Genomic DNA, 57,671 nt, shown 5'->3' on the forward strand with positions numbered 1-57,671 from the left:
CCTGTTCCTTTGGCTTGTATTTTTCGACACTAGCGGCATTGGTTATATGCTGTGTCAAATCCCGCAGCTTTATTAGATGAACGGATAGCTTGTACATTGGTTTTACCCCATATACCTTATGTAATTCGTTGTTATAATAGACAAATTGTCCTTTTCGAACTTGGTACAGTTTCACAAATCGATCTCCCTTCAATAGGTGGTATTATTAGGATGTCTTATTTTAGAAAAATCATTATATAAAAGGAGGAGCCCAAATTGGCCACCTATATCTATACGTACGCAGGATATGAAGATGAACAATCTTTGCGGGCCTTAGAAATGCGCTCTTTGTTTAGTTTTGAAACCCAAAATAACATTCTTGAAAGTCCTGTAAAAATAGATCCCAGTCGAAGTCCGTTTATCAAGGAAAGAATTGCGGTGATTTTTGAGGGAGAAAGCCTTCAAGAGCTTCTCGAGATAGTTGGCGGTTTCGAGGTTACTGGAGAAACGTTTAAAGTGATTTATGTGAAAAATGGTGAGGAATCATTTGAGAAGCGCCGTGTGATTGAGCGTGAAGTTGGGTTAATGATTAAGGGTGTGGGAGATTTACGTAATCCACAGCGGTTGTTTGCGGTTATGTATGTAAACGGAAGATGGGTTTTCGGTGATTATGTGAAAGCTGAGTCTGTCTGGTTTCATCATCAACATAAACCGCACCAATACTCCACTGCACTTAGCACACGTGTGGCGAGGGCAGTGGTAAATATCGCCATTCCTGATCCAAACGGGATAAAGGCGATTGATCCTTGCTGCGGGATTGGGACTGTTCTTGTGGAGGCACTGTCGATGGGGATGGATATTGTCGGGAGCGACAATAACCCAGTAATCCTTGCCGGGACACGAGAAAATATCGCTCACTTTGGCTATAAGGCTGAAGTGAAGTATAAAGATATGCGCGAAATTACGCAGCATTATCACGTCGCAATCATTGATTTACCCTACAACCTGTGTTCGGTGATCTCACCGGATGAACAGCAGGAAATGCTTCAAAGTGCGCGGATGTTTGCGGATCGAGTCGTCGTGGTAACCGTTGAACCGATTGATGAGATTTTAAGGCGTGCTGGATTTGTTATTGTCGATCGAGCGGTTGCGAAAAAAGGAGGATTTACTCGGGAAGTAATTGTGTGCAGATAAAGAAAGGGTTGGTTGTATTAATCACTGTGAACTGAAATATGGTTCCTCTTCCATAAAGGCAAATGATCGAAGCTGAGCTAATTTCGGACAAGGAGGGCCCAAAGAAGCAAGGACGTGTCCGAAGTCGAGCAAACTTTTAACGGGGTAAGCTAAAAATGTGTAATTATGTCGGAAAAAATACCAATCTTCCATCAGAACAAAAATTATATAATAGGAATCACTTTTTTTTCAAAGGACGTAAAGTTTTTTTAAAATATCTGCAAAATGTCCTTTAGGTTAAACTGACGTTGTACCAATCATAAATGTATGGAGTAGTTAGCTTTTGTTCAGGAAATAGCAATTGATGAAGTTAATTGTTGGGCCAATTTTTTAATGGAAGTGACAGGCTTTTTTAAAAGGTGCTATGAGATTGATTTTTAAATCACCTTAGCACCTTAAATGCTTCTGCAACTTTACGGGCAAAGTTTAATGGTGGTTCAACGGATTGAAAGTGAATATAAAGAATGTTTGGTTTTGTGTACAGCCAATGATTATGAATTGCGCTTATGATTATCCCATTTTTAATTAGAATTGCTGAAAACTTCGGAATCTCTTCATCGAGTATAACTGTTTCACCAAGATTAAGTGCATTACCTTCATAATCCAAGGATTCAAAGGATATTGCTGCATGAAGTTCACCACGACTGGGACGACCTTGAATTGTGACATTTAGATTACGCATAATTTCTACAGTGCAAACCCCATTATGAATTTTGGGAGTTTCTTTTAAGATTTGACCAAATTCTTGACAAACTGTATTGATATTTTGCATAAGAACTCTCCCCTATAATCAATTTATTTAAATTATGCTTTGGGGAAACGTTTAGTAACTTGTATTGCACTTTCTGAAAAATAATCAATCGCTGTATAACTGCCTTTGCTCTAAGCGACAATACACTGATACAGTATATAGATAGCCTCCTAGTCATTCTACAATCCGTACTAATGAAAGAGATCATATAAATGATTTCCATAAAAAGTGCAAGCAGCATTTATATCAAATTGTTCAAGTTGAATTAAATGATGGCTCTGTTTATCAGGGGATACTTCATAGTTATGACAGGGACAAAATGTATATCCTTATGCCGAAGACGGGGCATTCTCATATGCCAGCGCATACAATGGAAGAAAGTAGTGAAAGTAGACAGTTTTCCCCATTCTTTGGACCTTTTGGGTTATTTGGTTTCCTTTTTTTGGAATCAGAAGATTCGGACCATTTTTCCCATTCTTTATTTAAAAACGATGCAAAAAAGGCTTGTAGTGGATATGTCCCTACAGGCCTTTTCTATATATAAGTTAAATTGCATTGTGGGCAGTCAATTATAAATTTTTTCGATATGAAAGTTTCTAAATGACTATTTGGTACATAAAAATACCCTGTAGTCCAAAGTCCCCTGATATTTTGCCATTAAATTAAAATGCTGCTGCATGATTTCATAGAGTTCAGGTTCAATATACTCAGAGTATTGGAATTCGGGTAGTGAATCGTTTTGGAGGATAGATGACTTTGTTAAAATCGTTTTTATATTTTTAAAATCAGCCTGTTCAAATAAGGTTAACCAGTCCCTTTCCATAAGAATAGAATCTAACCCATAAAATTGTTTAATTTCCTTCTCGAAATTCGCCCCAATCCTTCTATTAACAGTAAGCTCATTTGCAATAAACCGGCCGCCATTCTTTAATAATCGAAATATTTCTTTAAGTGCTCTAGGCTTGTTGACAAAAGAAAGAACAGATTCGGAAATAATAAAATCATATTGACTGTCTGGTAACGGACATTTCTCTATTGAGCCCTGAATAATTTTCACCGGTAATTGGTAGGATATCATTCTATTTTTTGCTTTTCCCACCATGATTGGATTAATATCCATCCCTGTTACTTTTGCACCATAACGTCCCGCTAAATAGGCAGCCGTTTGGCCAGTACCACAACCTACATCTAAAATTCGAGAAAATTTGCTAATCTTTTCATTCTCGAATATTTGCTGTGTTAGTTTAATACCACCAGGATGTGCACCACTAACGCCAAATTTGGACAAAAAATCTAAATACATTGAAGCCCTAATGAGAACCACCTTCTCCATTTATCTTATTTGTATAATATGAATATATAAATAGGATGGTTCCTTCCATTGAAAGTTACGGTGAACGGTCTGCAGAACTAGGGGCATGGATATAAATTTCCCTGCAATTTGTCATTAAGGTAAGGTAATTGTTTGTGAAGGTGGACTTGAGGGGGAAGACCCAGAAGGATCGGTTACGATTGTTGAAGTGGAAAAGGGGAAAGTCACGAACATTTAGACTCACGAAATATGTAAAATTTTAGAAAAAACTAATACCAAATGGCCCACAAACCCTATATAATAATTATGTTAGGAAAATTTTATATAAGGGGGTTGGGATTTGCGTAAAGGTAAATGGATGAATCTTTCAATCGTTCTAGTATTCTTGTTTTCTTTGTTTAGTCCGTTTGCAAGTTCGAAGACTTTTGCAGCAGCGGGACTACAGTTGCTCGACGTTACGGATAAAAAAGAATCTACGGTTCTTGTTTGGGAAGTGGTGAACAAACAGGACGAGGAGCTTACGAACTACCAATTAATAAAAAATGGCGAAGTTGTTGACATTGAACAGGCAGCCTTACATGAATCAGCAGAAAACAATGTAAAGCGGTATTCCTACGAGGATCAAGATGTCGAAATGAATACAGTCTATACATACGAAATTGCTGCCTATTTATCCACAGGTGAAAAAGTAGTAAGTGCGCCAGTGAAACATACTTTTGTTGGACAAGCAGAAGAAATACAAGCCAAATTGACAGATACCTCTGTTGGACAAGCAGAAGAAATACAAGCCAAATTGACAGATACCTCTGTTGGACTAGCAGAAGAAATACAAGTCAAATTGGCAGACACCTCTGTTGGGAAAACTGAAGAAATTGAAGTCAAATTGGCAGATATCTCTGAAGCAGATGTCGTCACAAACATTAAAGTGATGACGGATCAAGGAAACATTCCTTGGATATTTGATTTTACCGTTGACGGTGTAAGTGAAAAAGGTACTAAAGTAAGTTATTTTGGTGATTTGGATGATGAAGGATATTTTGTAGACTACGATACAGAATCCCGTAACATCGAACTTCCAATCGGAACTTACACCCTGAGTACGGACAACTACTCAACGGGAGAAGTCATTCGTGCGGAGTTCACGATTGAAAGTGGAATTGATTATGTAACAAACCCAATTGATGTGGTATTGCCTGATGAGCAGCTGATTATCAAGAAGGTTTTGAAGATTGAAGGAAAGACGGAACAATCTATTTCAATCTGGTGGGATGAGCCTGTCGATTTCCAAGAAGGTGATAAATACCTTGTGTATTTAGATGATGAGCTGGTTGAAGAAATTACTGACCAATTTAATACTTTTTACACGTATTCTGGGTTATCACCGGAAACTCTGTATCAGGTGAGAGTAGATTATATCTACAAGGATGGAGCGACTGAGACCTTAACGGCAGATGTTACAACATCAGCTTCTCCAACAGGTGAAATCGTTGCATTTGCCGATGAAAATTTAAAAAATGCTATCAAGGAACAATTGAAAATCACTCATCGTGATATCTACACAGATGACATGGAAAATTTGACTAGTCTTGATGCAGGCTATTCGGATATTCGTAATCTAACAGGCCTCGAATCTGCAATCAATCTAGATGACCTCTTGCTATATGGTAACCAGATTGAAGATCTCTCGCCGATAGCAAACCTAACCAATCTAGTATCTTTAGATTTAGATGAAAATTTAATTACGAGTCTAGAAGATTTAATCAATCTCAAGAATCTTGAAACCTTGTTATTATCTTTCAATCAAATTAAGGATATTCGTGTCCTTGATGAATTGCCGAAGCTCTCATATGTGACGTTATACCGTAATGAGAGTCTTGATTTTTCAAAAGGCTCAGAAAATGCTGAGGTTTTAAAAAGCCTTCTCGCAGCTGGTGTTACCGTTGAGTGGCTGTTAGAAGACAACGAAATATTGATTCAGGATGTAACTGAATCCTCCGTTGCAATAGAAATTAGTTTCCCAAGAGTTACTGATTTCGTAAGTACCTATAACCTTTATCTTAATGGTGAGTTAGCTGCAGAAATTCCAGTTGGTAAGAATGAATATCTGTTAACGGATCTTGAGCCATTAACAGAATATGAGATTTCAATCGATGCCATCGATAAGGATGGTATTATTTGGGGAAGTGCGTATTCCTATGTGAAGACACCATCTATACCAGAGGGTGAGTTGGTTCAGTTTAAGGACGAAGCTCTAGAAAAGGCGGTACATGATGCATTGCATATTCGCTCCCGCGATTTATACGAGAGTGATATGAAAGTTCTGACAAGCTTAGATGCCAGCAATCGAGGGATTAAGGCCCTTGATGGATTAGAGTACGCTGTTAATCTTGAGGAATTGCTATTAGATTTAAACGAAGTAAGTAATCTAGAGCCGATCGCAGGATTAACCAATTTAGTGCATTTATCTTTGAGCAAGAATAAGCTATCAGACATTTCAGGTTTAGCTTCATTAACAAATCTAGTATCGTTAGTGCTCGATCATAATGAAATAACGGATATCCGTTCTTTATCGCAATTGTCAAACCTTAGCCTGCTCTCCTTCCAAGGAAACAACGTCAACGATATCCAGGCATTATCAGGACTAAATATCGAATATCTTAACATCGGCTATAACGAAATTGAAGACATTTCAAGCTTGCTGGCATTAGAGAATTTACAATTTGTTTTAGTCATGAAGAATCCATTAGATTTAACGGAAGGATCTGACGATCAGTCTGTGGTCCAGACATTACAAGACAATGGGGTCATGGTTAGTTATGAATATCTCGATATTTCAGCACATAACGTAACGAAGGATTCTGTAGAGATTCGTTGGCTGCCTGTTCCGGAAGATGGAAATGTGGATTACACTTACTATCTCATGGTGGATGGGAAAGAAATTACATCTGAAATTCAGGATTCTTCCTATATCCTAACTGATCTTCAAGCTGATACAGAGTATATGATTGAAGTTTTTGGAATGAGTGCTGACTTTGAACGCTTCATTTATGGAACGACTGTTGTTAAGACAGCTGGAGACGAGAAGAATCCCGGAGAGGGAACGGAAAAACCTGGTGATGGAGCTGTTGGGGAAGAAGGAAAGGCTCCAACTGATCAAAAAACAAATCCTGTAACGGATGATCAAGCCCAAGTTCAAACGCCAAATGGCAATCAAAACAGCGGTGGAAGCAACCTGCCAAACACAGCAAGCAATATGTACAATAACGTCTTAATTGGATTTGTTTTACTCGCGTTTGGAGTACTTTGGCTGCGAAGAAGAAAGCAAAATTCTTGATAGGCAATTGGTATAGCCTTGACCTCACAATGGGGTCAGGCTATTTTTTTTAAATAGAACTACGGCAGCTTTGGTAATTGGTCTTTATACATTTTTCGTAATTCACTTAGTTTTTGTAAGTTCTGGAGTGATTGCTGCTCAAGATTTTGGCCAATTCCGAGAATAAAGGTTTCTACTAAAAAGGTTGGTGGCGATCATCGAGTGAAATTCCCACAACTCTCCTCTATTTGTATAGAAAATATAATCTCCTTCCTCATGAAAATCTGAATCAAAACCACGGCTTTTTACGGCTTTTAAAAACGAATTATTTTAATACGAATAGACAACTAGCTGTATGGGAGATATTAAAATGAAATGAATATTCCAATAGACAACTAGATGTAAAGGAGATAGTCAGATGAAAAGAATGATTTCAATTTTATTGACAGCAATACTCTTCATTTCTACGTTCCTAATGCCTACGAATGTGATGAACGTTATGGCGCAAGGGACCAAGCCCTGGATGAACACAAAGCTTTCTGCTGAGGAGCGTACCAAGCTGCTTCTCGATGCGATGACGCTGGAACAGAAAATTCAGCAAATCGCCATATCGCGCTTCAATGAGAACGACAAAGGTGAAACAATCGTCATTAAAAGAGGCGGTACTAACAAGTACCAGAGCGGTGTATTCCCGCCTCAGGGTACTCTGCCCGGCTGTGAGTTTCAGGACACCGGCCGTCAGATTCGTGGAATCGAGGAACTGGGTATCCCCACAGTACGAATGACCAACGGCGGTACGGGTGTGAAGGGCGGATCGTGTCATAATGACCCGGTGGCGACGGGCCTGCCGTCCACCGTGGCTATGGCCGCGACCTTCAACCGCGGGCTGAACTATGAGGCCGGTCGAATCCTCGGCCAGGAGACACGTGCCTTCGCGCATCATGTGATGCTTGGACCTGGTATGAACCTTGTGCGTCACCCGTACGGTGGCCGGAACTATGAGTACTTCAGTGAGGACCCATACCTAACGGGTATCCTGGCGACCGAGCAGGTCAAGGGCATCCAAAAACAAGGGGTCCAGGCCCAACTCAAGCATCTAGCTGGCAACGAGCAAGAAACCGAGCGTTGGACGATGGGTGTCCAGGTTCCCTCAAAGGCGATGAATGAGTTGTACATGCTGCCATTTGAGATGACCGTCAAGGGTGCTAACCCAGCCTCCGTGATGTGCTCGTTCCCAGATGTCAACGGCACCTATGCCTGTGACAGCCCTGAACTGCTGCAAGATGCACTAAGGAGAAACTGGGGCTTCGGCGGTTACGTGATGAGTGACCGTCGCGCGATTCACAACACGGTATCTGCCATCAAGGCGGGCACGAATGTTGAACTCGACTGGGCACCGCAGTACTACACTCAAGCGAAGATCAAGCAGGCCATTGACTCGGGTGAGGTGACCGAGAACGACATTGACAATCTACTTCGTCCACGGTACATCAAGATGATCGAGTTCGGCCACATGGATAAGCCTTTCGACAAGTTCCTGCCGGAGATCGTCGATCCGATGGCCAACGGCGCCAGCGCTCGGAAGATGGCCGAGGAAGGGGCCGTGCTGTTGAAGAACGATAAAGGCTTCCTGCCGCTGGACGGCAAGCCGAAATCAATCGCGCTGATCGGTGTCGAGTGGTTCGCCGGTATGGCCAAGATGTCCCCGCGCTCCATTCGGATAAACAACGAGAACGTTGTGACCCCTTATACGGTCACACCAAAACAGGGTCTAGAGAATGTCATCAAGGAGCGGGGCTACGGCACAAAGGTGACATATAACGATGGCCGTGACCCGCAGGCTGCTGCCAAGCTAGCCGCTGAGTCTGACGTCGTGCTGCTCATGATCGGCGACACCCCGGGTGAGACCGTAGACCGCGAAACTCTCGGCTTCCCGGCCATTCCCGTCGACATGAACGCGGCCCCAGAGAACTGGGTGAAGCAGGAGCCAATGATTGACGCGGTTCTGAAAGCCAATGCAAAGAAAACGGTTGTGGTCTTGAAAACTTCCGGTACGGTGCTCATGCCGTGGCTGAATACGGTCCCTGCAGTCCTCGAAGCATGGTATCCGGGTATGGAGGATGGCAATGCCGTCGCCAATCTGCTCTACGGTAAGGTCAATCCGTCCGGCAAGCTGCCGATGACGTTCGGTGCCACTGAGCGTGAGGCCGCCTTCGCGACCGAGAAGCAGTTCCCCGGAACCCGTCAAAAGACTGGCAAGCCAGGAGGCCCTGGCCCGTACGGTAACGGTTCCGACCAGTTAATTGCCCAGTACACAGAGGGACTTCAGATGGGCTACCGCTGGTACGAGGCCAACAAAGTGAAGCCTGTCTTCCCATTTGGTTACGGCCTGTCGTACACGACCTTTAAGTATGGAAATCTCAAGGTGAATAGGGTCCGTGATAAAGGAAAGTTGACTGGTATTGATGTGACCTTCACCATCACAAACACCGGTAAAGTTGCCGGCAAAGAAGTGGCACAGGTTTATCTGACCCTGCCGGATGTGGCGGGACAGCCGGCCAAGCGACTCGTTAACTTCGAGAAGGTTGATCTTAAGCCCGGTGAGAGCAAGCGAGTGAATCTGCGGATTAACCAGGCCGGTTCCAACCACCCGTTCTCCTATTTCATTCCGAAAGAACCGGGCAACCTGGCGAACTGGGCTGACGGCGAGTGGGCTACAGCTGCCGGAAAATACCGCGTGCATGTCGGTGGTTCCTCAACAGACACCCCGTTAGTAAAGGACGTCCCGTTGAACTTCAAACTCAAAAGGTAAATCACATCGATAGACCTTTGACTATGGGATGACGTCGGCGACTGGGGAGAAATCGTCAGGCACTCCGAAGATAGTGAGCCCGCAGGCACGGTTAATCAAGCCGAGCTCAGCGGGCTCATTGCTTTTATAGACATCTTCATGGGCGACGAATGAGACGAAGAAAGTTAAGGAAGGACGTGAGAAGTATTATGAAAGAATCCGTTCAAAAAAGCAGGAGAGGTCCGGCGCATTTGTGGTGTGTGGTCTTTGGCCTGATGGTCCTCTTGACCGGATGTGCCGTTGCGGAATCCGAAGGGCCGGCCGGGAGCGATGACGCCGTGGAACCCGCCCCGTCCGAGCACGGTGACTGGCAGGCACCCGGTTTGGTGGACAGGTCCGGTGCGCCAATCGAGGTGCCGACGCCCGGTCCGGCCACTGGCAGGACCTTGGACGTTATGGACTTCGGGGCAGATCCGGATCCGGACTCACAAGACGACGCAGCAGCCATCCGTGCGGCCCTGGACGCGGCCAAACAAGGAGACGAGGTCATGCTACCGGCCGGCACGTATGACCTGCGCTCCACTGACCCGGCCGACGAGTCGGCGAACATCGTGTTGCGCAGCGGTGTGGACCTTCGCGGAGAGGGCAAGGAGAGAACCGTGCTGCTGACCTCCCTCGACGGCGAGGATGACAGCCGGGTGATCCGCGGCTCCGGCGTCCACGACGTCATCGTCGCCGACTTCACCATTACCTCCCGTCATAAGGGTCCACTCGGCGACGACCCTGACGACAGCGATGCGGGTGGCGGCCCGATGTACGGGATTTACCTCGGAGCCCACAAAGGGAAGGCCAGCTCCCGGGTCCTTGTGGAGAACCTGGGCATCCGCAGGTTCGAGCGCCACGGGATCTCCGTCAAGGCCAGCAGTGAAGTGACTCTCTCTGGAAACTACGTCAGTGAGGCAACTGCCGTCGGCCCTGGCGGCCAGGGCTACGGCATCGCTATCGAGGGCACAGCGGACCAGAACGACCCGGATGCCGCCAACGATTCCCGGCACAATGTCGTCATCGGCAATACCTTCGATGGCAGGCATCTGCGGCACGCTATTCTGCTGCAGTTCCCCACGCACAACAATCTCGTGGCGGAGAATACCATCACCGGCAGCCTGCTCGACGCCATCGATCTGCACGGCGAGGGTGAATACCTGAACGAGATCCGGAACAACACGGTCATCGGCGGACAGCGGGCGGGCATCGCGCTGGGCAATTCCGGCGGGGCCAAGAACAAACACGACGCCTCAGGACCAGGAAACTGGGTCCACTCCAACGACCTAATTGAAAATCGTCAGGGAGTCCTCGTCATCCTGGGAACTCCTGACACCCTCATCGAGGACAACAGGATCACCGCCGGGAAGGATTCGAAAGCCGGCATCGAGGTCCGCAATGCGCCGGGCACGGAGTTGCGCGGTAACCACATCACAGGGGGGAAGGACGGGTTCTGGGCCATCCGGCTCGATGAGGACCGTGGTGCTGACGGGCGGGGCAAAGGAATCCCCTCAGGCATCAGGATCGAGTCCAACGTCATTCGACAGGCAGCCAACGGCATCAGGATCGATGCAGGGGAGGACCTCAGCATGGTCGAAAACGTCGTCGACGGCATCGACGGAGCGGAGCTGAGGGTGGCCGACGGGATTGAGGTGAGCCGGTCGGCTCAGCGATCTAACTCGACTAGGGACCATAAGTAAATGAGGCTTTTAGGCAAAAAACTTTTTTTCACTCGCAATAACACATTTTAAATTTAAGAATCTAAATAGACGGAAAAATTCCGCCTATTGACTCGAAAAACGTGAAAATGGGGGATTTTGCTTTGCATAACCGGAAAACCTCCGCTTATTTTTTCTTTCGCTGGTTACTTAATTAATGATAGGACTTCTATTTAAATGAAAGTGACGGGTTTTTTAACAAAAAGGGTGCTTTGATTTTAGCATTCTTTTTGTTATCTAAAATAATCCAAGGGAACCTCATTTAGATACATCACGGTGAACCGTACCATAAGTAAATGGGGTTATTTACTAAAAGCTTAAATTAAATTAGGCTCCAGCCATATTAGACTGGAGCTTTATCATTTTCTATGATTATAGTGCCTCTTTAATCACCTTTTTGTAATAGAGGACGGATAGTATACCGAAAATCGAGTATAATGCGGTATATAATAACATGACCATTATCATTGGTGTCCATAATTCAGTACCAAACATGAACCAACCAGATTTTACGGCAAAATAACTATGGGCTAAGCCAATAACTAAAGGGATACCAAAATTAAAGATTTGCTTGGCTTGAATGCCTCTTAACAAGTCTCCTTGAGTGAATCCAAGCTTTCTTAATATCGTATAGTTCGGCTTTTCTTCTTCGCTTTCATCCATTTGTTTAAAGTATAAAATACATCCAGAGGTAACTAAAAAGGTTAATCCTAAAAATCCAACGATAAACATGATAAGCCCGATGTTTCTTTTCTGATTATTGCTCATTTCTAGAACTGAATCATTTTTACCAGTAAAATTTATATCTTGAAAAAGATCATTGGCTTCTACCATTTTGGTTTCATCTTGCAATTTAATTCCAATATAAAGAGTGGATTCCTTTTGAATTTCTGGGTCAATATCTTTTTTTAATCGCTCAAAAATAGTTTCATCCACAATGGCGACGGGGAATCCACCGCTTGTAAAACGGAATGATACGATGTAGTCCTTCCTTAGGCCGATATAATTTTGCGGTATCACTTCATTTATCCCTTTTAATTCGATTTGACCTGAACTTTTTAGCGGCATAAATTTTTCTATTGTATCATTATAACCGGTAAAAAGGGTTTCCTCTGCAGATAAATCAATACTGTTGGCGGCCTTGTCACTGATGACAGGAATGGTCATGTTCTTTGGATCAGAATTTAGCTCCTCTATATTTATTTCCGTTATTTTTTCTAAGTTTGCATGGACCTGAATGACTTCGATCATTTTTTCATTATATTTAATTTCATTTCCTGCTAACGCTTCTTTAAAGTCTTCAGCATCTTGTTTATTTGTCATTGAAAAATCAGCAACCACATTATTTTCGGCTAATCTTTCTGCTGAGAAGTGCGAAATATAGCTTAAGGATAACAAGCCGATAGCAAGTGCGGATACAGTCGTAATAATCGTTAATAATAGAGCATTTGATTTCATCCGAAACATAATGGATGAAAGAGATAATACTTCATTTATATTCAAATAACCACCTTTCTTTTTTCGAATCACATAAAAGATAAATCGAACGGATCCTTTGTAAAAAAGATAAGTCCCAATAATAACAGAGGCTAAAATGAAGAGCATGGCTAAGAATAGTTCAGCCATTGTTGTAAAGTCCCCGCCAAATAATTTGGATGAAATATAATAGCCTAAAAGGATCATTAAGATACCTAAAATTCCGTAGATCATTTCAAACAAGGACACTTTTTTAACTTTTTCTTCTGTTGATGAAAGAACTCTAAATAAGGACAAGATACTTTGTCTTTTAATAAATATATAATTCATCAACATAATAAAGATATAGATAATAGAAAAGACAACAACCGTTTTCACCAATGCTTCTGTTGAAAATCTTAATGTGGCAGCGGACTCAACACCTGTTATTTTCAGTAAGATCATCATGATTAATCTTGAAACAGAAAACCCAATAAAGATTCCAATGAATAAGGAACTGAAATATAGGATTAAATTTTCAAATGTGAGAATGCGGAAGATTCGGCCTTTTGTCATTCCTATTAACTGAAATAAACCGATTTCTTTACTGCGTCGTTTAATAAAAATGTTATTTGCGTATAAAAGAAAAATCGAGACGATTGCAACGAGTAAAACGGATGCTGTTCCCATTGCAGCTGCACCTTTAATCGAACCCTTTGTTTTATCCATAGCAGGGTCATATTGTAGTGTGACAAAGGCAAAATAAAGAGAGACCGTAAAGATTAAAGCAAACACATAGAGATAATAATTTTTGATATTCTTTTTCAGGTTTTGAAAGATGAGTTGATTAATGCTCATTTTGCACCCCGCTTAATACTCCTTGTGTTTTCATGATGTCATGGAAGAAGTTCTGTCTAGATTCTTCCCCCTTTGTTAATTGAGTATAAATTTGTCCGTCTTTGATAAAAATAACACGGTTACAATAGCTTGCTGCGACTGGATCGTGGGTAACCATTAGAATCGTTGCATTTCTTTTTTGATTTAAATCGCTTAGTTTGTTTAACAAATCTGAAGCGGATTTTGAATCGAGCGCTCCGGTTGGTTCGTCAGCAAAAATAATACTTGGCTCATGAATAAAGGCTCGAGCTGCAGACGTACGTTGTTTTTGTCCACCGGAAATTTCATTTGGATATTTATCTTTAATGTCATAAATGCCGAGCTCTTCAGCCAAAGTATGAAATTTATGATTTGCTTCGCTCTTTGGTGTTTTTGTAATCGATAATGGTAAGAGTATATTTTCTTTAACTGTTAATGTATCTAGTAAATTATATTCTTGAAAAATAAATCCTAGATGATTCTTTCGAAATTCAGCTAATTGCTTTTCCCTCATTGCTGTCATTTCTTTTCCCTCGATATTAATTGTCCCATAACTAACTTTATCAATGGATGAAAGAACATTGAGCAGAGTTGTTTTCCCTGAACCCGATGCTCCCATGATACTAACAAATTCCCCTTTTTTAATGGTTACATCCAGGCCCTTCAGTACTTCTTGTTTGTTAAATTTATTGCCATAACTTTTATGAATTTTTGCTGCCTCTAATATATTCATATCCACACACCCCATGATTTGATAGTTTTAGTATAAATGGCTTTGTTGTTCAATTCCTTCGATTGATGATACAAATAATAAAAGCATGTGACAATTTTGTCACATGCTTGTGATATGAAGGAATTGATTTCTTTTTGGAAAGATCAATGTAAAAGTCGTACCCGTTCCAAGTGTTGAATGTACTTCTATATGAATTAATAATGGCTTTGCTGATTTTTTTGCTAAATATAACCCCATGCCTGTTGCAGCATTATCTTGATGTTTTGCAGTTGATGTAAAGCCTTTATCAAATATACGAGATACATCCTTTGGATCGATGCCGCGGCCAAAGTCTTTTACCTCAAGAATGGTCTGTTCATCTTGTTGATAGCTTTTAATGATAATATCGGAAGCATCACTATATTTTATTGCATTTGTTAATAGCTGTCTGATGATAAAGGCTAGCCATTTGGCATCACTAAGTACTTCTTTAACCTCTATTTGTAAATCAAAGCCCATTCCTTTTTGAATACACCATGATTGTAAATCTTTAATTTCCTTCGTAATTAAGACGGTTAAATCTATAACCTCAATATACAAATCATTTTCTATAAATGGTATACGTTTTTGATGAAGCTGCTGGTCTAGTAGTAGATGAATTCGTAACCATTCATAGGTTAATTGAGATTTCATTGTTTTATTGTCTATTCGATCAATCATTAATCGTATAGCTGTTAACGGTGTTTTAACTTCATGAATCCAAGATAATAATTGGTCTTTCTCCTGCTCTAGGGAAATCAGATTTTGTGAAGCAATTTGTTTCAGTAATTCAGTCTGGTTCGTAACTGCATTTTCAATGATTTTTTCAAAAGGACTATCTGGATTAGATATACTCGTTAAGTCAAGATTGTTTTCCCATGCTTCTATACTTTTATAAAATTTTGTTTCATTATTGTAGCGGATCATTAAAAATAGGATGAAAATAATCGTTGATAAAAAGACAATGTAGACGATAGGCATTAATGGGATTGTTGTATCAAAATAAGCAACTAGGATGAAAAAAAAATGTAAAAATAAAAAGAGAATAATCCAGCTGCGTCTTTCAATTAAAAATTTTTTGATCATCCGAAATCTCTCTCTTTAGCAATATAACCTTGACCAACTTTTGTTTCGATAAACTGTCCTAAGCCAAGCTCCTCCAGTTTTTTTCGTAATCGGTTTACATTGACAGTTAAGGTATTATCGCTTACAAAGCGCTCATCATCCCATAAGCTTTTGATTAATTCCTCCCGGCTAACTATTTTATTCTTCTGGTCAATTAGTAGTTTTAAAATATAAATTTCGTTCTTTGTTAGCTCAATTGAACCTGAGTCATTCATGACAGAATTTCTCTCAAAATCTATTGTTGCACCGCACCATGTTTTAAGTAAAATTGGTTCATTATTGTAATTATATACCCGCCGAAGAATCGCCTGTATCTTCGCAATGAGTACATCAAAATGAAAAGGCTTTTGAATAAAATCATCTGCACCAAGCTGCATGGACATAACCATATCAGTAGGATGATCGCGGGAAGATAAAAATAGAATGGGAACGTTTGAATTGGATCGAATCATTCGGCACCAATGGAACCCATCAAATTTTGGCAATTGAATATCAATAATGACTAAATCAGGTTTTATCATTGTGAATTCTTGAAACACTTGACCAAAATCAGCAATACCAAATACATCGTAAGACCACCCAGCCAACCTATCTTTGATTTCATTAAATAATGTTTCGTCATCTTCAATTAACAATAATTTAAACAAATGATTCACCACACTTTTTGCTTTTCCTTACCTAAATTGTATAGGAAAAATTTTCTTGGTGCTAGGTTGAAGATTTTAATGCATGAACGAGTATCCGAAGCGAATCGGTTTAATGCGATTTTAAAAAACAAATTAGAGGTATAAGTCCACATAACAATCTTTACAGTAATTTTACAAATATTCAATAGAATCTATAAACTCCTTTGCTACTATAGTACTAGTTGTCAAAATATGTCGCAATATATAAGGCAGCATTAACTAACAGGGGGAAATAAAAAAAATGAAGAGTCATTTTAAGCTCAACATGTTCAGTAAGATGGTATTAGCCGGAAGTTTACTACTAACAGGTGTTCCATTTGCTGTTCAAAATGTGAGTGCGGAAACGGGAATTCCAAATACGCTAGACATAAAAAAAGTAGCAGGATATAGCATCGGTACAACCAATGAAGATGGCGGCGTCGCTGAAATTGTTAAATACAATTCGGACAACGAGAAATTTTACGTAATCAATGGATATGGACAAACCATTGACATTGTTAGTCTAAAAGGGTTAACACCTGCCGAAACAGTACAACAGCTTCAAAAAGAAAAATCAATTAATATTGCAGATGCTGTGAACACAGATACTTTCGTTTACGGAGACTTAACAAGCATTGAAATGAATACTGCTAACGATACCATCGTGGCTGCTGTTCAAGCCGAAGATTATACCCAGAATGGAAAAATTATCGTGATGAATTATGATGGCGACATTCAAAAAACATACGATGCAGGTGTCCAGCCTGATATGGTTAAGTTAACAGCTGATGGCAAGTACATACTTTCTGCTAATGAAGCAGAGCCTCGCGGCGGACTTAAAGGGGAAGACCCAGAAGGTTCGGTTACGATTGTTGAGGTTGAAACAGGGAAAGTAACCCAAGTGAAATTCGATGATGAAAGTGTCATTGCTGATGATGTTCATATTCGAAAAAATGGAACCAAAGCCAAAGCTGCTGAAGATTTTGAACCTGAATTTATTGCTGTTTCAAATGATGGTGCGAAAGCCTTTGTAACCCTGCAAGAAAATAATGCGATTGCAACTATTGATATCAAAGCAGGGAAAGTGCTATCTGTAAAGTCACTTGGATATAAAGATCATTCTTTGGCAGGTAATGAACTGGATGCTGCAAGGAATGGAAAAATCGAACTCGAAAGGCTTCCGATTTTAGGGTCCTATATGCCTGATTCTGTTGCGTATGTAAACATAAATGGTACTGATTATCTGCTTACGGCGAATGAAGGGGATGCAACCGAGTGGCCAGAGGAAGACCCAACATTTATCAATGTAGCTGATTTTAAAGATGTAAAAGATACGATAACATTAAACCCTGACCTTTTTAAAGGGATGACTGCGGAAGAAGCACAAGCCGCATTTGATAAAATGAAAAACTCAGATGATTTTAAGAAACTCGAAGTATTAACAGATCGTGGAAATGATGCCATTTATACATTAGGCGGACGTTCTTTCTCTATTTGGAAAGCAGACACCATGGAGCTAGTTTACGACAGTGGAAGTGAATTCGAAACGATTACAGCTGAACGTTATCCGGACGTGTTTAACTGGTCAAATGATGATGATGAATTTGAAAAGCGCAGTGCGAAAAAAGGGCCTGAGCCGGAAGATGTCAAAGTGGGCATGATTGGCGATGAGGTATATGCATTTGTCGGACTTGAAAGAATCGGCGGGTTTATGACCTATAACATTTCAAATCCACAAAATGCACAGTTTGCCAACTATCTTAACAGCAGGGATTTCTCCCAAGCGATTGCAGGAGACGTAGCACCTGAAGGACTTGAATTTATTGCTGCAGACGTAAGTCCAACAGGTCGTCCGCTTGTTTTAGTTGGAAACGAAGTAAGTGGAACAGTTTCTGTAAGTGAGATTCAAGTGGATCCAATTAAACTTATTGAAGAAATTACGCTCGAACAAACGCAAGCAAGTCTTAAAGTTGGCGAAACGGTTAAATTAAGTTCAAGCATTACTCCAGCCGATACAACAGAGGATAAGGAAGTTACGTGGACAAGCTCTGATGAAAAAGTGGCTGCGGTAACGAACGATGGATTGGTAACTGCTCTAGCTGCCGGCAGTGCAACCATTACCGTTCAAACCAAAGATGGAGTTCACTCCGCGACAGCTGGCATTACGGTTACGGAACCAACGCCTCCGGCTGTAGACGATGACAGCGACGCTCAGGATTCAGATGGAGCCGTTGAAGTGCCTTCTTCAGATGATCAGACTATTGATACGGAAACGGTTGGTGAATCGAAGACCAGCCAAACTGGAAATAAACTGCCGAATACAGCAACAAACTATTTTAATCTCTTAGCAGCGGGATTGATTCTTGTGGTCATTGGCGGGATTATTGTATATTATCAAAAAAGGCGAATTGCATAAATGAAGAAACCATCCTGGCGTAATGTGCGGGATGGTTTTTTCATTATGCTTTATTTTTATTAACCTCTTCCAGACGATATAGCTCTTTGAAATCTGACCAGCTCATTTTTCGCTTTAAATATTCACGAAAGGAATAACAGCTTTTTTGCTGTGGGTTGTCGTGAAGGAATGAAACAAAGGTTTGCAAACGAGTTTGAATCATAAAAAAATGAGGATGACTTGCTTCTAAAACAGGGATTTCCATTACTTTTATTTTCTGTTCTGCTTGATTTTTAAACTCTAGACTCTTAAACAACAACAAAATATCATCTTCTTTTTTCGAGTTTCTTTCTATTATAACGTATTATTTTTCTAAATCGAATTAAAAAAGTGAATGTTTATGGAAAATTCAGATTACTTATGATAAGTTGGTGGTCCCGCTGGAAGAATCGTGCCCACACAGTTGGGCTAACTTGTGGTTTGCGGTCACGATTAATCCCTATTCGTACCCATTTTGGTTCGTTTTGCTGTTTGAAGGTAACGAATAGAATCTATTCGTGCCCGTTTTGGTTCGTTTTGCTGTTTGAAGGTAACGAATAGAATCTATTCGTGCCCGTTTTGGTTTGTTTTGCTGTTTGAAGGTAACGAATAGAATCTAATTCGTGCCCGATCTAGCCCGTTTACGCGGTTCAAGGTAACGGATAGGTTCGATTCCACAATAAAAACCAGATCCCTATTACAGAATCTGGCCTTAAAACCTATTATGCAAGTCTCATTTTAAAATCTTGGTAACCGAATTGCTGCACGACCTTACAATCGCCATCTTTGCCTTTCACAGCGATTGCTGGAAGGGGCATACCGTTAAACGTAGTGTTTTTTACCATTGTGTAAATCGCCATATCACCAAATACTAAGCGATCGCCGCTTTTCAATGGCTGATCAAACGAATAATCGCCGATAACATCACCTGTTAGGCAAGTTTGCCCGCCGAGTCGGTATGTATATGGCTTTTCGCCTGCTTCGCCTGATCCAAATAAAGGCGGGCGGTAAGGCATTTCCAATACGTCCGGCATATGACAGGTTGCAGATGTATCTAAAATGGCAATATCCAAATGGTTTTGATGTAAATCTAATACAGATGTAATGAGATAACCAGCATTCAGCGCAATCGCTTCGCCTGGCTCAAGATATACTTCTAATCCATAGTTATCCTGCATTCTTTTAATACAAGCTTCTAATCTTGGAATATCGTAATCTTCTCTCGTAATATGATGACCGCCGCCAAAGTTAATCCATTCCATTTGCGGAAGCCATTCGCCGAACTTTTCTTCAACAGCATTCAAAGTCGATTCCAAATCGTCAGAGTTTTGCTGACAAAGGGTGTGGAAATGCAACCCAGAAACACCATCTAATAATTCAGGACGAAATTGATCACGGATGACCCCGAATCGAGAACCCGGTGAACATGGATCATAAATGGCATGTCCAATTTGGGTAGAGTGCTCAGGATTGATCCGTAAGCCCACTTTTCTACCAGCTTTTAGCGCCTTATCTTTAAATTTTTCCAACTGTGAAAAAGAATTAAAGATAATATGATCACAAATAGAGATAATTTCATCAATTTCGTCATCACGGTAGGCAGGGGCAAAGACATGATTTTCTTTGCCCATTTCTTCGTAGCCTAGACGTGCTTCATATAAACCGCTTGCTGTTGTACCGCTTAAATACTTTCCAATGAGGGGATACATTGTTGTCATCGAAAAAGCTTTTTGTGCTAAAACAATCTTCGCTCCGGTACGCTGCATAACACCGTTTAGGATTTTAAGATTTTTTTCAATCAGCTCTTCATCGACTACGTAACACGGTGTTGGCAGTTCTTCAAATCGCATTTATCGGACAAGCTCCGGAATTTTTTTTTCTTCAGGAAGTGCATCAACTAGAACTGGATTAAAATCTTCTACCCATGGAAGTCCCCATTTATTTAACTCTTCCATGAATGGATCTGGATTAAATTCCTCAATATTGAATACGCCTGGTTTGTTCCATTTGCCAGTTAAGATCATTGCCGCACCGATCATTGCTGGAACGCCTGTTGTATAAGAGATGGCTTGAGAGCCGACTTCTCTATAGCACTCTTGGTGGTCACAAATATTGTAAACATAATATGTTTTATCTACGCCATCTTTTTTCCCTTTGAAGATACAGCCAATGTTTGTTTTACCAACTGTACGTGGTCCAAGGGAAGCTGGATCTGGTAATACTGCCTTCAGGAATTGAAGTGGAATGATTTGCTTTCCTTCGAACTCGATTGGCTCGATGCTCGTCATTCCAACATTTTCAAGTGCTTTAAGGTGAGTAATATAACTTTGACCAAAAGTCATGAAGAAACGGATACGCTTAATCCCTGGGATGTTTTGCGCAAGAGATTCAAGTTCTTCGTGGTAAAGCAAGTACATATCCTTTTGACCAACTTCAGCGAAGTTATATTCGCGTTTGATTTCCATTGGCTCTGTCTCGATCCATTCACCATTTTCCCAGTATCTGCCGTTAGCAGAAACTTCACGGATGTTGATTTCAGGGTTAAAGTTTGTAGCGAACGGATAGCCGTGGTCGCCGCCATTACAGTCAAGAATGTCGATATATTCGATTTCATCAAAATAATGCTTAAGTGCATATGCAGAGAATACGCCTGTTACACCTGGGTCAAAGCCGCTTCCTAAAAGAGCTGTAATACCAGCTTTTTCAAAACGCTCTTTGTATTCCCACTGCCATTTGTATTCAAATTTAGCTGTATCTTCAGGCTCGTAGTTTGCTGTATCCATGTAGTGTGTTTTTGTTGCAAGACACGCATCCATGATTGTTAAATCTTGGTATGGTAATGCTAGGTTCATTACGATATCTGGTTTTACTTCATTGATTAACGCGATTAATTCTTCTACATTGTCCGCATCTACTTGAGCTGTAGTGATTTTTGTTTTGCTCGTACCCTCTAATTTTGCTTTTAGATCATCGCATTTAGATTTTGTACGGCTTGCGATACAAATTTCTTCAAAAACTTCGCTGTTTTGAACGCATTTATGAACTGCTACTGAAGCAACGCCGCCGGCGCCGATAATAAGTGCTTTTCCCATTTTCCATATCTCCTAACTTAATAGAATTTGTTTGAAAACCCGTGAAAACCAAGTGAACAACAAAAAAGCAAGTGTAAAAAGCGCATCACTGCGCACAACACTTGCTTTAGATATAATATCAATATTAAAAGGCATACGAATGACGAAAAAAGTCACACGTCTGCTATAAAAGTCCTAAGACAATAGCAAAGAAAGCACCTTAATATTCAAACTATATCTTTTTAAGATCAGAGTCTATATAGCAAATAATTACTTTTACCACTCTTATTGACCGTTTCACAAGTTGTGTGCATATGCACTGGTTGTAAAGTAACCAACTTATAAAATTTGAGCTTTTAACTCAATCAATAGGGCAACTAAAGTTGCCAATCGGCAGTTGACCCGGCTGTCCGTATGGCCTTAACTCCCGCGAGGAAGTGGTCAGTATTATCTGCTTGGAAAGACTCTAGATAGCTTGAATAGTAGCTTTCCAATTAGCTATTTTATATTATCAATATATTTACAGATTAGCAATAGTCAAATTAAAAAAAATTTCAACTAAATTTTGTTAAAAAATATCATGGTCATAATGGCTGGAATTCGGACCTTTTTTGGATGGCGAAATCAATGCGGCGATAAAAAATAAGGGGACAATGATATTTAATTTCGGATAGGTAATGATCAGGACAACAATGGTTAGAAAAATAAGAATCATGATGAGCTTTCTTATTTTTTTTACTTTCGGACTCTGATAAAATTTTTGCCACCTTTCATTGGATTTCTTTTTTCCAGGTGCAAAGACAAAGGCAGATAAAAGGAGCAGGGCAACCCCAGGTATAATATAATTCATAAACATGAGTAAAATACTGAGAATGATCATCGAGTGAAATATCACTTTTTTCAACCGAACTCCCCCCTTAAAAGATTAGGCAAAGATGTTCTTTTTAATGGGTATTCGATGTATTTGGTAATTATTCATATCTGACCGGGAGGACAAATAGAGTGGTGCCTGTCACCAATGCGGGAAGTCTGGAGTGACCGAAGAGCATGAAGAAAAGGCATTTGGGTCAATGCAGGATGTCTAGAGTGACCGAAGAGCATGAAGAAAAAGAGTTTGGGTAAATGAAGTGAGTCTAAGGTGGCCTCTAACCTCAAATCATAATGTAAAAAAGAGACATGGTCGATCATGTCTCTTTCGCTTTTGCTATAAGATTACTTCCGCTGAGCAGCCAAGAAAACGTTTTGTGCTGCTGCTATCCCTGCTCCAGGTTTAAAGGAGTAAGAGAAATCCTGCAGCCCAGCTTCTATCAGTGAAACGGCTTGAAGGATATCACTTGGGAAGCAATAGCCCATATGACCAAATCTAAAAATCTTTCCTTGCAGATGGCCAAGTCCGCCTGCAAAATCAAGGTGATATTTTTCTTTTAGATGTCCAATAAATGTGGAAGCTTCCACGCCATCTGGCGCATATACAGCTGTGATCGTCGGAGACGCATATTCATCGGCCGTCAATAGTCCAATCGAAAGTGCCTTCATTGATGCACGAACCATATTCTTCATCAGTTCGTGTCTCGCAATGGTTTGTGAAAAGCCGCCTTCCTCGTCAATTAAATCACAGACAGCGGAAAGTCCAAAAATCAATGAAATGGCAGGGGTGTTTGGTGTCATCCCTTTCGAAGCCCACTCACGATAGCTTAGAAGATCTAAGTAATAAGCAGGCTTTGTTGTTTTCTCTATCACGTTCCATGCCCTGTCACTTACACTTAAAAGTGCTAGTCCAGGTGGCAGCATCATCGCTTTTTGTGACCCTGTTACTAAAATATCAATTCCCCATTGATCCATTTCCGCCGGAGCACCGCCAAGGCAGCTGACCCCATCGACAATAAATAGCGCATCGGTATGGGTGCGAACTACTTTTGCCAATTTTTCAATCGGGTTTAAGATTCCGGTGGAGGTTTCGTTATAGGTTGCAAAAACCGCCTTGATATTGGATAGAGGTTTTAGGAACTCACTAAGATCCTCTTCGGTACAGGCTTCGCCCCAATTTTTTTCAAGCTTATGTACGTTGAATCCATATTTCTCGCAAATGGAGACGAAATAATTACCAAAGGCGCCAACGGTGATGACGACCACTTCTTCTCCTGGGGAAACGGTATTAACGGCTGCTGCTTCTAATGCTGCCGTACCGCCTGATGGCAGCAGTAAAATTTCTTGCGCAGTCCCAAAAACTGTTTTTACCCGGTTGGTTGTTTCTTGATATAACCTTACGAATTCTTCGGTGCGATGACTAATCATGTCATGGTTCATGGCGAGCTGGACCTTTTTAGGGATTGGAGTTGGCCCAGGATGCCTTAGTATATTTGGATACATAGATTTCCCTCCATTTTCAGATTGTTTAATAGTATTAATTCCCGTTGCATAGTCCAGTATCCTTCTTTTTGGGAGAGAATAGGAAAAAAGGCTTGAGGATGGCCTCAAGCTTTTTTTACAGATGGCTTTGTTAAATAAGTCTGTTGATTTGCGCTTAAGTAACCAACGAAAGTAAAATAAGCGGAGAATTTCCGGTTATTTGAAAAATGGGGCTCGTTTCGTGAAATATAAGCGGAGAATTTCCGGTTAAGCTACTCAAAATCCCCCATTTTAATGTCTTTTTTATAAATAAGCGGAATCTCTCCGACTATTTAGGATATTTTTATAATTTTTTACCAAATAAGCGGAATTTCTCCGTCTAATTACTAAAATCAACATTACTGTCCAGCTCCAGGGCACTTGCACTTTTCTTTTAGAAAGCACCAGATCCCCCGCCGCCACCACTTGTTCCTCCGCTAGAACTAGAGCTACTGCTGCTTGTGGTGCCGCCGCTTACCGAGTCATTCGCTTCACGAAACTTTGCAGAAGTGTCAGGACCGATAAATAATATGGGGTAGATTCCAGCACCAGCATCATAACTGTCGATATCTGAAGTTAGTGCCTCTATTAGGACATCATATTTGCGATCAATTTCTTTGCTGCTGATTCCGAGTCCGTAGATATAAGCACGCATTTGGTCATCTTCGGACCATTTTTCCCACTCAGCTTGTGGAAGTTCTTTAAAGCGAGTTTTAAACTGTTTCCATTCGTAGGCAATTCGTGCACCTTCCCAGGTTTTTGGCCGGTAAAGAATGGCGTAGAGAATCACTGGAATCAATAACACAAGGGTTGCAGCAAAAGAACCCATGAGACCGTAGATTGGGAAAAGGAATAGAAACGGCAGCAGTAAGATACTTGAAAAACCAATGAGTAAACGATAAGCCTTTTTATTTTCATAGAGGGTGTAACTGTCTATCTCATGGTTAACAGCCTGCCTCCATTGGGTTTGAAAAGTGTGGTAATGAGGTTGATTTAATTTGTTTCTCGTATAGGTTGATAGGTCGTCAAAGCTAAAGGTATTGTTTGATCCAATTTTATCAAATAGCCACTCCATCAACACATTCTCGTGCGGAAATGGAGATTTACGATTGATTAACTGAAAGCGGTCGTTGGACGTTTTTTTCACATATCCCTGCCGGACCAAATCTAGTAAGCCAGCGGCCATTGCTTGTGGTGGTAAATAGCGATTGTTCGTAAAGGCAATTGTTGCCGGCAAGCTCATGATTTGTTTTGGTACAGTAAGAAACTTGGTGCCTTCTCGCATAAGATCATTTCGTTTGGTACGTGCTGTTATCCAATCTTTGAACATTAGCAGCAGTAAAATAATGGTGAATACCGGGATTCCTATCTTGCCGATCGTTGAAAGAGTTTCTTTTATTGCAGCTTCTGCAGCAGCCTGATCGATAAGATCTTGTTTTGCCTTTAAGATTTCCTCTTTCATTGGTTTATTTGAAGTTTGGGGTGCAGCCGGGAAAAGGCTGACTGGATAGGCCACGCGGATATCCCCATTGGTACCATAAGGAACATAACCCAGTTGAAAAAGGACGGATCCATCTCCTTGAATTGTTTCGGTGTTAGTGGCTTCATCATATCCGAAAGCAATCACATCGTTCGTTTGTTTTGGCGGGTGAATCGTAATAGTTAGATTTTCGTAGTCGGATTCATTTCTTTCATCAAAAAACGGCCAGTAAAATTGGGCTGTATCCTGATAAATCTCCATTCCGTTTTCGATTATGTATTGAAGCTTTACGGTAATAGTTTCATCCGTCCCTTTACGGTGGACCTTGTATAGGTCATCTTCCTTTTCAATCCTTAAGAGTTGGCCATCCTCCGTTGCGGCAAACTGACTGATGACTGCTCCCTCTTTCGGTATCACTTCACGGGTTATCCCGTTAAACTCACCAAAAAATTCATAGGTATGGGTTTCCTCCACTTTCACATCTCCATTGTCTTGGAGGTATGCGTCCGTTTTTACATTGGAAATGGAATAGTCCATAGCCAAGCCTTGGTGTGGGAACAAAAACAACATTGCAAATAATAGTAAGCATGCAAACCATTTTTTAAACATGTGCTTCACCTACTTTCCTAGTAATGGTTATACGAATGATTAGGTAAATGGTTTCATGGGTTTATGATTGGACCAAAAACAAGAGGGCACAAGGGGTGGGGCACAATTATGATGAACTGTGCAATCGCAGACAGTTTAAAAAAAAAGATTCGGCGTCAAGCCGAATCAATGAAAGGGGCTAAGAAAAAGGGAAAAAGGCGTCTTCTTCCTATCTCCTTAATACTACCGTTTAATTGTAAAGTAACTATTAATTTAAAGTTAAGAGTCTATTAAGGTGCCTGTCACCAAAGTTGAAACGCAGTTTCAACCATTTATGCATTTATACATAAAAAAATGAATAAAAAAAGAGTTGGTTGTGTGTGTGTTGTGTGAAGATTTTGTGGACATAACATATAATGTGGTGTAATTCATACTTTTTTATAAAGGGGGTGTTGTGATGGGTAAGGAGTTTAGTAATTGGAATTCTGTAAGGATGGCAGCTATTGCGGGCTCCATTATTGGAATTGTCGGTATTGGAGTCATAACCAAAAATGTTCTATTGGGTTCCTTGGTTCTTTTATTGGCCGTGGTTACTTATCTATTGTTTTTTTATTTCGGAAGGGATATAAGTGTTATTTGTCATGAACAAGGTTTTACGGTGAAGCGTGTAAGTAGGGCCAAGGGGACGTCACTTCAAGAATATAGATGGGAAGATGTTAAGGAAACACACTACTATAATAATGAAAGTGGAGAAGACCATCTGGTTACTCGGCGTATCTTGGTTAGGACGGCAAGCGGTCCTGCATTTAATCTTTATGCCATGGAAGGGTTTGATGAACTTATATCAACTTTTAATCAAAAAACCAGCCATTTGCCTTATGTATGGAAGAAACCGAAAGAGATGTCTACTATTTATTTAAAGCAGGAGCGCACTTTTTCTTAACAAGCAGGAAGTGGATACTTCCTGTTTTTTTTCCTGATTTTTAACTATAATGGTTGTTAACCTGAATAATAATTATAGGAGGGGAAGCATGCAGCGATTAGCGGTTTATTGTGGTTCTAGTTTGGGTGCTTCTGAGGCTTATAAAACAGGAGCTATCCAGTTGGGAAAAGAACTAGCGAAACGGAATATTACAGTGGTGTATGGCGGTTCAAGTATCGGTCTGATGGGGGCCGTTGCTAATACGGTGTTAAATGAAGGCGGACATGCGATTGGTGTCATTCCGAAGATATTGGAGGAACGGGAAATCTCTCATAAAGGACTAACGGAATTGATTACGGTGGAAACGATGCACGAGCGAAAGGCGAAAATGATGGAGTTGGCGGATGGATTTGTGGTGCTGCCTGGCGGGACGGGCACGTTAGAAGAGTTCTTTGAAGTCTTCACCTGGGGTCAGATTGGGCTGCATAAAAAGCCATGCGGCCTTCTTAATATTAATCATTATTATGACCCGCTTATCCACCTGTTTGAACACATGATCGACCAAAAATTCCTGCAAGAAAAATTCCGCACAATGGCCATAATTGAGGATGACCCCGCCCTCTTACTTGATAAATTTTTAAACTACGAGGCACCGCCAATCAAATCATTTGAGTAATATGTTGAGAGACCAAATCTATCATGATTTGGTCTCTATTTTTGGTCAAAACGTACAAACATTCCAATTAATGTTAAAATTGATTTAATTTTGAAAATAGATCGGAGGTTTCCTATGAAAAAAGTAATTTTAGCAGGTGGAACAGGCTTTATTGGCGACTATTTTAAAAATAAATTTACTAAGCTTGGATATGAGGTGAAAATCATATCTAGGCAGCCACAACACATTTCTTGGGAAGACGCACCTGGCATCATCGACGCATTGGAAGGTGCTGAACTTCTCATCAATCTAGCAGGGAAATCTGTAAATTGCCGGTACAATCAGAAAAACAAAAATGAAATTCTGAACTCTAGACTTAAGACAACTAAAATACTAGGAGAGTCTATTCTAGCTTGCCAAAATCCCCCTAAGGCTTGGATGAACTCCAGCACCGCAACGATTTATCGGCACGCAGAAGACCGTCCGATGACCGAAGAAAGTGGAGAAATCGGCTCAGGGTTTTCTGTCAATGTAGCGAAAGAGTGGGAGAAAGCGTTATTTGCCTTTGAGCTGCCAAAAACACGAATCATTGCGCTCCGAATTGCCATCGTGCTTGGCAAAGAGGGTGGAGTCATGACACCCTATCGAAATCTAGTGAAGTTTGGACTTGGCGGTGTTCAAGGAACAGGAAAACAAAAGTTCAGCTGGATACATATAGAAGATTTATTTCAGATTGTTCTTTTTCTAAAGGAAAGAGAGGAACTAAACGGGGTATTTAATTGTTCTGCACCGAATCCTGTCAGCAATCATGAGCTTATGCAAAGATTACGAGATAAAATGAATGTACCATTTGGATTACCTTCGCCCAAATGGCTGCTTGAATTAGGTTCGGTCCTCATTCGAACAGAAACAGAATTGGTGTTAAAAAGCCGCTGGGTGATTCCAGAACGGTTGGAGCGAGAAGGGTACAAATTTACCTTTGATACACTCGATAACACCCTGGAAGAAATTCTAAAATAAGTGTGCCTAAGGAAAAACACCCCCTGTATCGTATTTTTACAATATGAACGTTAGGAGGGTGTTTTTTAAATTAGAAGGCAGTTCAAATGATCCATCCATTGAAAACCATTCCTAAATTTATAACGATGTGAAAAATGATTGCTGGATAGATACTATTCGTTTTTAACACTACGATTGCATAGAACAGACCTCCGAAAGAGAATAGTAAACTTATTAGCAGCGGTATCCCAATTGAAATATGTAGAAGACCAAACCCGAGACTCGTTATCATGATTGCATAAAACGTGGATACATACTTTCTTATACTGGAAAGCAGAATGCCTCTCCAAATGATTTCTTCGAGTGTGGCGTTTATGATGGCGAACAATATACCGAATAGTACCATGGATTTGATATCACTCATTTCCTGATTCAGGACCATTGGTATTAATAGTGTGCTAGATACTGCTAAACCGATAATTAAAAAGTAGGATACTTTAATCGTATGAAATGGCAGTGTGATGGTGCTGTTCCATTTTGGAAGCTGTGAAAAGATAAAGATTTTTTGCTTATAGAATAGTTGCGTAAATACTAACCCAGCAATGATGATGATAAGCAAACTTCTGTTTAGTATCGTTTTTGTTTTTGCAGATAAGTCCCAGTCTTCGATATAGGCAAAAGCAGATTGAAATATCAAAAGGCCCACCAGAAAAGAGAGTAATAATGCGGTAAAGGCGCGGTGTTTTGCTGCCGAAGTGTGGATAATGAGCAAAGAAATCAGTATAACGAGACCCCACCCTATCATACTAAGCGAAATACAAATAATGCCCGTAAAAAACAAGATAGCTACCATCGACAAAAATAAATTCTTTTGCGAGAAAATAAACGTAAAACCCCCTTTACTGAAGATGTTTTAATGTTACCATAGATTGACAAGAATGTATTTTTAATTCCAAAAGAAACAATCTTCTAGCAGGCAGTCTTTTACTAAAAGTAGAGTAGGAGAGATGGAGAATGGCAAAAATCATAGCATTAGTAGGAGATTATTGGCATGATGGTGAGGCTGCAAAGGCAGCGTTAGAAGCAACAATCAAAAGATTACCGAACAAAGATGAATTTGAACTGCAGAACGTTACTTATGAGGAAGTTGTAGAGGCATTAGAAACGAAACCAGACCTTTTTATTAATGCAAAAATGAACAAGCTTAACCCAAAAGATGAACATATCATCACTTGGTTAACAGAGGAAGCAGATGAAAAGATAAAAACCTATGTTAAAAACGGCGGCAGTATCCTGGCTTGGCATGCAGGCATGGCTGGATATCCACGTCACACCCATTACACTCAATTGCTGCGAGGATCTTTTGACTACCATCCGCCGGGACTCCAAGAAGTAATCTATAAAGGCAAAGATGCAACATTTACCATTGCCGATGAGCTTTATTTTGTCCATTGTGATGAGGCAAATACGGAAGTCTACCTTCGGAGTACGGGAGTGGATGGGGATACGATCGCAGGTTGGAAGCATCCCTATGGAAAAGGGAAGGTTTGCTGCCTTACCCCAGCTCATACAAAGGAAGGGATGTTGAATGAAAACATTTCAAGGCTGCTGGCTGAAAAAATAATGTGGCTCGTATCTCATGAATAAAGGCTGTTTTCGTAAAAAATGTTGTTAAAATCTTAAAGCCGATTTTAACGTGGAAATAGGTATTTTGTTGCTTTTGAATTGAGTTTGCAGCTCTTTTCTTATATAAAATATGTATTTTCTGCAGAACTTTAGCATTTCCATTAAATTTTGTTTTCAAAAACAATAAAGTATAGAAAAGAGCCTAAAAAAAATGATTCGGCCAGTTGCCGAATCTAAAAATAAAAATCTATAAAAGGGGGTTTATGGAAGAGAGAATAAAAAGGTTGTCCTCTTACATAAATCTATCTTACCTCTAAAATATGAACAAACTATGAACAAAGCTTTAAGGTTCTATTAAGTTTTGCAATTACACTTTCATACGTTCTGGGAGATTTTGAATCGATTGGACCACCATATCAAGCTTCGACTCAATCCGATATAGCAAATAGAGGGTGACCACGATTGGAAATCCAACCTCACTGATGAGAGGGATCATTTGCTCCACGACTTTCACTCCTTTCATATTGATTTAAAGGCCGGATTCCACCAGAACCCGGCCTTTTTCAGCTCTATTAAACTATTTCATATTCTGTAACATTGCGATCAATGACGCGTGCACCCTTAACAGAAGCATAATTTCCGTTTGTTGAAGTAAAAACTCCGGAAGCAATCATTTCCTCCATTGCTTGTTTCACTACTGCTTCTTCAATTGGCTCTTTCGGACTTTCAATCGTTAAACGAGCCGGTTTACCAAAGTCGGTCACAAATTCTAACTCTAATGTTTTAGCCATTTTCTTCACCTCCTATCTTATTTGTATTTTTTGATTACGCTAGTAAATCAGAATTGTCGATTCTCTCAATATTTCTGAGAGTATCTCCTGACAAACCGATAATGGCCTGCGCTGCTTGTAACATTTGATCTGGAGTCGCAGATTTGTGGATATTGCTGAAAGTCTTCGCCTTCAGCAGTGGTTTTCCATCGTCATCCATTCCCACCTGAAAAACCAACCGTAATTTCGATGTTGCTATAACTGCTTGTGCCATCGTGATCACCTCCTTTCACCCTTTATATATAGAAATGTGGGCAATAAGGACATGGCCATGGAAAAAAATAATTATCATTTTCATATGGAATGACCGAAAAACTTAGGTAGGGGTGTTTTTCTAATGAAATGTTTATGGATTGAATAGAGCAGGTAGAAACATAATGTAAATAAAGCTAGGAAATGGGATAAGATAAAAAGGAGAAGCATTGAAAAGAAGCCCCCCTCTCTGTAAACATTTCAATCCAAACCAGGAGAAGGACGAAAAGGGTTTAAGACAGATGAAACTCCATTGAAATATAGCTGAAGTGACAATATGATACAGCCGAAAATTCCCAAACTAATACGTTTAAAACAACAGGGAGGTTATCATCTATGAAAAAGGCATTTGAGAAAGCTCAGCAATTTGGGAAATCGTTTATGCTTCCCATCGCCGTATTACCAGCAGCTGGTTTGTTATTGGGAATTGGCGGAGCCCTTTCGAATCCAAATACGGTTTCAGCTTATCCGTTTTTAGATATCACATGGCTTCAGGCCATCTTTACAATCATGAGTGCTGCAGGGAGTATCGTGTTTGCAAACTTGCCGATTATCTTTGCTGTAGGGGTTGCGATTGGTTTAGCGCGTTCAGATAAAGGAACGGCGGGACTGGCAGCAATGATTGGTTATTTTGTTATGAACAGTACTATTGGTGCTTTACTCAGCTTGACTGGAAAACTAGCGGAAGATAATTTAGCTGGGGCAGGTCAGGGGATGTCAGTTGGGATTCAGACGTTAGAAACCGGTGTATTCGGCGGGATTATTATCGGGATTGTAGCTGCAGCCTTGCATAATAAATACAATAAAATTCAGCTGCCCCAAGTGTTAGGCTTCTTTGGGGGCTCTCGATTTATTCCAATCGTGGTTTCCTTTGCTTCGATTTTTGTCGGAGCAGTATTATTTGTGATTTGGCCTTTTTTCCAAATGTTTATTAATCAGTTAGGAAATCTCGTTACAGGTACTGGCGAAATTGGTACCCTCTTATTTGGGTTTATTCTACGTATGCTTGGACCAATGGGCTTGCATCATATTTTCTATTTGCCATTTTGGCAAACGGCTCTTGGTGGGACGATGGAAATTGGCGGTAAGTTAATTAGTGGTACACAAAATATCTTCTTTGCTCAATTGGCGGATCCTTCAACGACCCAGTATTACGAAGGGGTATCTAGATTTATGTCAGGCCGCTTCATCACCATGATGTTCGGTTTACCAGGTGCTGCTTTAGCGATTTATCATTGTGCGAAAAAGGAAAATAAAAAAGCAGTAGCGGGAATTCTTTTATCCGCTGCATTAACTTCATTCTTAACAGGGATAACGGAGCCGCTAGAATTTAGTTTCTTATTTGTGGCACCACTATTATATCTCGTTCATTCTATTTTTGACGGATTTGCGTTTATGATGGCAGATATTTTCAATGTCACGGTAGGACAAACCTTCTCTGGCGGATTCATTGATTTTATTCTTTTTGGAATTCTTCAGGGTGTTGATAAAACAAACTGGCCATATGTATTAGTTGTCGGGATTCCTTGGTTCTTCCTATATTATTTCACCTTTAAATTCTTAATTCGTTGGAAGAACTTCAAAGTGATTGGCCGAGAAGACAAGGAAGAAAAGGCCGCAGCACAAGTTTCCGCAACAGATCGGGCGAAAACAATTGTTGAGGGATTAGGTGGAAGCGAAAACATAGAGATTGTTGACTGCTGTGCGACCCGTCTTCGTGTTACGATTAAGAACGAAAACTTGGTTCAGGAAGATGTGATTAAACAGACAGGTTCAAAAGGAATCGTGAAAGCGGGGACAGGTGTGCAAATTATCTACGGACCTCAAGTGACGATTGTGAAAAACGAAGTCGAAGAGTATTTAGGACATTAATTTCTATAGTAAAGGAGTGGTTTGCTTGCAACAAGTGTTAGAACAGATTAAAAAAGGTTTAATTGTTTCCTGCCAGGCTTTAGAAGGGGAGCCTTTGCATAGTTCTTTCATTATGGGGAGAATGGCACTAGCGGCAAAAGAAGGCGGAGCGGTTGGCATCCGTGCCAACTCTGTCGCGGATATTATTGAAATTAAAAAACAAGTCAACTTGCCTGTGATAGGCATCATAAAAAAAGTATACGATGACCATCCAGTATTTATTACGCCTACGATGAAGGAAATTGATGACTTGGCTGAAACACATTGCGAAATTATCGCGACAGATGCAACAAACCGCACGCGCCCAGATGGTAGTGATTTGGAGACATTCTATAAGGAAGTGCGCTCCAAGTATCCTCATCTGTTATTAATGGCTGACGTTTCTACAGTCGAAGAAGCGATGTTTGCCGATGAGTTAGGCTTTGATTTTGTTGCACCGACTTTATATGGCTATACGCCAGAAACAAATGGCTTGACAATCGACGACCATGATTATGCAGTCATAAGCCAAATTGTAAAGGTAGTGAGAAACGCAAAGGTATTAGCAGAGGGCAATGTGTCAACTCCAGAGATTGCTAAGTCCGTGTTAGATATTGGTGTCCATGCAGTGGTTGTTGGTGGAGCCATTACAAGACCACAGTTAATTACGAAGAAGTTTGCTAATGCTTTGAAAAACTAAATCTTTCATTTGAAAATGACCCTAGAAATCACAATTCTTAGGGTTGTTTTTTCTGAGGATTGATACGTCGGAGTGTGATAGAAGCCGGGGTGAATATAAAAGAGACCAGCTGCTATCAAGCTGGTCTCTTGCTGTTTAGATAAGCTGTGCCACTTTTTCCTCAAAGTATACATTCATTAGCTTTTCTAGTTGGATTGAAAGGCTCACATATTCGGAACTATTAGGACCTGTTCGGCTATATAATTCAAGTTGCTTTATCTTAAGATTAACAATGTCCATTAGAAGTTTCGTATTTTCCTTGTGATTAAGTTTTTTTGCTTCCATCATACACCTCATGTATTTTTTTGATAGTGGTTCGGAAGGCATGAATCTGAGTATGTTTTAATATATTTTTTCCTAAACCTTCACGATAGTAGCATAGTTCCACATTGTTGTGAACGGGCATTTGAAAAGTAGAAAAATTGAAAAAAAGGTAAATGATTTTAATATATTGTTATGTTGTATTTACCCTTCAACAATGCTTTGATTCGTAACAGTGAGGGACGATAACACGTTATCGTATAATAGCATCAAAATGGTAAAAGATTTGGTCCCACTGAAGCAGTAAAACGCGAAGTACCTTCTAATTCTACTGTTCAACATTCCGTCAAAACATTTCAAACAAACTGTGAACTTAGCACTATGTCTATGTTATTAACCATCAATTTCCAATATAGTATAAGTGTAGAGAACAAGTTAGATATGAAAGGCGGAATGACTTATGTTTAACAAATTTTTAAGAGAAAACAACATCTCAGCAGCGATCTTAACTATTATTCGTTTATACCTTGGCTACGCTTGGTTTACAGCAGGTATTCATAAAATCACAGGTGGATTCGACGCTTCCGGTTACCTAAAAAATGCAGTAGCAAATCCAGTAAAAGGCCCAGATGGCAACATGGTTTACAGCTGGTATGTTAACTTCCTAGAAAGCTTTGCGTTACCAAATATTGATTTATTCAACTTCATCGTTCCTTGGGGCGAAGCACTAATCGGTTTAGGGCTTATACTTGGATGTTTAACAACAGCTGCTATGTTCTTTGGTCTAGTGATGAACTTCAGCTTCTTCTTAGCAGGAACCGTTTCTCATAACCCAACTGACATTTTCTTAGGCTTCATCATCTTAGCTGCAGGATTCAACGCAGGAAAATACGGTTTAGACCGCTGGGTAGTTCCATTCATCCGTAAAACCATCAACAAAAAATCTTCAAACAGCACAAAAGCAGCTGCATAAACAGCAGTGGTACAAAAAGACGATTCGATCCCCCTCGAATCGTCTTTTTGATGTTAAAACCTGCCAAACTATTCCAAATCATTAGGTGAAAAGAATCGTTTTATAAAAGAAAGGACAAAAAACGACATTTCTACTCGAAGATTATCGATGAACACCACAATACGTTGAAAGGGGGTGAAATCGTGCACTTCCGCCAATTTCTACTATCAGCACTAATGGTTGGAGCAGCGATTCTTTTTCCAGACAACGCTTTTGCTGAGAATAATGAACTTGCTTCTCAAAAGGGACAAGCTCATCCTTCTGAAAAAAGTAATAATAACGCTGTAAAAATAAACGTCCCGGCAATAGCTGAACAAGTAAAACCGCTAGAAAAGACAGTGCCAAAACAAGAGGCTGTTCCAGAAAAAGCGGTAGTACCGAAACAAGCAGCTGTACCAGAAGAGGCTGTAGAACCGAAACAAGCTACTATACCAGAAAAAGCTGCAATACCTGAACATGCGCGTGTTAATCAGGCTGAAGCAAAACAGCCGCAAGCCAAAGGTAATCCTAACCAGGACATGTTAAAAAGTTTGCCAGATCAGGCAAGAGGGAATGGTAAGCCAGAAAAGACTGTAGAGGAAACAGGTCATGATAGAGCAGAAGCTGTGCAGAAAAAAAGGCAAATGTTACTAGAAAAGCTGGATCCTATATCTTCTTTTCAAACTACTGAAAAGAAAGTAGAGGTCGAAGAAGCGAAACGGGGTACAGTCGAACCTCAGGGGGAAGACTCAGCTATAACAAAATCAGTACCTGTCGAACATGTGCCGGAAAAAGTTCCGACCAGCAAGGAAGAGGTTTTTAAGCAGATGGTGAACCAAACCCAACGAAATAACAGTTCTGGAGGACAATCTCATGATCGGGTCATTCAGGGTTTAAATACTAGTAACTTGTTGGATAAATGGTTTGATTGGGATACCTACGTTGAAATGAAACTGATCCAGCCTTACCTTTCAAGGCTAGCCTTGATGAATACTCAATGGGTGAATGCTCCACCGGCACCACCGCCAGAAAAAGCTCCTTTATTAAAAAATGTAACCCGCAGCTAAATGCCACGGATCATGATAATAAAAGGAGCGAATTAAAAAATGAAACATTACTTAAACCCGAATAAAGTTGCTAAATCTTTTGTACTTGCAGGAGCATTATCGTTTGGAATTTTTGCTGGAGGTCATTTTACTGAGGCAGCAGGTCCAGATCACGCGAAGGCTGAAAAAAACGTTCAAGTGAAACAATCCAATAACGCAAAGGTTAATGTGAATGTTAAACCAGCTGTTCCAGCAGCACCAGCTGTACAGGCAAAGAATGAAGCAAGCGTACAAGTAAAGCCAAATGAAGAAAAAGCCAGCAAGTCACAGGCAAGCGTTCATGCAAGTGAGACGGCAAAATTGAATGCTGCCCCGAATTCAGCTGTTCATGGCAAGGGAGAACCAGCAGATGACGCGGCTGCGGAAGAAGTAGTCAAAGAAGAAGTGCCGGTAGAAGAACCACAAGTTGAAGTAACACCGGTCCTTGATCTTGCAACGGAAGTAACAACTGAGACTGAGGAAACAGAAGTGGATACGAATGCAGATTCTAAATCGGAAGAAGCAGTTGACGTTGATAATGATGTAGCTGCCAAAACGGAGGATGAGGATGAGGATGACTCGGCAAAAGACGAGGAAAAAGAAACAGATGCTGACTCCGACTCCGTTTTAAGAAATGAAGATGATGAAGATGAGGACGAAGACGAAGATTCCGAGAACATCGAATTTGAAACGGATGCAATTGTAAACACTGAAGATGATGAAGAAGCTGAAGTTGTTGAAGAAGAGGAAAAAGTAAACCCATCTGCAGCTAACAAAGCAAAGTCACAAGCTAGTGTAAAAGCAAGCGAAAATGCTAAGGAACATGCAGCAGCAAATTCAGCTGTCCATGCAGTAGCAGAAGATGTTATCGTTGAAGATGCTGTTGAAGTAGAAGCTGAAGTTGAATCTGAAGAGGCTGCAGAAGATGTAGTGGCTGATGCAGAAACAGAAACAGTTGATACTGAAACAGAAGATACTGAAGTTGTTGAAGAAGAGGCAGAAGTAACTGAAGTTGAAAAAGTAAACCCATCTGCAGCTAACAAAGCAAAGTCACAAGCTAGTGTTAATGCAAGCGAAAATGCTAAAGCACATGCAGCAGCCAATTCAGCTGTCCATGCAGTAGCAGAAGATGTTATTGTTGAAGACGCTGTTGAAGTAGAAGTTGGAGTTGAATCTGAAGAGGCTGCTGAAGAAGAAGTGGCTGATGCAGAAACAGTAATAGTTGATACTGAAACAGAAGAAGCTGAAGTTGTTGAAGAAGAGGCAGAAGTAACTGAGGTTGAAAAAGTAAACCCATCTGCAGCTAACAAAGCAAAGTCACAAGCTAGTGTAAAAGCAAGCGAAAATGCAAAAGCACATGCAGCTGCAAATTCAGCTGTCCATGCAGTAGCAGAAGAAGCTGTTGAAGTAGAAACTGGAGTCGAATCTGAAGAGGCTGCAGAAGATGTAGTGGCTGATGCAGAAACAGTAACAGTTGATACTGAAACAGAAGAAACTGAAGTTGTTGAAGAAGAGGCAGAAGTAACTAAGGCTGAAAAAGTAAACCTATCTGCAGCTAACAAAGCGAAATCTCAAGCTAGTGTAAATGCAAGCGAAAATGCTACAGCACATGCAGCAGACAATTCAGCAGTTTTAGCTGATGAAGAAGCGACGGAAGAAGTAACTGCTGAAGAAACGGTTGAAGCAGTAACTGAAGCGACGGAAGAGGCTATTAAATTGGAAACTGAAGTAACAGCAGTTATAGAAGAAGAAGCTGTTGCAGCTGAAACAAAATAATTGTTTACTATGCAAAGAGACCGAGGGATTTTTCCTTCGGTCTCTTTTTCTGCAAATTATCTTCTGTTGGAATGTTTAAATTAAGGAAAGAGACAGACGTCAGACAGGATGAAAAGAGGTTTTGGTTCCCATGATTGGTGAAAGGTTCGTGCTGAGGGAATCAAAAAGAGGTTTTGGTTCCCATGATTGGTGAAAGGTTCGTGGCGAGGGAATCAAAAAGAGGTTTTGGTTCCCAGATTGGTGAAAAGTTTATTCTGAGGGAATTAAAAAGAGGTTTTGATTCCCTTGAGTGCAAATAAGTTCAGGATATGGGAATCAAAATATTTTCCCATTCCCTTAAATATAAAAAGGCTCACCTCTTGATAAGGCGAGCTTAAACATACCGATCACGGCCAGACAACATTCCAAATATCATAACCACCACTGAAATAATAATAAGTGTAATGAGGGGGAGTGTCCACAATTGCGCTAAATCATATAAATAGCCAATAAATAATGGTCCAATTGCTGCCAGGATGTAACCTGTTGATTGGGTCATACCGGATAACTCAGCCGCTTGCTTTGCATTTCGAGCTCGAAGACCGATATAACTGAGAGCTAAGGGAAAGGCTCCTCCCAATGTTAATCCAATTAAGACAATACTTACGATTAAAATCGGATATGATGTGCCTAACAGTAATCCACTATAGCCAACCACTGAGCACATACTTAATCCGAATGCTAACCAAATTTGGGATTGAAACCGTCCTGCGAGGACTGGTATAAAGAAGCTGGCGGGTAAACCTACTAGTTGGGTAAAGGATAGCATCCATCCAGCAGTTTCCATACTCATTCCTTGACTATGTAAGATTTCAGGTAGCCACGAAATTGTTACGTAAAATAAAAATGACTGAAACCCCATAAATATGGCAATTTGCCAAGCAAGAGGTGTACGCCACATTTTTGAGTTTGTACCCGTCTGCTGTTTTAAAACTTTATGATCCTTTGAACTACTTTTGTGAAGACTGACCCACATGAGGATTGCCACTACCGCAGGAATCACCCATACGATTTGGGCTCCTTGCCAGCCAAGGTTTAAATTTATAGCTAAAGGTACACTAATTCCAGATGCTAACGATGCGACCAGTCCCATCGATGTTGAATAGACGCTTGTCATTAAACCGAATTTGTGAGGGAATTTATCCTTGACAATGGCCGGTAAAAGAACATTTCCAATGGCAATCCCTAAACCTGCCAACAGGGTTCCCGCAAAAAGGAAGAAAGTCGTCGGAATTGACCGAATGGAGATTCCAATTATAAGAGCTGTTAAGCCAATAATTAAGGTACGTTCATTTGTCAGCAGAATGGCAATTCTAGGAACAAGGGGAGACATGACAGCGAAAACTACTAATGGCAAACTCATCAATAAACCGGCACTCCAATGGGCGAGGCCAACATCTTCCTGAATCATACCAACCAGTGGCCCTAATGATGTAATCGCTGGGCGTAAATTAAAGGCTACAAGGACAATCCCTGCAATAAAAAGATATATGTAAGTTGATTTTGTTTTTGCTTTTGACTCTAATAACTCCAAAAAAGTAACTCCTCTCTATAAACCAAACTTTCTAAAGTATAGCATAACCATTTGTTGAGAGTGTGAATAAAGGTAGTTAAAAATGCTGTTCAAAAATCCGTCAAATCATTTCAAACAAACTGTGAACTTAACACTATACCCATGTTATTAACCAGCAAAATCCAATATAGTGTAAGTATAAAGAACAAGTTAATTTTGAAAGGCGGAATGACTTATGTTTAACACCTTTTTAAGAGAAAATAGAATCTCAGCAGCTATTTTAACAATCATTCGTTTATACCTTGGATACGCTTGGTTCACAGCAGGATACGGGAAACTCACAGGCGGATTTGACGCTTCAGGATATTTAAAAAATGCGGTAGCAAATCCAGTTAAAGGTCCAGATGGCAGCATGGTGTACAGCTGGTATGTTAACTTTTTAGAAAGCTTTGCGTTACCAAACATTGATGTCTTCAACTTCATCGTTCCTTGGGGTGAACTATTAATCGGTTTAGGTCTTATGCTTGGATGTTTAACAACTGCAGCCATATTCTTTGGACTTGTGATGAACTTCAGCTTCTTCCTAGCAGGAACAGTTTCTCATAACCCAACAGACATTTTCCTGGGCTTCGTCATCTTGACTGCAGGGTTCAACGCAGGACGTTACGGTTTAGATTACTGGGTGGTTCCATTCATCCGTAAAACCATCAACAAAAAATCTACAAACAACGCAAAAGCAACTGCCTAATAGGCAGTACATGTACGGCGGTTCGGTAACCCGGACCGCCGTTTTTACTAATTTTTTCTATTACGTAAAAAACAATCTATCTGCTCTATTTCTATAGTAAAATAGCACTATGTACTGGATGTGTGTAAGATTGATGGACATAGGGTGTTCAGTATCATAAGAGCATGTATTTTTACGATAGGAGTAATAAGAGATGTATGATCAGTTAAATAAATGGTTAGGCAATCCTATCTTTTTTCGATTTGGATTTATTATTATCCTTTTACTTAGTGTGACTTTTCACTACATTCATTTTCATGAGGACCATTTATACCTTTTATTTATTCTTGCCACTATCTTTTTAGGAATCGGCTATTACGATAAGTCCGCTTGGTTTTTAGTATCAGTGACGACATTAATTGTCATATGCAGGTTTATACCGGAACCAGACTTTACCACCCTTTTATCTTTCCTTATTCTTGAGGTTTGTTATTTGATTATCATGTTTATTTCGGTTTCTTTAATGAAAAGCAATCAAAAAATTAAAGAAGATGAGCTAGAGACCATTTTAGCTCTTACGAAGGCTTTAGATTCAAGGGACACTTACACCTCTAATCATTCTCAAAATGTAGCTTTTTACGCTAGAGAAATCGCGAAAGAAATGAAATTATCGAAACATGAAATTGAAACAGTATACAAAGGGAGTTTATTACATGATATTGGAAAGATTGGAATCCCTGAAGATATATTGTTGAAACCTGGTAAATTATCCCTCGAGGAATATACCATCATAAAAAGACATCCAGTTATCGGTTATGAAATGATCAAACACGTTTCAGATTTTAATAAAGATGGTATTCTTGACATCGTTTTATATCACCACGAGCGTTATGATGGGAATGGTTATCCAAAAGGATTAAAAGGAGAGGAAATACCATTCGTTTCTAGAATTATAGCGATTGCTGATTCTTTTGACGCCATGACATCAAAACGCGTTTATCGGAAGGAAACCGATTTAGAATCTACCCTAAAAGAGATTCGAAAAAGTAAAGGATCGCATTTTGATCCTGAAATTACCGATGTTTTTCTAAGCCTCTTTAAGAATGAAGAGAAAAAAATAGCCATTATAAATCAAATGAAATCTTATAATGATCGTGCTAAAAGCAGCAGCCTTTCCACTTGGGTAGGTTAAGTAAAAAAGGATGATGAGAGAGATGAACTATAAAGGTAGAATCGTTACATCCTTATTAGTTTTCGTAATAAATTTAATCGATATTGTGATTAATTTTTTATTAGATGGTTCTGTGAATTGGATTGAGTATATTGAATTACCACTATTGCTTCCAATTGCTTGGTGGATTGGGAAGCAATATGATAAAGCAAAGTTTTATTCTGAAAATGACCCGCTAACTGGAATATATAATAGAAGATATGTTGAATCTGCTTTTGCAGCGATTAAAACTAGATCAGAACAGAAAGATCAACGTTTTGCTATTCTGCTCCTCGATGTAAATGACTTTAAATCAGTCAATGATCGTTTTGGACATAAAACCGGAGATGAGTTTTTAATTCTTATCACAAACCAATTGAAGAAAAGTGTCAGGAAAACAGACATAGTTGCCCGCTGGGGCGGGGATGAGTTTTTAATACTTTCGCCGGATATACAGCATAAGGAAGATTTGGATAGTCTGCTTGCCAATATCCATCAGCATTTGAAACAGCTGTCATGTAATGAAATAAACATAAGTGTTTCTATCGGTTCAGCACATTACCCAAACGATGGGAAATGTTTTGATGATCTATTAAAAATAGCTGATAAAAATATGTATCAAATAAAATCACAAAAAAAGCTAAGAGGCACGGTGGGGTAGTTCGTGCATCTTAGCTTTTTTTCTTTTGTAGTGGCTTTCAAAAATTTCATATTTCTCGGCAAATATACTATGCTAAATTTAGAAGAGGAAAAAACTATTGTTAGGGAATGATTGGATGAAGTTTATGTTTAAAAAGTTCATGTACATTCTGTTTAGTATCGCCCTTGTTATCAGCTTAAGTGCTTGTAACGTACAAAACTCTGATGCGGAAAAGGACCAAATTGAGTCCATGACAATGGAGGAAAAGGTCGGACAAATGCTCATGTTTGGGCTTGAAGAGGACCATCTAACCGATAAAACCATTAAATTTATTCAGGATCATCATATTGGCGGGATGATATTATTTAGAGAAAATATTAATAATGCAAATCAATTAGTTCAATTAACTAATCAGATCAAAGAAATTAATTCTGAGACAAGTAAGCTTCCCATCTTTATTTCGGTTGATGAAGAGGGTGGACTCGTTTCTCGGATGCCGCCAGAAATAAAGAATCTACCGAAAAGTGCAGTCATTGGGAACGTCAATAGTAAGAAAATTGCAGACCAAGTTGGGGTGGCAATTGGTGAGAGGGTCGGTGCATTTGGTTTTAATATGACGATGGCCCCGGTGTTGGATATTAACAGTAATCCTAATAATCCTGTTATTGGTGAAAGATCCTTTGGGAATAACGAAAAGGTTGTCACCGAAATGGGGTTAGCAGAAATGAAGGGCATACAGGGGAAGAATGTCATTCCTGTCATCAAACATTTTCCTGGTCATGGCGATACAGATGTTGATTCTCATAAAGGCTTGCCTGTTATCGAACACGACTTAGACAGGTTAACAAGTTTAGAATTCATCCCATTTCAAAAAGCCATTGAACAAGATGCAGATATGGTAATGGCCGCCCATATTTTACTTCCAAAAATTGATCAAAACTATCCCTCTTCGTTATCTAGAGAAGTTATTACAGGTCTTTTAAAGGAGCAGATAAAGTTTAAGGGAGTCGTGATTACGGACGATTTGACCATGGGAGCTATCTTAAAAAACTATGAGATTGGGGATGCCGCTGTCAAAGCTATACAGGCTGGAAATGATATTGTTTTAGTTTGTCATGGCTATGAGAATCAGGAAAAGGTGCTGCGTGCTGTTCTAAATGCAGTTCAAAATGGTGATATCTCTGAAAAGCAAATCAATGATAGTGTTTATCGAATTTTATCGTTAAAGGAAAAATACCAGCTTAATGATGAACCGATTGATGCTGTTGATATTAATAAAATTAATGAGTCATCAGAAAAAATAGAACAAGCTATTAACAATATAGATTAGGCAGTGTGCTTCAATGACATAGAAGCCCGCCTTTTAAAAAATGTCCGGATAAATAATAAGAGCCCAATTCGTATAGGAATTAGGCTCTTACGTATGTTAAAAAACATTAATTGCGGATTAGGTAATCGAATGCACCTAAGGCTGCAGTCGCACCTGATCCCATTGAGATAATGATTTGTTTGTAAGCACTGTCGGTACAGTCGCCGGCTGCAAAAACACCAGGGACATTTGTAGCGCCATGCTTATCGACAACGATTTCTCCGAAGCGGGTACGTTCAATACTATCGCCTAACCAATCAGTGTTTGGTACAAGACCGATTTGAACAAAGATACCCTGCAATTCGATGTGCTTCTCTGCTCCAGTTTCACGGTTAATATAGGTAATACCATTTACTTTGTCAGTACCGGTAATTTCCTTTGTTTGCGCATTGGTAATAACCGTTACGTTTGGCAGACTGTTCAGACGATCTTGCAGAACAGAGTCAGCTTTCAACTCTGGTGCAAACTCAAGAACAGTTACATGATTCACAATACCTGCAAGGTCAATGGCTGCTTCAATACCGGAATTACCGCCGCCAATTACAGCTACGTCTTTTCCTGCAAACAATGGACCGTCACAGTGAGGACAGTAAGCTACACCTTTGTTCTTGAACTCAGCTTCCCCTGGGACGTTAACATTACGCCAACGGGCACCAGTTGAGAGGATGACAGCTTTACTTTTTAGAATCGCGCCGTTTTCAAGTTCGATTTCAACGAGATCTCTCTTTTCCAGACGCTTGGCACGCTGTAAATTCATCACATCAACATTGTATTCCTTGACATGTTCTTCAAGACTTGCAGCCACTTTTGGACCTTCTGTATATTTCGTACCGATAAAGTTCTCAATACCCATTGTGTCCATCACTTGACCGCCGAAGCGTTCAGCGACTAGACCGGTACGAATGCCTTTACGTGCCGCATAGATTGCAGCACTAGCACCCGCTGGTCCGCCTCCGATTACAAGTACGTCGAATGGTTCCTTATCAGAAAGCTCGGATGCATCTACACCAGAACCCATCTTTGCAAGAATTTCATCAACCGTCATGCGTCCGCCGCCAAAGTTTTCTCCATTTAAGAAAACAGTTGGAACAGCCATGATGTTTTTGCTTTCAACCTCTTCTTTATAAGCTGCTCCGTCAATCATGGTATGAGTAATACCAGGGTTGAGAAGGCTCATTAAGTTTAGGGCTTGGACAACATCAGGACAGTTGTGACAAGTCAAGCTGATGTAGGATTCAAAGTGATATTCACCTTTAATCGCTTTAATTTGATCAATAACTTTTTGATCGACTTTCGGTGCTCTTCCGCTGACTTGCAAGAGAGCCAATACTAATGAAGTAAATTCGTGTCCTAGAGGTATACCAGCAAAAGTTATGCCAGTATCTTCGCCGATACGATTTACACTAAAGCTTGGTGTTCTCTCTAATTCTGTATGCTCAACCTTAATGTTCGAGGACATGGCAGCTAGTTCGTCTACTAACAGCAGCATGTCGCGTGATACATCATCGGAACCAGCGCTGACTTTGAGAAGGACTTCGCCTTCCATCATATTAAGATATTGGGATAACTGTGCTTTAATATCTGCATCTAGTAACATGAAATCTACTCCTTAAATTTTTCCTACTAGGTCAAGGCTTGGCTTAAGTGTTTCAGAACCTTCTTGCCATTTAGCTGGGCAAACTTCGCCTGGATTGTTGCGAACATATTGTGCTGCTTTAATTTTGTTAACAAGTGTGCTTGCATCACGGCCGATACCGTCTGCGTTGATTTCCATCGCTTGTACTACGCCGTCTGGATCGATGATGAAAGTACCACGTTGTGCAAGACCTTCTTCTTCGTCAAGTACATCAAACGCACGAGTAAGTCTTTGAGATGGGTCACCAATCATTGTATATTGAATTTTGCCGATAGCTGGTGAGTTGTCGTGCCAAGCTTTGTGTGTGAAATGAGTATCAGTTGAACAAGAATATACTTCTACACCAAGATCTTGTAATGTTGCATATTCGTTTTGCAGGTCTTCTAATTCAGTAGGGCAAACGAATGTAAAGTCTGCTGGGTAGAAGCAAACAATGCTCCATTTACCTTTAAAGTTTTCGTCTGAAACAGTGATAAAATCTCCATTTTTGTATGCGTTAGCTGTGAATGCTTGTACTTCTTTACCGATTAATGACATGATTAATTTCCTCCTAAGTATATGTTTTGTAAATTTTTCCTCAAATAAAATAAAACCTAAATTAGAATAATTCTAATACAATTGTTATTATCGTATAGAAGCAATTAAATGTCAACTAGAATGTTTTGTTTTTCGTTAATTTGTTTTTAGAATCAACTCTAATTTTAATTCAAGCCAATATTCTTATTTAAGGTCTGTTTTTCTCATTAACACATTATTTATGTAACTAAGTGAGAAAAATGGGTAAGTCTTTATTATTCGCTAAATCTTGAGAAATGGTATTTCCAAATTTTTCCCATTCTCTTATACTGAATTTAGAAAACAAACATGCAAAATTAAGAAGGGGGCGTCGATAAGTGGCGGGGATTTTTACAAAAAAGCCAGACTTTATCATATCTGAAAAAGGATTAAGCACTGTTCAGACAATTTATATAGGAGGGATACAGCAATCGATATTATTGCAAGGGGAGAATCTAAATAATCCCATCCTATTAGTTGTACATGGCGGTCCCACTATGCCGCTTCCTGGTGTTTCATCAAAAGGGCGTGATTATACTATCGTCACCAATACGAGGGAATTAGTGAAGCATTTTGTTGTTGTTTTTTGGGATCAGCGCGGAACAGGCAAGTCTTATCATCAAAACATATCGCCAGAGTCTATGAATATCAACCAATTTGTCTTAGACGCCAATGAGCTTACTGATTATTTAAGACAGCGCTTTAATAAAGAAAAGATCTTTCTGGCAGGGCATTCATGGGGCTCAACGATTAGTTTAGAGCTTGCAGCCAAATATCCGGAGAAGTTTTATTCCTATGTAGGCATATCACAAATTGTCAGTTGGACAGAAAATGACAGGTTGGCGTTAAAGTGGATAAAGGAAGAGGCAAAGCGGAGGGGAAACAATAAAGCATTACTAGAGCTAGAATCGATTGGTGAGCCCCCATTTGTAGAAAGTTTTCAGCAATGGGGCGTTTTAAGAAAATGGCAGAGAAAATTTAATACACTGATTTATACCGATAAAGATGTAAAGCATCCAGGATTACTTGGAGTTTCAAAACCTATGTTTCAATCCGAAGATTATACACTAATGGACATTGTCCATTCGTATTATCATGGTTTCAAGCTCATTTACACGCAAGCATTCATCGAAGAATTGGCAGAGAATGATTTTTTCAAAAGTGTTAAGGAAATGGAAATGCCTGTTACTTTCATACATGGAAGAAAGGATTTTCATGTGCATGGAAGTTTAGTAGAAGACTATTTCAAACAGTTGAATGCAAAAAAGGGGAAGAACTTTATTTGGGCAGAGAAATCAGCACATTTATTCCATCCAGATGATACGAGAATCATAGAACAATATTTTATAGAAGAATTAAGGCACCTTAAATAGGAAGAAAAAGGATTGCCAAACTGATTTACATAAAATAATAGTAGTTATTCGTCTTCTTTTAGTCTTGTTCAAACTTCCGCCATAACATTTCAAACAAACTGTGAACTTAACACTACACCCATGTTATTAACTGTTGAAATCCACTATAGTGTAAGTATAGAGAACAAGATAAATTTGAAAGAAGGAATGAAAAATGTTTAATCATTTTTTAAGAGAAAATAAAGTTTCAGCAGCTATTTTAACAATTATTCGTTTATACCTTGGCTATGCTTGGTTCACAGCAGGTTTTCATAAAATTACTGGCGGATTCGACGCTTCTGGATTCTTAAAAGGAGCAATTGCAAAACCAGTTACTGGTCCAGATGGCAACATGGTGTACGGCTGGTATGTAAACTTCCTAGAAAGCTTTGCACTGCCAAACATCGATGTCTTCAACTTCATCGTTCCTTGGGGCGAAACATTAATCGGTTTAGGTCTTATGCTTGGATGTTTAACAACAGCAGCAATGTTCTTTGGTCTAGTCATGAACTTCAGCTTCTTCTTAGCAGGAACTGTTTCTCATAACCCAACTGATATTTTCTTAGGCTTCATCATCTTGACTGCAGGTTACAACGCAGGCCGTTACGGCTTAGACCACTGGGTGGTACCATTCATCCGCAAAACAGTTGGAAAAGGTAAGGCAAAAGCAACTGCATAACAGGTAACAAGGTGATTCGTCCCCCTCGAATCGCAAATATATAATACACAAAGACGATTCGTTCCCCCCGAATCGTCTTTTTTTTCAAAGTTTAACAATAGGCAGGAATATGATAAGAGTGGTATTGTCGAAGGATAAAGAAAATGGATTGACAAATATAAGAATTTGATAAACCAAAATAGTTCAATCCTCTGGTTATTCCTTTTATCTTAGCTACTTTATTTGTCATGTACAATTCTCCAATTGTACATTAAACCTCTAATTTCACTCGCTTTAATACTCTTTAATTTTAAAAATTTGTCAGAAGTTCAAAAGTATAAATAATTCGTACTTGGCCTCGATTATGTATACCCATGTTGTGGATCTATTAGATTTTAAGTAGTTTTTACATATATATATATAGGTAGGAGAAGGGATACTATGGGATTTGAGAAGAATACCAGACCTTTTTGAATACTCACTTGCAGGCAAGAAGCGGTGAACGGTTGGGGCGCTTAAGAGAAGGTCACAATCAGGCTGAAATGTTGTTCTTGAAGCAAGTGTGGTGGCCAGCATTTTACCATTTCAAATATCTCATCCAGAATATGAAGTTGATGATTTCAAGGATGGCAAAAGGTATTTGGACTTTGCTTATATTCGTCCCGCCATCCGAATTTGCCTTGAAGTCGACGGATATGGCCCTCATCTAAAGAACATAAGTAGATGGAAATTTTCAGACAACTTGGAACGTCAAAACCAGCTAGTGATTGATGGATGGACTGTGATCCGCTTTTCTTATGACCAAGTGAATGAGAAACCTCGTCGATGCCAACAAATCGTTCAGCAAGTGATTGGGCGCTGGGTGAGTGATGAACTTGACCAGGCAGCACTGTCCTTACTCGAAAAGGAAGTTCTTCGACTAGCGATTCGAAAAGGAGAAGAAATATCCCCTATAGAAGTCGAGAAGTATTTGAATCTAAGTGATAAGACGGTAAAAAATATACTTTCTCAACTAGTCGATAAAAAGATGCTGATCCCCGCATCTGGGACCAAGAGAATCCGCTCTTATCGGTTGGGTGATCAGGTTAAGCACCCGATTGATGAATAGACGGAAAAATTCCGCTTAATTAGAAAATAAGATAAAAAGTTGCTTAAATAGACGGAGAAATTCCGCCTATTGACTAGAAAATGATGAAAATAAACGATTTTGCAATGAATAACCGGAAAAACTCCGCTTATTTCCCTAAAAACGCACTCCATTCTGCATTTAACCGGAAAGTCTCCGCTTATTTTACTTTTACTAGGTTCCTCATTTGAGGAAAAACCCCCTTAACTAAAAGGAAGTAGATACGCTACGGTTTCTCTGTTCTTTTACTGCAAAAAAACACTGCAATCCCTTATCATATAAGGTGTTGCAGTGTTTTTAGTGTTAGTTCAATATGGTTACCTTTAATTGTTTTCTTCCAAAATTGATGGCATCTTGTTTAGAAGGAATAAAGACATCAATTTTATTTCCTTTAATGGCTCCGCCAGTATCTCCGGCGATTGCTTCACCATAGCCTTCTACATACACTTTACTTCCCAACGGGATAACAGATGGATCAACGGAAATGACCTTTTGATTTGGATTTTCTATAAGGTTAATTCCAGTAGCCGTAATACCGGAGCAGCCTTCACAAGAAGCGGTATAGGCTGTTGCTTCAACGATAATTTCTTTTGATTCAGGTGCAGCGGCTTCTACTGCAGGGGCACTTTCAATTGGTGCCGGCGCTACTGCTGGCGCTTCCGCTGCAGGAGTACTTTCAGACGGCGCAGGAGTTGCTTGTGCCTCAACTACAGGCGTACTTTCTGTTTTTGTTGGTGGTGCAGGTTGTTCTGATTTATTTGTTAAAGAAATAGTAGTAGGTTTTAAACCTTCAAAGATTACTAGATTTAATCCAGGATGGATCAAATCGCTATGTAATTGATTCCATTCCTTCAGTTGTGGAACTGTTACTTGATGTGCCATTGCTATGTCCCATAAGGTGTCGCCTTGTATAACCGTATAGCGTTTTTCAGGGGCAACGGTTAGTACATCCCCAGGATGTATTAGATCTGATGTAAGATTATTTAACTTTTGGATATATTCCACAGACATGTTGTTTGCACGCGATAGAGCCCAAAGAGTGTCTCCTTTTTGTACTGTAATCGATGCAGCTTGAACATTAGCACTTACAGTTACTGAGAGTACAGCAACTGCTAAAATCGATACAAATTTCTTAAGCATTCATTTACCCTCCATGTTCTTTGGTTGCTAATTTTTAATAATCGTAACATAGAATATTCCGAGAAAAAGAACAGGGAGGTGTTAATTCGATTACAACCATGGCGATTATATTGCAATACTATTTCTAAGGTTAACTAAACTCTATAAAGTCAGTCGTTAAAAGGAAGTGTAAAAGTGTTTCGGGGAGCTGCTATCTAGTAAATAGTTAGATTTTTATGATAATTAATGATTGACTTCAGTAGATTGCATATGTAGAGTTAATAGTAATTTAATAGGAAGACCACTAGGGGAGCCATTTATGGCTGAGACAGGAATGATCCTGGACCCTTTGAACCTGATCTAGTTCATACTAGCGTAGGAAAGTGGAGTCTGTGTCAGGATATTGTCAATTATTCTACCGCTCCATTTTTGGGGCGGTTTTTTCGTTTTTACCATTTTTTGCTCCAACTAGAGTCTTCCCGTTAATACCAATAAGGGGGCTGATGTTATGAGTTTTTCTGCAAATCTAAGAAATGAAGCAAATCCAATCTTTAATGCGATTTTTGAACATTCATTTGTCCAAGGCATTGCCAATGGAGATTTAAAAAAGGAGCAGTTGATTCATTATGTGAAACAAGACTTTGAATATTTAAATGCTTTTATTCGAATTTATGGAGTAGCAGTTTCGAAGTGTGAGAATCGTGAAGATATGGATATGTTTAATCAGCAAATTTCATTTATCTTAAACAGTGAAATCCATCCGCACAACAACTTTTGTCAAGTTGCCGGTGTGCCATACGAAGAACTACAAGGTTACCCATTAGCACCATCCGCACTTCATTACACACGTCATATGCTTACCGTTGCTCATGAGGGAACATTAGGAGAAATTTTAGCTGTTTTATTACCATGCCCATGGACATATTGGGAAATTGGGAAAAAACTATTACAAGAGATTCATCCGGATCCATCACATCCATTTTATGAATGGATCACTTTCTACGGAATGATTACAGATTCCATTACTACAAAATTTTGCGCGCTATTGGATGAGTGGGCGAAGGACGCACCAGAAAGAGAAAAAGAAAAAATGAAACAACATTTCTTACTAAGCTGTCAGCTTGAATATATGTTTTGGGATATGGCCTATAATCTTGAAGAATGGCCAGTGAAATTGGAGTTAGTAAAAGGATGAGTTTTATCGGGTTTCTTTTATAATTGAAAAAAACAGGCATGATTCAATTTTGATGAATCATGCCTGTTTTATTTTATGAATTTTTTATTGGTATTGTGAAATGGTGAGCAAAATTTCAAAAAGCAACAAAGTTTAAGAAAAGAGCCTTTACAAACAATTTACTCACAATTAACACTATATAACTTGGTACCAAGTTATTCTTATAGCAAAGATAAAGGAGGGACCTGCGTGAAAACTGAGTTACATTGTCATACGAATATTTCAGATTGTCCATTGTCGATTGAGGAAGTCTTGGAGTTAGCTCTTGCACAAGGGGTTTCGCACTTAGCGATTACGAACCATGACACCACGAAAGGTCTTAAAGAGGCAGTTGAAACAGGAAAGAGATATGGAATAGAAGTCATTCCAGGCATTGAGATGTCAGGGTTTGATTTTGAAAGAGGCCGCCGTGTTCACATCCTCGGTTATTTTATTGAACCTGGTCATGATGGGATTGAAACGATTTGTCAACCACTCGTTAACAATAGACACAGAGCCTCGGAGGAAATGGTAGAAAGATTAATCGCTGCAGGATATAAGATCACATGGGAGCGCTGTAAGGAAATTGCTCATGGAGGGACAGGAGTTTACAAGCAGCATATCATGCATGCATTGATTGAAGCAGGATATACCGATTCCATTTATGGTCCACTTTATAAAAAATTATTTAATCGCGGACAAAATGGTGAGAAGCCGGGGATTGCTTTTATTCCAATGGAATATATGGACGCCAAAACAGCAGTTCAGGCGATTCTTCTTGCTGGCGGAGTACCGGTGCTTGCTCACCCGGGTCAGTATGGAAACTTTGAAATGGTGCCGGATTTAGTGGAAGCTGGATTGCAGGGAATTGAGGTTTGGCATCCGTTGCATGATAAGAAACATGAGGAACAAGCCAAACAGCTGGCAAGGAAGTATGACTTAATCATGACTGGTGGATCTGATTTTCACGGTGAATATGGAGAAAAACCTGTACTAATTGGGAGTAAAAGCCCAGGAATGGAGACTTTTGAAGCGTTAGTAGCGAGAAGAGAGCGGACCGGAAAAAAGGAATCATCTAAATAAGGAGCTGAACATTCCTATGCCATTTATTTATCAGCCCAAAAAAGAAAAAAAGTTATCCATCACTCCAAGCTTCGCTGATTCCAGTTATATTATTAATAGTTATGCGGGGGAATGGACTTCGATTGGAGAAAATAATCATATCATCGAGTCGACATTTGGTGATTATACCTACACGATGGATGATGTAACAGTTAACTATGCAGAAATAGGGAAGTTTTGTTCGATTGCGTCCCACGTATGTATTAATCCGGTCCAGCATCCTATGGACCGAGTCAGTCAGCACCATATGACTTATCGAAAGGTAGCATATGACTTTGCCAAGGAGGATGATGAAGCCCTTTTTAATTGGCGGAGGACTCAAACCGTGAAAATTGGTCATGATGTATGGATCGGTCATGGTGCGATTATTATGAAGGGCGTAGAGATTGGTACCGGAGCAGTCGTTGGATCTGGGTCGGTTGTCACGAAAAACGTCGAGCCTTATACGATCATCGTGGGTGTTCCTGGCAAGCCGATTAAAAGAAGGTTTTCAAAAGAAACAGCTGATCGATTACTTGAAATTGCCTGGTGGGATTGGCCAAGGAAAAAACTTGAAGCCCATTTTGATGAATTAAATGATGTAGACGCGTTCCTAAAAAAGCATGGATAAGTGTTGTGACAGTCCTAGTCCTGTATTAGGGCTTTTTCTTAAGGACTAAAAATATGATTCCATCTGTTATCAATAATTTACATAGGCTTAACTTTTATTTTATATTCTGGCGATATACTAGACATAGATTTGATTTCGAAAGGAGCAAAGCCTTGATGTCTGAAAAAACTTTATTAGTAGATCGGTTGATTTCGGAAATACGGGAAGGAAAATATAAACCGAATGACAAGTTACCATCTGAAAATGAACTAGCCGATCTGTATAAAGTACCAAGAATGGTGATTCGAAAGGTGTATGAGCGCCTGCAGGAACTTGGTTATATTTTTTCAAAGCAAGGAAAAGGCAGCTATGTTCAAAATCAAAAACTGCAAATACCGCTTATTTTAACCGGAGATGTGAGTTTTACTGAAAAAATGAAGGAATTAAAGTATGATTCTAGGACTATGAATCTATCCTGTGAAAAAATTCCTTACGATTCTTCCATTTATCATACGTTGCAAGTGAAACTTGAAGACACTGTGTATAAGATTAGCCGATTACGAATCGTTGAGGACTGTCCAATTGCTGTTCATACATCTTTTTTACCTCAATCCCTTTTTGAAAATATTGAGAAGGATGGGAAGGAAATTCACTCTATTTTTGACTATTATCGACAACAAGGATACACAGATTTTCAATCGACGCGCAGCCAATTGAGTGTCGTTTTTCCAAGTAAAGTAGAACGTGACTTATTGAAATGTCCTAGTCTTGTACCCCTTTTACTCTTAGAATCTGGATGTGTAGATAAGAAAACCGGTGCAGTGCTTGAATATTCGAAGATTATGTATCGCAGTGATTGTTTTACCTATGTGATCTAAAGGTGTTGTTATACTGCATAGAGTTCTGAAATGAATAGAGGTTTTTAAAAAATCGGCCATTAAGTTGCCGATTTTTTTTATTTTTAACAAATGTCATTTACAAAACCAATACAAACTTAACTATTCTTTTACGTCCGTTCACTTGGCAACAAGATAGAGTAAAACATGTAGAACAAAGACATTAGGAGGCCTTCGATGAAAAGAAAACGAAGAACAGAGATTTTAATCAATGGCTCTCAAAAACTAGTAGAGGACATGGCCGTTTGTATAAAAGATCAATACCAGGTGAAGGTCATCCAAGAGCCAGAAAGTGGCTTAGTGATGTTGAAAGTCCGAGAGACTTCCCAAAAGAGCCTTTTTTATCCTGGTGAAGTGTTGGTAACCGAATGTAAGGTCCAAATCGATGGAAGAATTGGAATTGGCATTGTGACAGGAGATCAGCCAGAGCTTTCGTATCATCTTGCTGTGATTGACGCCGCGTTTGAAGCGATGCCGCCTGAAACGATTAGGTGGATGGAGCTGCTCCTTGAAAACGAGGAGAAAGTCATTCAGGAGCAGAGAGCTGCCGACAGCCATTCTATTTTAAAAACAAAAGTAAACTTTGAAACGATGGATGTTTAATGAGGAGGAAAAGATTTTGAAACTAGATATCGTTCACGATCTTCAATCTGTTTATCGAAAAATGGTGGATTCTACTTCAAGGCCAGGGCTCATTTCGGATTTGAGGAAAGAGGCGGCATTAGTAGAAGAGGAGGATATAAAAGGCAGCAGTGCATCTGTTTTATTGTTGGCCCTAACCTTATTCGATCAGGAAGTTTCTTTTAAGGTTTTTTCCACTCAAGAGGATACCGCTTCGAAAACCATTAATCAATTAACCTATGCAAAGCCAGCAGAAACAAAAAATGCTGATTATCTATTAATTCTTCAAGATGCAGAAAAAGGGTCGCTTGAAGAGGCAATTATTAATGCAAAGTCTGGGACGTTAAAAAATCCACACATATCTGCCACCATTATCGTTGAAGTGGATTCTGTGACAAGCGGTGAAGCACTATTGTTAAAAGGACCTGGAATTCAAAAACATGAGTCTGTTTATCTGGATATAAAAGAAAACTGGGTGGAAAGCCGTCAGGAAAAAAACAAGGAATATCCGTTAGGGATTGATTTGATTTTTGTTGATCAAAATCATCAGCTTTTGTCATTGCCTAGAACTACACAAATTACCGGAAATAGGGTGATGGTTGAATGGGATATGTAGCCGTTAAAGGTGGAACGCATGCCATTGAAGAGTCAATCAAACGTTTGAAATATGAAAGAGTTCATCACGGACAAACCATTGAGGTAGAAAAAATTAAAGCCGGTATGCGCGGACTAATTGATCAGGTCATGTCCGAAAGCAGTCTATACAATGAAACCTTGGCTGCCATTGCGATTAAACAGGCAGAAGGAAATCCAGAAGAAGCAGTATTCTTGTTAAGAGCGTATCGTTCAACGGTCCCCAGGAAGCATTACTCAAGAGTGATTGAATCACAACTAATGAATGTAGAGCGACGGATTTCGGCAAGCTTTAAAGATATCCCAGGTGGTCAAATTCTTGGGGCAACCACTGATTATACGCACCGGTTACTTGATTTTAACTTAATGGATGAAAGTGACGAAGTCGTCCAGGAATGGCTTCATCAATATCAAAAGGAAAGCTTCCAAGGTGATGAGCAAACGTTAACTTTACCAAAGGTGCTCGATTATTTACGTAAAGAAGGCTTAATCCCCCCTTGCGAAAACAACGATAGTGAACCAGATGATGTGACGAGAGAAAGTCTCGAGTTTCCATCGAGCAGAAGTCAAAGACTGCAAATATTAACAAGAGGCGAAACAGGTGCTGTTACTTCTCTTGCCTATGCGGTGATTCGAGGATATGGAGTAATGCATCCGACTGTTGGCGAGCTTCGTGTGGGCACTTTGCCTGTTACGATTGATCATCCAACAGAAGCTGGTGACGATGATGATGCCTTTTATATTGGAGAAGTAAAAGTAACAGAAGTCGAAATGCTCATGCCTGTTACTGTAGAAAAAGAATATGGAAAAAAGGAAATGGAATTTGAAATCGGCTACGGCCTTGTGTTTGGCCAAAATGAAACAAAGGCGATTGCAATGGGAATTCTCGATAATTGTCTTGAACATCCAAATCTTGACTTTCCTAGTCATAATGAAGAATTTGTTCTTTATCATATTGATTCAGTGGAATCGACGGGCTTTATTTCACATTTGAAAATGCCTCATTATGTTACCTTCCAATCCAAGCTTGACAGCGTGCGGAAAACGAAAACAGAAGCGGTGAAAAATGAGGAAGGACAAGAGGTGAAACGCGGATGAATACAGCCTATAACTTTGCTTTTTTTGACGAAGGTTCAAAAAGAGAAATTAGAAGAGCAACGCTAAAGGCGATTGCGATACCTGGTTACCAAGTTCCGTTTGCCTCAAGAGAAATGCCGATTGGCAGAGGATGGGGAACTGGAGGTTTGCAGTTAACTCTATCGTTAATTGGCAAAATGGATGTTCTAAAAGTCATTGATCAAGGATCGGATGAATCCGTTAATGCCGTCAATATTAAAAAGCTCGTTTCTGATACGACTGGGGTGGAAACAACGGATCATACGACAGAAGCAACCCTTATTCAATCGAGACATCGGATTCCAGAGGTTCCGCTAAAAAAGGATCAAATTCTCATCTTGCAGGTGCCGCTTCCTGAACCACTTCGATATTATGAGCCAAGCGAAAATGAAACAAAAAAGCTTCACGCAGAGAAAGAATATAGTGGTGCTTGGTTGATGCTGTTTGAACAGATTATGAAATATGGAAGTATGACAACAGGGGCGGATCACCCTGTGATGGTCCATGATCGTTATGTGATGGCACCGAGTCCAATTCCACGATTTGATAACCCGAAAATGCATGATAGTGAAGCACTTATTCTGTTAGGGGCGGGCCGTGAAAAGAAAGTGTACGCAGTCCCACCGTATACAAAGGTCGTATCGCTCGATTTTGAAGATTATCCATTCGAGCCAGAGTCCTTTAATGACAAGCATTGCCGGTTATGTGGGTCAACAGGGGTATTTTTAGATGAGCTCGTAGATGAAGGAACGAATGAAACGTTCTATCAATGTAATGATACAAGCTACTGTATTGAAACATTAAATGAAGTCGAACCACTTGGAGTGAAATAAATGGCTGAATTTGAAGTTCCGGTTTTATCGATAAAAAACTTAAATAAGCAGTACGGTAAAGGATGTCTACAGTGCCAAGACGGAGAATCTCTCGTTAAAAATTATTGTCACATTTGTGGAACGGTCTATGCATGTAGAGATGTATCCTTTGATGTTTTTCCAGGAGAGGTTCTTGGTGTTGTGGGAGAAAGTGGCAGCGGAAAATCAACATTGATGCAATGCCTTTATTTTGATCAGGAAGTATCGGATGGAGAGGCCTATCTAGCAGCCTATCATAATGGGGAGAAAAACCTCTTTCAAGAGTCTTCTCAGCAGCAACGCTATATTCGCAATCACATCATGGGGAAAGTCTATCAAAATCCTTTATTGGGTTTAAAAATGAACTTTTCATCGATTGGGAATATTGCCGAGAAGCTCATTGCAGCTGGGCACCAGCATGTAGGCATGATGGAAGATAGAGGGACGGAACTTCTAAATAAAGTAAATATCCCTGTTCATCGCCGAAAAGAGGCGCCGAAAAATTTTTCGGGGGGCATGCAGCAGCGGGTTCAAATTGCCAAAGCTCTTTCCAATCGTCCTCCACTTCTTCTACTGGATGAAGTGACGACTGGATTAGATCTGTCTGTACAAGCGAGTGTCCTTGACTTAATAAAAAGTCTGCAGCGTG

Annotated in this window: 52 protein-coding genes and 1 riboswitch (2 of these 53 cut by a window edge); of the genes, 30 read left to right on the forward strand and 22 right to left on the reverse strand. The window is 39.9% G+C overall.

Annotation, left to right across the window (positions count from 1 at the left end; all coding sequences use genetic code 11):
* Positions 1–175: the beginning of a hypothetical protein gene (locus V7108_RS14860; protein ID WP_335514636.1), read on the reverse strand. Its footprint begins 488 nt before the window's first position; 175 of the gene's 663 nt are visible here — the first part of the coding sequence; the start codon lies at positions 173–175; the stop codon falls past the left edge of the window.
* Positions 176–255: 80 nt separating this feature from the next.
* Between V7108_RS14860 and V7108_RS14865 the strand changes: the two genes are divergently transcribed.
* Positions 256–1,173 carry a TRM11 family SAM-dependent methyltransferase gene (locus V7108_RS14865; RefSeq protein WP_335514633.1) on the forward strand — a complete coding sequence of 306 codons (918 nt, stop codon included), beginning with the start codon at positions 256–258 and terminating at the stop codon, positions 1,171–1,173.
* Positions 1,174–1,594: 421 nt separating this feature from the next.
* Here the strand turns inward: V7108_RS14865 and V7108_RS14870 are convergent, their stop codons facing one another.
* On the reverse strand, positions 1,595–1,984 hold the full coding sequence (locus V7108_RS14870; RefSeq protein ID WP_335514630.1) for a DUF1259 domain-containing protein: 390 nt from the start codon (positions 1,982–1,984) through the stop codon (positions 1,595–1,597).
* A 583-nt stretch (positions 1,985–2,567) separates the two neighbouring features.
* Positions 2,568–3,266, reverse strand: coding sequence for a class I SAM-dependent methyltransferase (locus V7108_RS14875; protein WP_335514627.1), 699 nt, complete (start codon positions 3,264–3,266; stop codon positions 2,568–2,570).
* A gap of 349 nt (positions 3,267–3,615) precedes the next feature.
* Between V7108_RS14875 and V7108_RS14880 the strand changes: the two genes are divergently transcribed.
* The 3 genes from V7108_RS14880 (at position 3,616) to V7108_RS14890 (ending at position 11,121) form a co-directional block, all read left to right on the forward strand.
* Entirely contained in the window at positions 3,616–6,609 is a 2,994-nt protein-coding gene (locus V7108_RS14880) for a fibronectin type III domain-containing protein (protein WP_335568651.1), read from the forward strand.
* 397 nt (positions 6,610–7,006) lie between these two features.
* Entirely contained in the window at positions 7,007–9,400 is a 2,394-nt protein-coding gene (locus V7108_RS14885) for a beta-glucosidase (protein ID WP_335568652.1), read from the forward strand.
* Positions 9,401–9,588: 188 nt separating this feature from the next.
* Positions 9,589–11,121 (forward strand): right-handed parallel beta-helix repeat-containing protein, encoded by a 1,533-nt coding sequence (locus V7108_RS14890; RefSeq protein ID WP_335568653.1) that lies wholly within the window; start codon positions 9,589–9,591, stop codon positions 11,119–11,121.
* A 390-nt stretch (positions 11,122–11,511) separates the two neighbouring features.
* Here V7108_RS14890 and V7108_RS14895 read toward each other — a convergent pair whose 3' ends face one another.
* The 4 genes from V7108_RS14895 to V7108_RS14910 all read right to left on the reverse strand — a co-directional run bounded on the left by V7108_RS14895 (position 11,512) and on the right by V7108_RS14910 (position 15,993).
* Positions 11,512–13,452, reverse strand: a complete 1,941-nt coding sequence (locus V7108_RS14895) for an ABC transporter permease (protein WP_335568654.1) — start codon at positions 13,450–13,452, stop codon at positions 11,512–11,514.
* Complete coding sequence (locus tag V7108_RS14900; RefSeq protein ID WP_335568655.1) at positions 13,442–14,203, reverse strand: ABC transporter ATP-binding protein; 762 nt, start codon at positions 14,201–14,203, stop codon at positions 13,442–13,444. Before V7108_RS14900 ends, V7108_RS14895 begins: the two co-directional genes overlap by 11 nt.
* Positions 14,204–14,302: 99 nt before the next feature.
* The gene (locus V7108_RS14905) at positions 14,303–15,307 is read right to left on the reverse strand and encodes a sensor histidine kinase (protein WP_335514613.1); all 1,005 of its coding nucleotides are present in this window, start codon (positions 15,305–15,307) and stop codon (positions 14,303–14,305) included.
* Positions 15,304–15,993 carry a response regulator transcription factor gene (locus V7108_RS14910; RefSeq protein WP_335514610.1) on the reverse strand — a complete coding sequence of 230 codons (690 nt, stop codon included), beginning with the start codon at positions 15,991–15,993 and terminating at the stop codon, positions 15,304–15,306. Before V7108_RS14910 ends, V7108_RS14905 begins: the two co-directional genes overlap by 4 nt.
* Positions 15,994–16,273: 280 nt before the next feature.
* Between V7108_RS14910 and V7108_RS14915 the strand changes: the two genes are divergently transcribed.
* A complete protein-coding gene (locus tag V7108_RS14915) occupies positions 16,274–18,427 on the forward strand; it encodes a choice-of-anchor I family protein (RefSeq protein ID WP_335568656.1) in 2,154 nt (717 codons plus the stop codon).
* Positions 18,428–18,470: 43 nt separating this feature from the next.
* Here V7108_RS14915 and V7108_RS14920 read toward each other — a convergent pair whose 3' ends face one another.
* From V7108_RS14920 to V7108_RS14945, 6 genes are all read right to left on the reverse strand, one after another.
* A complete protein-coding gene (locus V7108_RS14920; RefSeq protein WP_335568657.1) occupies positions 18,471–18,728 on the reverse strand; it encodes a DUF2535 family protein in 258 nt (85 codons plus the stop codon).
* Between the two features lie 439 nt (positions 18,729–19,167).
* Entirely contained in the window at positions 19,168–20,295 is a 1,128-nt protein-coding gene (gene nspC / locus V7108_RS14925; protein WP_335514601.1) for a carboxynorspermidine decarboxylase, read from the reverse strand.
* Entirely contained in the window at positions 20,296–21,537 is a 1,242-nt protein-coding gene (locus tag V7108_RS14930) for a saccharopine dehydrogenase family protein (RefSeq protein WP_335568658.1), read from the reverse strand.
* A gap of 547 nt (positions 21,538–22,084) precedes the next feature.
* Positions 22,085–22,420 (reverse strand): hypothetical protein, encoded by a 336-nt coding sequence (locus V7108_RS14935; protein ID WP_335568659.1) that lies wholly within the window; start codon positions 22,418–22,420, stop codon positions 22,085–22,087.
* 308 nt (positions 22,421–22,728) lie between these two features.
* Positions 22,729–23,886, reverse strand: a complete 1,158-nt coding sequence (locus tag V7108_RS14940; RefSeq protein WP_335568660.1) for a pyridoxal-phosphate-dependent aminotransferase family protein — start codon at positions 23,884–23,886, stop codon at positions 22,729–22,731.
* A 412-nt stretch (positions 23,887–24,298) separates the two neighbouring features.
* Positions 24,299–25,993, reverse strand: coding sequence for a DUF2207 domain-containing protein (locus tag V7108_RS14945; protein ID WP_335568661.1), 1,695 nt, complete (start codon positions 25,991–25,993; stop codon positions 24,299–24,301).
* A 436-nt stretch (positions 25,994–26,429) separates the two neighbouring features.
* Between V7108_RS14945 and V7108_RS14950 the strand changes: the two genes are divergently transcribed.
* The 3 genes from V7108_RS14950 to V7108_RS14960 all read left to right on the forward strand — a co-directional run bounded on the left by V7108_RS14950 (position 26,430) and on the right by V7108_RS14960 (position 28,569).
* Complete coding sequence (locus V7108_RS14950; protein ID WP_335568662.1) at positions 26,430–26,915, forward strand: hypothetical protein; 486 nt, start codon at positions 26,430–26,432, stop codon at positions 26,913–26,915.
* A gap of 88 nt (positions 26,916–27,003) precedes the next feature.
* Positions 27,004–27,570, forward strand: a complete 567-nt coding sequence (locus V7108_RS14955) for a TIGR00730 family Rossman fold protein (RefSeq protein ID WP_335568663.1) — start codon at positions 27,004–27,006, stop codon at positions 27,568–27,570.
* Between the two features lie 114 nt (positions 27,571–27,684).
* Positions 27,685–28,569 (forward strand): TIGR01777 family oxidoreductase, encoded by an 885-nt coding sequence (locus V7108_RS14960; protein ID WP_335568664.1) that lies wholly within the window; start codon positions 27,685–27,687, stop codon positions 28,567–28,569.
* 82 nt (positions 28,570–28,651) lie between these two features.
* Here the strand turns inward: V7108_RS14960 and V7108_RS14965 are convergent, their stop codons facing one another.
* Positions 28,652–29,245 (reverse strand): CPBP family intramembrane glutamic endopeptidase, encoded by a 594-nt coding sequence (locus V7108_RS14965; RefSeq protein WP_335568665.1) that lies wholly within the window; start codon positions 29,243–29,245, stop codon positions 28,652–28,654.
* A gap of 317 nt (positions 29,246–29,562) precedes the next feature.
* Here V7108_RS14965 and V7108_RS14970 point away from each other — a divergent pair, with 317 nt between their 5' ends.
* Positions 29,563–30,195: a ThuA domain-containing protein gene (locus tag V7108_RS14970; RefSeq protein ID WP_335568666.1), complete on the forward strand. Its 633-nt coding sequence runs from the start codon at positions 29,563–29,565 to the stop codon at positions 30,193–30,195.
* Between the two features lie 346 nt (positions 30,196–30,541).
* Here the strand turns inward: V7108_RS14970 and V7108_RS14975 are convergent, their stop codons facing one another.
* The 3 genes from V7108_RS14975 to V7108_RS14985 all read right to left on the reverse strand — a co-directional run bounded on the left by V7108_RS14975 (position 30,542) and on the right by V7108_RS14985 (position 31,218).
* Entirely contained in the window at positions 30,542–30,679 is a 138-nt protein-coding gene (locus V7108_RS14975; protein ID WP_335568667.1) for a YvrJ family protein, read from the reverse strand.
* A gap of 67 nt (positions 30,680–30,746) precedes the next feature.
* Positions 30,747–30,965, reverse strand: coding sequence for a DUF2922 domain-containing protein (locus V7108_RS14980; protein ID WP_335511199.1), 219 nt, complete (start codon positions 30,963–30,965; stop codon positions 30,747–30,749).
* Positions 30,966–30,999: 34 nt separating this feature from the next.
* Positions 31,000–31,218 carry a DUF1659 domain-containing protein gene (locus tag V7108_RS14985; RefSeq protein ID WP_335511200.1) on the reverse strand — a complete coding sequence of 73 codons (219 nt, stop codon included), beginning with the start codon at positions 31,216–31,218 and terminating at the stop codon, positions 31,000–31,002.
* A 374-nt stretch (positions 31,219–31,592) separates the two neighbouring features.
* Between V7108_RS14985 and V7108_RS14990 the strand changes: the two genes are divergently transcribed.
* Both V7108_RS14990 and V7108_RS14995 read left to right on the forward strand, forming a co-directional pair.
* Positions 31,593–33,128, forward strand: coding sequence for a maltose/glucose-specific PTS transporter subunit IIC (locus V7108_RS14990; RefSeq protein WP_335568668.1), 1,536 nt, complete (start codon positions 31,593–31,595; stop codon positions 33,126–33,128).
* Positions 33,129–33,153: 25 nt separating this feature from the next.
* Positions 33,154–33,846 carry an N-acetylmannosamine-6-phosphate 2-epimerase gene (locus V7108_RS14995; RefSeq protein ID WP_335568669.1) on the forward strand — a complete coding sequence of 231 codons (693 nt, stop codon included), beginning with the start codon at positions 33,154–33,156 and terminating at the stop codon, positions 33,844–33,846.
* Between the two features lie 135 nt (positions 33,847–33,981).
* Here the strand turns inward: V7108_RS14995 and V7108_RS15000 are convergent, their stop codons facing one another.
* Positions 33,982–34,170 (reverse strand): hypothetical protein, encoded by a 189-nt coding sequence (locus tag V7108_RS15000; RefSeq protein ID WP_335511206.1) that lies wholly within the window; start codon positions 34,168–34,170, stop codon positions 33,982–33,984.
* A gap of 436 nt (positions 34,171–34,606) precedes the next feature.
* On the opposite strand from V7108_RS15000, the gene V7108_RS15005 reads away from it, so the two are divergent.
* The 3 genes from V7108_RS15005 to V7108_RS15015 all read left to right on the forward strand — a co-directional run bounded on the left by V7108_RS15005 (position 34,607) and on the right by V7108_RS15015 (position 37,998).
* A complete protein-coding gene (locus V7108_RS15005; RefSeq protein ID WP_335511208.1) occupies positions 34,607–35,119 on the forward strand; it encodes a DoxX family protein in 513 nt (170 codons plus the stop codon).
* A gap of 182 nt (positions 35,120–35,301) precedes the next feature.
* Positions 35,302–36,204 carry a hypothetical protein gene (locus V7108_RS15010; protein WP_335568670.1) on the forward strand — a complete coding sequence of 301 codons (903 nt, stop codon included), beginning with the start codon at positions 35,302–35,304 and terminating at the stop codon, positions 36,202–36,204.
* A 39-nt stretch (positions 36,205–36,243) separates the two neighbouring features.
* Positions 36,244–37,998: a hypothetical protein gene (locus V7108_RS15015; RefSeq protein WP_335568671.1), complete on the forward strand. Its 1,755-nt coding sequence runs from the start codon at positions 36,244–36,246 to the stop codon at positions 37,996–37,998.
* Positions 37,999–38,371: 373 nt separating this feature from the next.
* On the opposite strand, the gene V7108_RS15020 is transcribed toward V7108_RS15015, so the two are convergent.
* Entirely contained in the window at positions 38,372–39,571 is a 1,200-nt protein-coding gene (locus V7108_RS15020) for a CynX/NimT family MFS transporter (RefSeq protein WP_335509239.1), read from the reverse strand.
* A gap of 214 nt (positions 39,572–39,785) precedes the next feature.
* Between V7108_RS15020 and V7108_RS15025 the strand changes: the two genes are divergently transcribed.
* The 4 genes from V7108_RS15025 (at position 39,786) to nagZ (ending at position 43,457) form a co-directional block, all read left to right on the forward strand.
* Entirely contained in the window at positions 39,786–40,298 is a 513-nt protein-coding gene (locus V7108_RS15025; RefSeq protein WP_335568672.1) for a DoxX family membrane protein, read from the forward strand.
* A gap of 193 nt (positions 40,299–40,491) precedes the next feature.
* Positions 40,492–41,469: an HD-GYP domain-containing protein gene (locus V7108_RS15030; RefSeq protein WP_335568673.1), complete on the forward strand. Its 978-nt coding sequence runs from the start codon at positions 40,492–40,494 to the stop codon at positions 41,467–41,469.
* Between the two features lie 22 nt (positions 41,470–41,491).
* Positions 41,492–42,148, forward strand: a complete 657-nt coding sequence (locus tag V7108_RS15035; RefSeq protein WP_335568674.1) for a GGDEF domain-containing protein — start codon at positions 41,492–41,494, stop codon at positions 42,146–42,148.
* Positions 42,149–42,272: 124 nt separating this feature from the next.
* Positions 42,273–43,457 (forward strand): beta-N-acetylhexosaminidase, encoded by a 1,185-nt coding sequence (gene nagZ / locus V7108_RS15040; protein ID WP_335568675.1) that lies wholly within the window; start codon positions 42,273–42,275, stop codon positions 43,455–43,457.
* Positions 43,458–43,563: 106 nt separating this feature from the next.
* Here nagZ and ahpF read toward each other — a convergent pair whose 3' ends face one another.
* Together ahpF and ahpC are read right to left on the reverse strand one after the other, a co-directional pair.
* Positions 43,564–45,093, reverse strand: a complete 1,530-nt coding sequence (ahpF, locus tag V7108_RS15045) for an alkyl hydroperoxide reductase subunit F (protein ID WP_335568676.1) — start codon at positions 45,091–45,093, stop codon at positions 43,564–43,566.
* Between the two features lie 12 nt (positions 45,094–45,105).
* Complete coding sequence (gene ahpC / locus V7108_RS15050) at positions 45,106–45,669, reverse strand: alkyl hydroperoxide reductase subunit C (protein WP_335509227.1); 564 nt, start codon at positions 45,667–45,669, stop codon at positions 45,106–45,108.
* 356 nt (positions 45,670–46,025) lie between these two features.
* On the opposite strand from ahpC, the gene V7108_RS15055 reads away from it, so the two are divergent.
* The 3 genes from V7108_RS15055 to V7108_RS15065 all read left to right on the forward strand — a co-directional run bounded on the left by V7108_RS15055 (position 46,026) and on the right by V7108_RS15065 (position 48,844).
* On the forward strand, positions 46,026–47,060 hold the full coding sequence (locus V7108_RS15055; RefSeq protein WP_335568677.1) for an alpha/beta hydrolase: 1,035 nt from the start codon (positions 46,026–46,028) through the stop codon (positions 47,058–47,060).
* 193 nt (positions 47,061–47,253) lie between these two features.
* Entirely contained in the window at positions 47,254–47,757 is a 504-nt protein-coding gene (locus V7108_RS15060; protein WP_335568678.1) for a DoxX family protein, read from the forward strand.
* 544 nt (positions 47,758–48,301) lie between these two features.
* Positions 48,302–48,844, forward strand: coding sequence for a DNA-binding response regulator (locus V7108_RS15065; RefSeq protein WP_335568679.1), 543 nt, complete (start codon positions 48,302–48,304; stop codon positions 48,842–48,844).
* Positions 48,845–49,165: 321 nt separating this feature from the next.
* Here V7108_RS15065 and V7108_RS15070 read toward each other — a convergent pair whose 3' ends face one another.
* Positions 49,166–50,002 (reverse strand): LysM peptidoglycan-binding and 3D domain-containing protein, encoded by an 837-nt coding sequence (locus tag V7108_RS15070; protein ID WP_335509216.1) that lies wholly within the window; start codon positions 50,000–50,002, stop codon positions 49,166–49,168.
* Between the two features lie 275 nt (positions 50,003–50,277).
* A riboswitch (TPP riboswitch) is annotated at positions 50,278–50,380 on the forward strand.
* Between the two features lie 109 nt (positions 50,381–50,489).
* Between V7108_RS15070 and tenA the strand changes: the two genes are divergently transcribed.
* The 9 genes from tenA to V7108_RS15115 all read left to right on the forward strand — a co-directional run.
* Positions 50,490–51,176: a thiaminase II gene (gene tenA, locus V7108_RS15075; RefSeq protein WP_335568680.1), complete on the forward strand. Its 687-nt coding sequence runs from the start codon at positions 50,490–50,492 to the stop codon at positions 51,174–51,176.
* A gap of 228 nt (positions 51,177–51,404) precedes the next feature.
* Positions 51,405–52,277: a PHP domain-containing protein gene (locus tag V7108_RS15080; RefSeq protein WP_335509213.1), complete on the forward strand. Its 873-nt coding sequence runs from the start codon at positions 51,405–51,407 to the stop codon at positions 52,275–52,277.
* Between the two features lie 16 nt (positions 52,278–52,293).
* Entirely contained in the window at positions 52,294–52,926 is a 633-nt protein-coding gene (locus V7108_RS15085; RefSeq protein WP_335509211.1) for a DapH/DapD/GlmU-related protein, read from the forward strand.
* Positions 52,927–53,081: 155 nt separating this feature from the next.
* Positions 53,082–53,783 carry a GntR family transcriptional regulator gene (locus tag V7108_RS15090; protein WP_335568681.1) on the forward strand — a complete coding sequence of 234 codons (702 nt, stop codon included), beginning with the start codon at positions 53,082–53,084 and terminating at the stop codon, positions 53,781–53,783.
* 195 nt (positions 53,784–53,978) lie between these two features.
* Positions 53,979–54,404 carry a phosphonate C-P lyase system protein PhnG gene (phnG, locus tag V7108_RS15095; RefSeq protein WP_335568682.1) on the forward strand — a complete coding sequence of 142 codons (426 nt, stop codon included), beginning with the start codon at positions 53,979–53,981 and terminating at the stop codon, positions 54,402–54,404.
* A 16-nt stretch (positions 54,405–54,420) separates the two neighbouring features.
* Positions 54,421–55,038 (forward strand): phosphonate C-P lyase system protein PhnH, encoded by a 618-nt coding sequence (phnH, locus tag V7108_RS15100; protein ID WP_335568683.1) that lies wholly within the window; start codon positions 54,421–54,423, stop codon positions 55,036–55,038.
* Positions 55,026–56,153, forward strand: a complete 1,128-nt coding sequence (locus tag V7108_RS15105; protein WP_335568684.1) for a carbon-phosphorus lyase complex subunit PhnI — start codon at positions 55,026–55,028, stop codon at positions 56,151–56,153. The genes phnH and V7108_RS15105 overlap by 13 nt, the downstream gene beginning before the upstream one ends.
* A complete protein-coding gene (locus tag V7108_RS15110; protein ID WP_335568685.1) occupies positions 56,150–57,004 on the forward strand; it encodes an alpha-D-ribose 1-methylphosphonate 5-phosphate C-P-lyase PhnJ in 855 nt (284 codons plus the stop codon). The genes V7108_RS15105 and V7108_RS15110 overlap by 4 nt, the downstream gene beginning before the upstream one ends.
* Positions 57,005–57,671, forward strand: partial view of an ATP-binding cassette domain-containing protein gene (locus V7108_RS15115; RefSeq protein ID WP_335568686.1) — the 5' portion only. 173 nt of this gene lie beyond the right edge of the window; only the first 667 of its 840 coding nucleotides appear in the window; the start codon lies at positions 57,005–57,007; the stop codon falls past the right edge of the window. It abuts the gene before it with no gap.

Source organism: Neobacillus vireti, assembly GCF_036962345.1.
In the GTDB taxonomy this organism is placed as follows: Bacteria; Bacillota; Bacilli; order Bacillales; family Cytobacillaceae; genus Neobacillus; species Neobacillus vireti_A.

Coding starts and splice junctions, on each gene's coding strand:
- V7108_RS14870 (WP_335514630.1), bottom strand. CDS start 1,984: ATGCAAAATATCAATACAGTTTGTCAAGAATTTGGTCAAATCTTAAAA.
- V7108_RS14875 (WP_335514627.1), bottom strand. CDS start 3,266: ATGTATTTAGATTTTTTGTCCAAATTTGGCGTTAGTGGTGCACATCCT.
- V7108_RS14885 (WP_335568652.1), top strand. CDS start 7,007: ATGAAAAGAATGATTTCAATTTTATTGACAGCAATACTCTTCATTTCT.
- V7108_RS14890 (WP_335568653.1), top strand. CDS start 9,589: ATGAAAGAATCCGTTCAAAAAAGCAGGAGAGGTCCGGCGCATTTGTGG.
- V7108_RS14895 (WP_335568654.1), bottom strand. CDS start 13,452: ATGAGCATTAATCAACTCATCTTTCAAAACCTGAAAAAGAATATCAAA.
- V7108_RS14900 (WP_335568655.1), bottom strand. CDS start 14,203: ATGAATATATTAGAGGCAGCAAAAATTCATAAAAGTTATGGCAATAAA.
- V7108_RS14905 (WP_335514613.1), bottom strand. CDS start 15,307: ATGATCAAAAAATTTTTAATTGAAAGACGCAGCTGGATTATTCTCTTT.
- V7108_RS14915 (WP_335568656.1), top strand. CDS start 16,274: ATGAAGAGTCATTTTAAGCTCAACATGTTCAGTAAGATGGTATTAGCC.
- nspC (WP_335514601.1), bottom strand. CDS start 20,295: ATGCGATTTGAAGAACTGCCAACACCGTGTTACGTAGTCGATGAAGAG.
- V7108_RS14930 (WP_335568658.1), bottom strand. CDS start 21,537: ATGGGAAAAGCACTTATTATCGGCGCCGGCGGCGTTGCTTCAGTAGCA.
- V7108_RS14940 (WP_335568660.1), bottom strand. CDS start 23,886: ATGTATCCAAATATACTAAGGCATCCTGGGCCAACTCCAATCCCTAAA.
- V7108_RS14945 (WP_335568661.1), bottom strand. CDS start 25,993: ATGTTTAAAAAATGGTTTGCATGCTTACTATTATTTGCAATGTTGTTT.
- V7108_RS14950 (WP_335568662.1), top strand. CDS start 26,430: ATGGGTAAGGAGTTTAGTAATTGGAATTCTGTAAGGATGGCAGCTATT.
- V7108_RS14955 (WP_335568663.1), top strand. CDS start 27,004: ATGCAGCGATTAGCGGTTTATTGTGGTTCTAGTTTGGGTGCTTCTGAG.
- V7108_RS14960 (WP_335568664.1), top strand. CDS start 27,685: ATGAAAAAAGTAATTTTAGCAGGTGGAACAGGCTTTATTGGCGACTAT.
- V7108_RS14970 (WP_335568666.1), top strand. CDS start 29,563: ATGGCAAAAATCATAGCATTAGTAGGAGATTATTGGCATGATGGTGAG.
- V7108_RS14980 (WP_335511199.1), bottom strand. CDS start 30,965: ATGGCTAAAACATTAGAGTTAGAATTTGTGACCGACTTTGGTAAACCG.
- V7108_RS14985 (WP_335511200.1), bottom strand. CDS start 31,218: ATGGCACAAGCAGTTATAGCAACATCGAAATTACGGTTGGTTTTTCAG.
- V7108_RS14990 (WP_335568668.1), top strand. CDS start 31,593: ATGAAAAAGGCATTTGAGAAAGCTCAGCAATTTGGGAAATCGTTTATG.
- V7108_RS15000 (WP_335511206.1), bottom strand. CDS start 34,170: ATGGAAGCAAAAAAACTTAATCACAAGGAAAATACGAAACTTCTAATG.
- V7108_RS15005 (WP_335511208.1), top strand. CDS start 34,607: ATGTTTAACAAATTTTTAAGAGAAAACAACATCTCAGCAGCGATCTTA.
- V7108_RS15015 (WP_335568671.1), top strand. CDS start 36,244: ATGAAACATTACTTAAACCCGAATAAAGTTGCTAAATCTTTTGTACTT.
- V7108_RS15025 (WP_335568672.1), top strand. CDS start 39,786: ATGTTTAACACCTTTTTAAGAGAAAATAGAATCTCAGCAGCTATTTTA.
- V7108_RS15030 (WP_335568673.1), top strand. CDS start 40,492: ATGTATGATCAGTTAAATAAATGGTTAGGCAATCCTATCTTTTTTCGA.
- V7108_RS15035 (WP_335568674.1), top strand. CDS start 41,492: ATGAACTATAAAGGTAGAATCGTTACATCCTTATTAGTTTTCGTAATA.
- nagZ (WP_335568675.1), top strand. CDS start 42,273: ATGTTTAAAAAGTTCATGTACATTCTGTTTAGTATCGCCCTTGTTATC.
- ahpF (WP_335568676.1), bottom strand. CDS start 45,093: ATGTTACTAGATGCAGATATTAAAGCACAGTTATCCCAATATCTTAAT.
- ahpC (WP_335509227.1), bottom strand. CDS start 45,669: ATGTCATTAATCGGTAAAGAAGTACAAGCATTCACAGCTAACGCATAC.
- V7108_RS15060 (WP_335568678.1), top strand. CDS start 47,254: ATGTTTAATCATTTTTTAAGAGAAAATAAAGTTTCAGCAGCTATTTTA.
- V7108_RS15070 (WP_335509216.1), bottom strand. CDS start 50,002: ATGCTTAAGAAATTTGTATCGATTTTAGCAGTTGCTGTACTCTCAGTA.
- tenA (WP_335568680.1), top strand. CDS start 50,490: ATGAGTTTTTCTGCAAATCTAAGAAATGAAGCAAATCCAATCTTTAAT.
- V7108_RS15085 (WP_335509211.1), top strand. CDS start 52,294: ATGCCATTTATTTATCAGCCCAAAAAAGAAAAAAAGTTATCCATCACT.
- V7108_RS15090 (WP_335568681.1), top strand. CDS start 53,082: ATGTCTGAAAAAACTTTATTAGTAGATCGGTTGATTTCGGAAATACGG.
- phnG (WP_335568682.1), top strand. CDS start 53,979: ATGAAAAGAAAACGAAGAACAGAGATTTTAATCAATGGCTCTCAAAAA.
- V7108_RS15105 (WP_335568684.1), top strand. CDS start 55,026: ATGGGATATGTAGCCGTTAAAGGTGGAACGCATGCCATTGAAGAGTCA.
- V7108_RS15110 (WP_335568685.1), top strand. CDS start 56,150: ATGAATACAGCCTATAACTTTGCTTTTTTTGACGAAGGTTCAAAAAGA.